Genomic DNA, 57,671 nt, shown 5'->3' with positions numbered 1-57,671 from the left:
CGGCGACGGTCCGCGTTTCCAACATGCGAGGCTCGACGTAGTCCGTGATCGCATCGACCGCCTCGTTTTCGAACAACAAACGATCGAGCGTTGCAGAGAAGCGGTCGAATTGGGCGACCAGTGTCCGAGCATGATCAACCAAAGAGCTCTTTTCTTCCACGGCCCCCGCCGCTGCGATTACCTTGTCAGCGTCAAAGCTGATGGTGCGAGCGAGACTCGCGATCTGTTTCGCTTGACGAATGACATCTGCGGGGGTGCCAACGGCAGCATCAAGTTCAAGCGGCATTTGCTTTTCGATCCGTTCGGCTAGTTCCGCAGCATCTTTGGCCAACTCCGTTGCCGAGTGTAAACGCAATTCGACGATGATCGTCCACAGATCCGGCTTTTGACTTTCGTCAATCTGTAACCATCCCAACACTTCTTCGGTCGCATCATATTGTCGCTGCGAGATATCGGTTAGTCGGTCTCGCAACGAATTTCGCCGGCGTTTGACTAATTCGAGATATCGGGAAAGCAGTCGCGGATCATCGCCGAGCATTTGCGCGAACTCGTCCATCATCTCGCGACGCAGCTTGACGACTTCCGCGAAGCGATCGAGGTATTCTTGGTCGACCTCGATGATCCCCATTTTGCGTTCGAGCGGGTTACGGTTCTGCCGTGATTCCCGCATCAAGGTTCGTCGCTTCTCGATATAGATCTCGTACATTGTGACGGTTTCGTCGAGCGAACGTTTCAACTTCTTTTCCTGAACCACACGGTCGTAGCGTTTCAGCAAAGCATCCAATAACTCTCGTGCACGGACCACGTGTTGCAGCGACACCGTGGCATCCGCGTCGCTGGCGTTGGGTCGTTGGATGGCGGCGAACACACGGTCTCGGGCCGGAGTGACGTGGGTCCGTGCGATGTCGACCATTTGCAGTCCCACAAAGGCATATTGATTCTGTTTCGTTTGCTCTCGCAGATCCGCGACATACGCTTCGATGTTTCCTAGTCCGACATCCAACCGCCGGAACTGTTCTGCCCGATCCGCATCGGCGATTCGGTGGTCGAGCAATTGCTTCAGCCCCGTTTCGACCTCAGCGAGCATTTTGTCGATCGCGACAACGTTATCACGCACCTCCATTTCTTCGCCAGGAAGATCGTTCGCCTCGGCAATCGCGGCCAATCTTGCGGTAATTTTCAACCGCCGTCGTCCGGTCATCGTGTTTTGGCCGCTACGACTGCGTTGTGGCTCGAGTGAATACTTCGCAGGAGGCGGCGGTGGTGTGTTGCTGGGGGATGGTTTAGCAGTAACATTCTCCAGACTGGATGCCGCCGGCGACGCTGCGTCATCTCGTTTATTCGGCTCGGGCATCGCATTGGAGGGGTCCGAGTCACGTTTTTGAGCCGCTTCCTCCGTGACGACATTATCCTTGTTCGCTACGTCACGATTTGACTTGTCTTTCTCGACGCTGTCGTTTTTGCCAGCAGTTTTGGCGGTTGAACTTCCGTCGCGGTTTTTCGCAGTTTGATCCCGTGGATCGTCGGCAGTCATTTGCGGCGAGTTTGTTTCGCTGGCGTCCCCGCGAGCTTTATCGTCCTCTGATTTTTTTGCGATTTGTTTGTCTGAGGACGCTGGTTCCTTCGCCTTCGGGTTCTGTTTCGAGGCGGGATCGGATGCAGACTGATACGCATCCGATCGGGACGGATTGGCAACGGCGGCCGGATCCTTGTCGGTCTCGTTCGGCACGGTTTGAGGCTTTTCGGATTGCTTGGCAGTGGAATCCGCTAGTGTTGGCATCCGATCAGTGTCATCGCTGTCTTGACGGGCCAGTCCTTCTTCGTTGGCTTTAAGCGACGTCGCATTGCTTTTGGTGGCCGGATCGTCAGCTGTTTGCTTCGGTATCGCTGCGATCCGCGTCCCATCTTGGTCGCCGGTATTTGGAGCAGGCGGCGACGAAGGATCCGGCGGCGACGGCGAATCAGGCGTCGAGGGCTCTGCGGCGGGGACATTGCGATTGTCAGAAACGCGGACTGCATAACTGATTTCGCTTCCTTCCGGCAAATTTAGCTCCTTTAAATCGAGCTGGGTTTTCCACATCACATGCTTTTGCATCTTCTGGTCGCCAAGCGGAATTTCTTTCACCGCGACGACTTTTGGATTTCCCTCGGCGTCTTTCTGTGTTTCGTCGTAAATCACCAACTCCGCGGTGGCAATTCCGTGATCGTCATGGGCTTCGAATTCGATCTCGATCGTTTCATCGACGGCGACCGCCATCTCATCGGTCGGGCTGATGACGCGTGCAACAGGAGCTTTGTCTTCGATCACGTCGATCCGGCAGAACGTTTTTCGTTGGTTGGTCAATCCATCGCGACTCTCTAACATAGGACGAATCACGACATCGTCGATCAGTTGCATGCGGAATTGGTACCATCCATCCGCATCCGGCACTAAGTCTTGCACCGTTTCATTCTGCGACGTTTGATCGGATTCCACATCGCGGACCGATTGCTTTGGTGCAGCGATGGAAATCGAAAGGCGTTGCGGAGATTCAAGAGGCTTGATCGCCAACGTCAGATAGCTGCCCTGGACAACCTTGATACGTCGTGGAAGTAGGTCGCGATGCACGCTCGGACGATCGGTATACTCAGGGAACTCGATTGAAAACTGCAACTCTGCAATCTCAGGGTAATCGATCGCTTGTACATGATTCCAATCGGTTTGTGCGTCGCCCGAGCGAATGCGGTAGCTCAGCGATTGATCGACACGCAATGGGTGCGAAAACTGATCCGCTATTTCGTCGTCCGGTCGCAGTCGATGTGTTTGTTCATGCCCCTCGTCGTCTCGCAGCGTCAACATCGCCATCGAACGACTCACTCCGCTCAGCTTCGTGACCAGATTGATGGTGTCACCGCGAGGCACTCGCAGATCACCCGTCACATTGGTTAACTGTGTCGCGGTAATGTTCGTCGTGGGATTCCAGAACCGCTGCAACAAAATTGAAATTTGTTCGGGACTAGCTGCAATCATGCCGACAAGGATGATGCCCATGATGGCGGCGGCCACAATCGTCCGTCGAAGTGGGACCGGCGACGCAATTGCATCGGGGCGGACAATTCGCTCCATCGCGATTGCTTCGCTGGTGACCTGGGCCGCCATCGCCTTGGCAGTTGCCGAATCAGCGGATTGATCGCGTGTTGACAAACTTGCGACCGTAGACCAACGCTCTTCCAATTGGGGGACGCCGACGTCGACACAACTCGCGGCGTGATGCCATCCCAATGATCGACGGATCGGATTGATTCCCATCACGATCACCATGATCACCGTTGCGATCAACGTTGATGACGTCATCAACAGTCGCACCGGGGGATTCATGAACGGAAACAACCAATCCAGTGCCATCGATAGCATCATCAATGAAAGCAACACGCACCATCCGACCGAAAGGGCGCGGATGGCAGCGTAGATTGCGTGCCGCCATCGAACCGATCTCAGTTTGACGGTCATAACAGAGGGTAACGGACGCGTAGAAATTGAAGCTGACACGATTACGAAAGCCCTCTCCACTTGCGAATAATCCATTCGATTTGCAAACACCCAAACACGAGCCACAGATACCGCCAACGCAGCCATAACGGTTGACGCTGGACGCGGTGGGTGACGATCGGATCCAAATTCGTCAGCTCGATGATTTCGCTCACTGCGGTGGGCGGTAAAACTTGGCCACCACTCAATTCCGCGACTTGTCCCGCCAACACGCGATTGCACCGCGTATCGACAAGCTCGGTGGGCAAGTCAGCCTGTACTGTAAAGGTGGCTGACGCGATTTCCGGGGTGGCTTCGGCTGCGTCGATTTCCGCAAGCGAATCAACCAAACTGCCACCCGGTTGAGCCTGATAGACCCCCGGTGCCAACGAGCGAATATCGGCTCGATAGTGGCCTGGACGCTCCGGGTCCGCCGCCAGTGGAACCATTCGCTCGTCATCACCCGAAATCAGACGCAGATTTAGCACATCGGTTGCACCGCTATCTTCGATCACGGGGTTGCCGTCGGAGTCAAGCAATTCAACTTCGACATCCACGGTCTGGTCGGTTTCATAGAGCGTCTTGCTGGTGCGAATTCGTACTGAACGGTTGCCAGCGGACAGATCCGATGCGATTGCCCATCGCATCAATTGACCCCAGAAACGATAGTGCAACTGATCGCCACGCAAAAAACGCAAACGGTAGGTATCTGGTCCGGCTAAATAGACGACACGGCCTCGCCCCACCGGTTGCCAACACAGGAACGTCGAATCGGACAAGTCGGCATCACTTGCGTTGGCGCCGAGGTCACGGGGGGCCGCCGCGATCAAACTGCGAGCCGTTGGCAGCGGCGACCGCCAACGCGATACTTGATGGAGCGGTGAAAAACGATTGACAAAGTCCCATGCATCGCGTGTCGCCGAATCCGTTTCGCCGATCATTAGCGCCACGTGCGATCTTCCCTGCTCAGTCACGCGGAAGGAATATTCACGATTTACCTCGTCAGCTTCCTCGACCGGGCGAACCGGCACAACCTCGGCTAGCGGATGGTCCACATAAGCCTGGGGCATCGCAGCATCGCCAGCGATCATGATCAATGTGCCACCGCGAGTCCGCAAGTATTGCCGTAGCGACTCTTGCGATTGGGCCGGGAAATGATCGGGATCGATGTCGCCCAAAATAACGACATCGTATTGATCCCACTGGTCGACGGTGATCGGGAACGTTTTCGTTTCCTCACGACGACCGGTTGCGATCACTCGCGGATGGTAGAGCAATTCGTCGACCTCGACCTTATCATCGCGACGAAACAACTGTGCCAGATAACGATATTCCCAGCGTGGATGTTCATCCGAGAGCAGCACCTTAATGTCACTCCGCGTCACGTTGATCTCAACTTCTCCGAAATTGTTCTCCAGCGTCATTTCGCCATCAAGCGGTTCCACGGCGATTTGAAAGTTAGCCGTACCAATTTCGGAGACACGCTGGTCAAATCGAACGCGGTGGCTAGCGGAAGCCGAGTCAATCAAAACATTTCGAAAATCGATGACTTGCCCGTCCTGCATCAGTTGCACCAGACAAGTCTCACCCAAACACTGGTAGGCTTCCAAATGGGCCTCGATGACCACTGCGTCGTTTCGCATTGCAACGATCGGGGCACTGGTCGAAATCAAATCGACATCCCGCAGTCGCGACGGGTTACCAATGGGGACGACGTACACCGGGGAACCTTCCATCTGTGTCGCAATTTCTGTTGGCTTTCGCTCGCTGGCGTGATTGTGTGCGACGTCTGAAAGTACAAAGGTTGCCGCGACCGGTTGATCTTGCCGCATTCGATCGACATGTCGCAGCCCTGCGGACAAATCCGTTGCCTTCACCAAGTCATCGCGGTCCGCCAATTCGCTTAGAAACATCTTTGCTTCGTTGTCGCCCGAAAGATCACGCGGCGCGTCATCAAAGAAGCTCCAATGAACGTCCGCAGTTTCTTTGATCGAATCCAAACTCGCATCGCTAAGCTGGTTTAAGAACGCGGCGACACGCTGGCCGCGGGCTCGGTGTTGGAAGGCGGTTGATGCGACCCCACCACGGTCATGCGACGCAGAGGCATGCTTGGAAAGTTGCTCGGCAAGCTCGATCGAAACTCGGCGTGCAATCGCCGTTCGTCCCACCAGATCGGTAAGCCCTTCACGCCAACCGGCTTCGCTAGGTGTGCGATCTCGCTGCAGCGTCTGGGCAAGATCAACCAACGCATCGCACTCGGGGCTCTCCAGCAGCGTCGACAAACGAGCAAGCAATGGGACGATCGTGTCTGAATCCCGCACGTCGGCAGATGTTCCCACGTCACGGATTTGATTTAAATGCATCCTCGATCGTGTAATCGCCTTGCTGGCCAAACGAACATGCTCGCTTACCAAACGTTCGCCGCCATGTTTTTCGAGGTCGCTGATCGCAGCGGACAATTCGTGATGGGCCACTCCAAGTCCCGCGATTGTCCGGTCTGCCAGTGCGATAGGCTCAGTAAGCGACGAATCGGTGTGCCCGCCGTGGTTCGAGAGCGCCCAACGCAGATCGTCCGCCGTTCCAGATGGATCGACCGTCGCCATGCTGGCACTGACATCGGATAGAATGACCACCGCCTTTTTCGTCGATGTCGATTCTTCAAGAACACTTGTAGGAGCGAGCAACATCCAAAGCGCGGTTGCAATCGCAAGCACGCGAAGAAGCAAGAACAGTGACGTGGTCTTCGCTCCCAAAATGCGTCGTTCGCGATACAAAGCCCACACCATGACGGCGGCGCAAATCAGCGTGACCAAGACAATCAGCGGAAGATTGAACGGGTGTTCGAGCGTAATGTATTGCTGGGTGGTGGTTTCCGTGGCTCCCATCGTTCAATTGACCTCCGATGGTTGTGCGTCAACGTGGGACCTGCGTTCGGTTAGGTTCGGTTGGCCCGAGACGGCATTGTCGATCGTCACTCCCAACGTGGGGGCATCCATTTCGGAATACTCGGGGATTCCCGCCACACCAAAACGCTCGCGAGCCAGAATGCCCGAAAGGACTAATTCGCCAGTGATCAGCAAAATCAGTCCCGTCAATAGATAAGGCCACAGCGGATCGGATTGCGTCGACGCCGTCGCGGACAACCGCTCGATTGACGGGTTCGCGGTGGTCGAAGCCGCAATCTGCTGAATCGCATCGGAACTAAGCGGAACCAAATTCGATTCATCGCTGCCTCGTAGCACTTGAAACGGAATCGCTCGATCGGCGAGCCCGATTTCCAACTCGTAGGCGCCTGGCAATCGAGTTCGGCTCGACCGGAATTCGAATCCATCGTCACGTTGATTGGCGGTCAATTCGATCGCGTCTCCGTGCGGCGATCTGAGAATCGCCGTTGCGGCATCCGCATTGGCTTGCTCGGACGCATCAGTGTACGGTACGCGAAAAACGATTGGTTCACCGGGTTGCAGGTTGTACTGCGTCGCGCGAGGCTGCGCAAGATAGTCGATCCAGTCGCGCACCATCACCACGAATGACTGGGTGCGAGCAAGATCGCTCCATTGCAATCGCAGCGGAACCGCTTGCACGATCACTCGCCCCCGTCCGACAAAATTCTCCGCCGCCAATGGCTGGCCATTACTGAGTTTTAGCAGCACTGACAACGCTTTACTGTTCTCGTTGGTGACGAGTTGGAAACGCCGGCGGATCACTGCGTCGGCTAAATCAAGCTGTTTGTCATCGGTCAATTGACGTGTCGCCGGGTGCGTACTGCGAAACGGGTCGATTTGAGTGCGCCGGCGTTCCGTTTGCTCTGGATCGGAATCGTCCGCTGCGTCCGCTGTATCCTCGGCGTCGACGATGCGGTCGATTTTTAAGGGGGACAGTCCACCGGCGTCGGCAAACAACGAGTGGTTGAAGGAATCGACGTCGGTCCGAGGGCCAAGTCCGATCCACAAACCGCCTCCATCGGAGACAAATTCACTAAGGATCGCAACAACGTCCTCGTCCAATCGCGTCAGGTTGGGGATCACCACGACGCGCTGCTGAGAAAGATCCATCGTCGCCAATTCGGATGGCGAAACCAGCGTCGGGACATAGATCGAATTGTCACTCAGCGGGACGCCGTCGATCCATCCCAACGCCGCCTGGACAAAGTACGAATCTTGTTGCATCTCGGCGAGTTCAAACGCGTTTTCGACGATCACCACTGGGACACGGTCGACGACTTCCACCACCGTACTAAAATGGTTGTCTGCGATTAGATCGTCCGAATGATCCAGCCGACAACTAACGCGGTACGTCCCTGGTGTCGTGAACGTGTGCTCCCAATTCACTTCGAGTGATTGCGAAGCGTCAATGGAATCAATTGCCTGTTGGTCTTGTTCGGCTCCATTAATTTTCCAGTGAAGCGGGGCGCCGTTAAACGCGTCGCTTCCGTAATTATGCAGCCGAGCTGTCATCGTCACCGGCTGGTCCACGCCCACGATCGTTCGCCGAACGACCATTTGATCCACCGCCACATTCCCCTTGGACGCAGCCTCTTGGGACTCCGAATCGTTGAACGTATCTAGCCGAACGGTTTGGATTTCGGTTCGAACGGGTGAATCGTTCAAAACTTCGTGAAAACGTTTCCAGCCGGCTTCATCGTCGAGTCCCCAATCGGCAGCTTGTCCGTCCGTCAACACGACAATGCGACGCGAGGACTGCGTCGGTTGGTGTTCGGCTTGCACCGCAGTGAACAGTGCCGCCAACAGATCGCTGCGGCCTCGGGTGGCCTGCAGCTGCTGCAATTCGGACTTGATCCACTGTCGGGTTCGCCGATCGCTTCGGACCGGCCCTGTCCCAGTCCACATTGGATACGGTGCCGCGGTCAAGACACGGACGTCATCCGAATTTGGCAATGCCGTCACCATCTCGATCGCATGATTGATCGCGCTGCCAATCACCGTTCCTGACGGATCCGATCTCAACATCGACATCGAGTTATCGACAATAAAGATGGTCTCGCCTCGCTGGTTACCTGCTAAAAATCCCGATGGCAGCAAGGGGCGTGCGAGCGCGAACACGAGTGCGGCAATCGCCAAACAACGCAGCAGCAACAGCAGCCACTGTTTCATACGCCGGGCACTGGTTTTTCTGGCCGATGCCTCCATCAAAAACTGCATCGCACCCCACTGGATCACCGTATTTCGGCGTCGATCAAACAGATGCAACAGTAGCGGAGCGGCAGCCAAAGGCAGAGCAAACAAAAATGCAACGCTCAGGAAACTCATCGTCGTTTCGCTCCTTTGCGTGCCATGCGGTTCCGCAGAAACCAGCCAAGCGTGTCGGCCAAATCAACCGCGGTCGTCAAGCGGACATAGTCGCCACCGAGGCCCACCACGGTTTCTTCTAATTCCGCAACGAAGCGTCGCATCCGTTCCAAGTACTGTTGGCGGACGGCGGGTGGATCCAAATGAATCCGTTGCCCCAAAACTTCTAATGACTCAAACGCCGACCAACGGCGAAAGTCAAACGTTAACTCTTCGGGGGCCAATACATGCATCACCACGACGTCATGTCCGCGAGCACGGACAATCCGCAGCGCGGTCGTAAGTTCCTGAAGATCGCCAAAACAATCCGAGAACAGCACGAACAATCCGCGCCGTCGTTGCCGAGCCGCACAATGTTGGATCTGCTTGCCTAAACTTCCTTCGTTATCGGGGGCCGCCTCGCTGGGCTGCGCCGACTGCAGCGTCGCTAAGATCGCTCGCAGATGCGCTGCATGTTGTTTCGCTGGAACGAACGCAGAATGATTGTCGTGCAGAATCGTCAATCCGACCGCGTCGCGTTGATGCAGCAAAAGCCTCGCCAAACAGGCCGCGGCTTGTTTGCTGTATTCCAGCTTGCTCTGCGTCGACAATCCAAACTTCATCGAGCCACTCGCGTCGATCGCTAGCATCGCATGCAAGTTCGTTTCTTCTTCGAATTGGCGGATGAAATAGCGATCGTTCCTTGCATAGACCTGCCAATCAATTTGTCGGATCTCGTCACCGGCGGCATATTGCCGGTGTTGGGCGAACTCGCAGCAGCCTCCTTTGGTCGTCGAACGATGCTTGCCCGCCAATAACCCATCCACCACACTCCGCGACAACAGTTCCAAGTGACCGATTTGGTCCAAGACCCGCGGGTCGACCAAATCGCGATAAGGCGACGGTGACACAGCGGGTGTCGGCGTAAGATCGGTAGGCGGACGACGACGAAATCGAGTGAACATGAAGTGGGGAGGTGTCGTGGGTGAAAATCGTGAGAGGAAATGAGTGAGGCCCATCGGATGTTTAAGTGGCGGTCGATGTTACGTAGTGGATCCACGCTTTGGCGGCATTTACCGTAGTGGACAAGGCGACGAGTCCCTTTTGGCATTTTCCGTAGTGGACGAGGCAACGAGTCCTTTTTTGGCATTTACCGTCGTGGACGAGCCAGCGAGTCCTTTGGGGCTGAATCAAGCTGCAGGACTCGTTGCCTCGTCCACTACCGCCCGCCATTTTTTTCCCGGATGTCCTTAGCGGTTGGTTGCCGATTGGTTCTTTTGTTTCAGCGAAGGTGTTTGTTCGATAATCCTGTTTAACACCGAATCCGCATCGACTCCGGCGGCTTCGGCGTTGAAGGTCAAAATCACGCGGTGTCGCAGAACGGGTAGCGCGACTGCAACAAGGTCTTCGGTTGTGGCATGACATCGGCGATTCAGCAGTGCCCGTGCCTTGGCGGCTAACAACAGCGAGATCGTCGCACGTGGGCCCGCCCCCCACTGCACCAAATTCTGTAGCTCCGATGACATCGTTCTCTCCTCGGGACGCGTGCCCCGCACCAGGTCGAGTGCCGCGTTATAGACATGATCGGCGACGACGACGCTGCGAACCAAGGATTGCATCTGGTGGATTTGCTGTTCATCGAGCACTTTGACGGTCTCGAACTTGTAGTCCGTCGTTTGCCGGCGAGCGATTTCCATTTCATCATCGCGACTCGGATAAACGACGTGAATTTTTAGCAGAAATCGATCCAGTTGTGCCTCGGGCAACGGGTAGGTGCCTTCGGTTTCAACGGGATTCTGTGTCGCCAACACAAAGAACGGATCGGGCAACGAGTAGGTCTGGCCACACACGGTCAATTGCCGCTCCTGCATCGCTTCGAGCAACGCACTTTGCGTCTTGGGCGGCGTTCGATTGATCTCGTCCGCCAAAATCACGTTCCCGAACAAGGGGCCTTCGACGAAACGGAAGATGCGTTTGCCAGTTGTATGGTCCTCTTCCAAAATTTCGGTACCCGTGATATCGCCAGGCATCAAATCGGGAGTGAATTGCACGCGGCGAAATGTCAGATCGGTCAACGAGGCTAACGTCGCGACCAACATCGTCTTGGCCAATCCAGGCATCCCTTGAAGAATGCAGTGGCCGCGGCACAGCATTCCGATCAATAATTGCTCAGCTACTTCGTGTTGTCCAACGATGACTCCGGCAAGTTGTTCGCGAAGTGCGGTCAACTGCTGGTGCAATTGGTCGACCGCCTCCGCCACGTCGAGCGATTCTTCGTTGCTGTTTTTGAGCGGTCCGTTGGTACTCGGTTTTGTCATTTCGTCGATTCGATTTACCATGATATTCTTATTCGCTTGAATTCTGCGGGATTTGTTTAGGGAGCTTTGAACTGTAATGCTTCCGCCGCGCTGATCAGTCCGTCGGCATCGGCATCAAGAGCTGAGAACTGTTCATCCAACCCTGGAAACTCGTTACGCGTTAGATCGTTGTCGCCATTGCGGTCCATCCTGACGAACCAATCTGGAGCCGAAATAGACGGTGTCCCTTTGGGTTGATTGATGCGCCGAAGCCCGGCCAGCTCGCCATGCACCGATGTCCCCAATCCCAGACAAACACGAATCGGCGATTGCATTTCCCGTGGTGACAAATCACCGTCGCCGTCCTCGTCAAATCGAGACAGTCGCTCATCGAGTACTCGCAACTCACGAATTGTAAAGAGTCCGTCGCCATTGGGATCCAGCATGGGCAGCAGCGGGTATCCGTCGACGACCGCGCCCAGTGAGATCTGGTCTGACTGCGAAGTCTGTACAGCGGAAAATTGGATGGTGGTGTCACCCACGTTCACGTCGACTCCATCGGACGACGACGACGCCGCGACAGTGGCCTGCAGATCCGCCGACGTGCCGACAATGGTCAATTTCGACTTACTTGCGTTTGCAGTGAAATACTCAACGACCAGATCGATATCCGGAGCGTGGTTTTCGAGGACGCTGATTTCCGAGTCGTCGATTCGGCCGTTTGAGTCGGTGTCAAAGGCTGCGATCGTTGCATAAAGGCTCGCGTTGTCTCGCGTCATCGCTTGTAAATCGGCGAGCAATAGCAACAACGGTCGCTCGGCGGCCGAGTCGTCAACATCATCGGCAAGCGGTCGCCGGGCGGCGGCAGCGATTTCAAGGGCTTCGACAATGTCGTCTCGATTGGCATCGCACTTCTGAAACGCCTCGATCGCTTCGCTACGCTCTGCGGCAGAGATGCGTCCGTCGCGATCACGATCGAGGATACGAACGACCGGTTGTTCGTTTGCACGAAAGCTTTGAAAGTACGGTTGCAACAACAATAGTGTCGGTCCATCGGTCCAATGATTCATCAGCCAGGCCGCCTCGTCGGCGGCGACCGGTTCACCCGTCGTCTCGGCATACCGCCGCAACCATTCCCCAGATTCGGTGGTCAATTGATAAGGAGCCGACAATGCCGCAGGAGATTCCACAGCAGATTCTTCTGTTTCACTCTCTAAGTCGTCCGCTGATTCAGCATCGTCCAGCGGACTGCTAGATTCGTCCGACGGACTGCTAGATTCAACTTTCGCCTCGTCAGTGATATCGGCGTCGCTTGCGGTATCAAGCAAATCAAGCAGTGATGCGATCTTTTTCCGACGTGTTTCCGTGAATGGTGCACCATCGATCATGATTTTGGCACGCACCAAGATCGGAGTTGCAAGCGGGTTGGCGTTCGCGGGCTCGGTCGCGATCGATGGCATGCACAACAGAAAACGAATTTCGCCGTTGTCGTTTTGTTGTTCTGACAAAAACTCGCGTCGCTGATAGCGAGTTTGGTATTGTGGCAAACGTTCCTCTGGAAGTGTGACCACCGCCGGCGCGGCAGTTGCCATCACCATTTCGTCCTGCGATGGCATCGGCGTGGGAGTGCGATCGGAAAGCAATCTCACGGCTGCAGAGACAGGCGGTCGATGCGATTCTTCTGCTGTGGATTCGCTGACCAATACGATCAACGCGATCGATGCTGCGGCAACGGCCACAATCCATGTTTGGTGACTGCCGATCATGCCAACACTTCCTTGATGACGGAGCCTTCAGAGATGGGGATCGGTCGACCGCTTGGCGACATATTGCTTGGGGCGCCACCCAATCCGAGTGCCGAACAGAGCGTGCTGAGCAGATCTTGGACTCCGATCTTGCCATCGACAACGTTCGTACCGTCTTCGCTTGTTTTGCCATACGCTTGTCCGCCAGCGATACCGCCACCGGCCAAAACGCTGGTCCACGCGTTGGGAAAGTGATCACGTCCGGCGCTTGGGTTGATCGCCGGCGTGCGGCCAAATTCTCCCATCCAAAGAATGGTCGTCGATTCGAGCAAGCCATGATCCTGTAGATCTTGCATCAAAGTGCCCCAACCATCGTCGAGCGTTTTGGACAGGTTGGCCACCGCGCGGAAATTGTCCGAGTGCGTGTCCCAGCCGACGCCGCCACTGTTGGTTCCCAGCGAGACTTCGACAAACGGCACACCGCGTTGAATCAAACGCCGCGCCATCAAACAGCCTTGACCAAAGACGTTCGCGCCGTACGCTTCACGCAGCTTCTTGGGCTCTTGCGATAAATCAAACGCTTTCGCATCATCGCTGTGCATCAATCGCACCGCGCCTTCATAAACCTCGTGATGCATCCCGGCGGCGCCTGCGGTACGTGACGAGACAAACTCGGATTGCAGACTTTGCCAAATCTTCAAACGCTGCTGCATCCGTTGCTCGTCGATCCCGTCGGCGCGGCGGAGTGACTGTACCTCTAGGCTTGGAAACCCGTCGCCATCATTGCTGACCGATCCAGGCACATCGCTGGCACCGACAAACAGCGGCCCAAAGCGTGGTCCAAGGAAACCGGGACTAAAAGCGTCTTGATTGAACGCACGGTAGGTACCGATGCTGACATTACTTGGTAGCGTCATTTTTTCTTCGGCGAGCTGATTTGCCAAAGAAGAACCGATACATGGGTACTGAATTGGCCCCATCGGTTTGTAACCCGTTCGCATCAGGTACGTTCCCCGACCGTGATCACCTTCCTTCGTCGACAAACCTCTCATGACCGCTAACTTGTCACTCATCGCCGCTAATTTGGGAAGATGTTCGCTGAAACGCAAACCAGGCACCGCAGTTTGAATCTCTTTGAACTCGCCACCGTTTTCGTGGTTGGGTTTCATATCAAACGTATCGGTTTGACTCGGACCACCGCTCATCCACAGTAAGATACAGTGGCGTCGCCGATTCGGATCATTGGCTAACGCCTGCGCCAATCCGGGAAACCATCCGCTGGCACTGACCGAACCGAATCCGGCAGCCATCGACTGTAGCATACGCCGACGTGAATAGGATTGGGACATGATTGAACCCTGTGGGATTTGCGACAAGTCAAATGTCAATGGATTAGTGATTGAGCGTAAATTCGGCACTGTTGATCAGCGCCCACAATACGTCGGCGAGTCCCGCCGAACGTTCTGAGGGTGAAGCGTCCTCGGAAATAAATCGGGACAGCAATTCACGCTCTTTTTCAGTCGCCGGGCGTGACAACGTCGCCATAAACAACACGTCGATCCGCTGCGAATCGGTAAAGAATGGTGCCTCAAGCGAGCGAATCAAACCGCTCGTCTGCTCGCTGGTTGCCCCCGATATCAAGCTCCCGTTCATCAACATCAATGCTTGCGGAATTCCCGCCAGATACTCAGCGCGATTGGCTGCTGGGGTTGCGAATTGCTGCAGGAACATGTCACGCTGACTGTTGCCAAAACGTGCCAAACTGGATGAGGCATTGTTTTGTCCCGACATCGTCGCGACGGAGATGCAATCGTAAAGCTGTTCAGCGGTCAACGTTTTGACGTTCATCTGGGCGAACAATTCTAGCCGTTTTTCGGTGGCATCGTCGTCGGAATTCGCAGCCGTCTGTGACCCCGAGGAAAGTCGGTATGCCTTGGACAGCACGATGGAACGGATCAGGCTTTGCAAGTCAAAACCATCGTCAATAAACTGACTTGCTAACGTATCGAGCAGCTCCGGTGACACGGGCGGGTTGTTGACACCAAAATCGTCTACCGGGTCGACGATACCACGTCCTAGCAATTGAGCCCAAACGCGGTTGACCGTCGCACGTGCGAAATACGGGTTTTTCGGTCCGGTCAACCAAGCGGCCAATCGTTGTCGACGCGCCGATTCCGTCGCGTTTTTGTTGCCCGACGCTGCGTTTGGTGTTCCATCGATCGGCGGCAACGGTTGCCCCAAGAATCGCGGTGGCACGATCGTTTCCGTCTCAGGCAGCATCACATCGCCGCGATCGACATCGCTGACCCGCATCACGCTCGACACATTTTCCAGTTCTCCCTTGGGACGCGAGATCTGGGCAAAAAAGGCCGCGTAACTCCAAAAATCTTCCTGAGTCCACGGTTCGAAAGGGTGATCGTGACACTGGGCACACTCCAATCGCATCCCCAAAAACACCCGCGACGTACGTGCGGCCAATTGATCGGCGTCCAATTTCAATGCCGAGTAAAACAACAACGGCCCCGACTGTGACAACCGTCCTTCGGCTAACAGCAGCTTGCGAACGATTTGATCGTAGGGCTCATGTGCGGCAAAGCGATCGGACAACCACTTTTCAAAGGCTTCGCGTCCACCGAACGCGTCCAAATCGACTCCCTCGGGAATCAAAAACGACCGCCACACCGCTGCCAATTGGGAAGCATGATCAGGACTGCTCAATAATTGATCGACCAATCGCTCGTAACGATCGGATCCCTGATCTTGCAGAAATTGTCGTACCTCGGTCACACTTGGCGTGCGGCCGGCAAGGTCCAAGTAGACGCGGCGCAACAACACCAGGTCGGTCGCCATGTCGACGGGACGAACCTCTTCACGCTGCCACAATTCTTCGAGGATGGTGTTAATTCGCTCGAGTGTTTCCGCATCCGTCGAGGAAACGACGGCGACAGGCAACCATTTCTTTGCTGGCCCAACCGGCAGCGTGTCCACCAACTCGCTCCGCTGTTTTGAATCGGCGGTGTCTACCGCGTCTCCTCTGGCGCGCGGTTGGCTTTCGCTCATGTTGCCGGAGGTGACGTGGTCTAATGTATCGGTCGAATCCGCCGGCTCCGTCGTCGTGTTGACGATCGTCAAGTCGTTTGGAAATTGACTCATTTGTAGATCCGGTAACGACTGATCCGGATACGCCAGCGAAGTGAGCTGCGTTTGATCACCGCTTTTGGATTGAACCGCGAGCGGCAAATTAGTTTTCGGGTCCAATTGAAGCGTAAGCGAAATCGGCTGATCCGACACCGTTTTGAAGCGGACGTGCAGATCGATAATGTCCTGTCCGTCGACCGTTCGCTCTTTCCACTCTTGATCGATCACCGTCATACCGCGGAACTGAGCGAGTGTTTCGGAGGATAAGGGGCGGTCCAGCAGGAAGGCGGCGAGCAATAGATCTGCAGCCGAATCGCCAACTTCCATCTCGATCGATGATCGAAACAAAGTATTCGAGTCGGCCAAACGTGTCAGTACTTCCCGTTTGCGCAGGTCAACCCATTGAGTTTTTGATTCGGTTTGACGACCCACGACAAGATTGGAAAGATCGAGCCAACGCAGACCATCGGCAGCCACGATCTGCATCAACCCCTGACGCTTGATCGCGTCGACGACCGCTGCCCAAGCATGGTTGCTGGAGCCAGAGCTGAGCGCAAACGCGATCATGAATGTCGCAGCCACTGCCGCAGCAAGAGGCCACGTACGAAACCAACGCGTTCCGCTGCGAGCCGTGGCGACGGCGCCGCCGAGTCGCGAGGGAATCAGTTCAGGTGACTCGCCCCACTGAGCCGCAATTCCCTCGTCCAAACGCTGAACCAATGTTTTCGGCACCGGCGGGGCGTCAAACGCGTCGGACAACATCACGGCAAAACCGCTATCGTCATCGGCCGACAAATTGTCGCCGTCGATCTGCCCAAGGTCCTCAGGCGATTGGCTCGATGTTGGGTCGTGAGTCATAATGATTACGCACTTCTTCGGAGTCGCGACTGGATCCGCTGTCGTTTGCTATTGGCGACTGGACCATCCGCCTCAGGATTCGCGGGCGAGACGCGGTTGAAAAACGGGAGGCCGGCCTTTTTGCAGGGAAGATTCCGATTCGCCGCTGGATGGTTTGGTCGGGTTGGCAGTGTCACCTTTTGCAGGCGATCCGCCCGTATTTTGTGGCATCGTGTTTTGTGGCATCGTTGCGGCGGCAGATTGCGGAGGATCGAAGTGGTGTTTGTTCAGTTGATTCCGCAGTGCTTGCCGTGCTCGATAGAGCACCGATTCCGCACTTTTCTCCGTAGCGCCAAGTCGATTCGCAATCAATTTCACGCTGGCTTGATCGACATACTTCCATTCCAGCACCAACCGATAAGTCTCGGGAAGATCGTCCATCGCCTGACGCACGTTTTGACGCTTTAGTTTTTGATCGTGCTTTGCTGCAGGGTCTTGTTCATCAATGACTTGCGTTTGCTGTTGTGCTTGTTCGATTAAGTGCTGCACGCGCGCCGCGGCGCGAAAATGATCTTGAATGCGTCGCAGTGCAACCGTTCGCATCCAGGCGGCCGGATGATCGATTTTGGTTTCACTTGCGGCGGCGGCTACGAGTGCCAACACCGACTCGGCTACAATGTCTTCGGCGAGGTGCGTATCACGGTCAACGCGAGCGTACACGAATCGCCACACCGACGGCACGAAACACTCATTCAAGTGCCTCGCAGCGACGGGATCGTGCCTTCGCAATCCGTCAATAAATTCAGCGTTGTCCAAAATCACCCTCGCGAATCGTGGTCATCAACCACGCAATCGTACCGTGTGTGAGGTGTTAGTCGCTTGAGAACAAACAATCACGCGGACGAAAACTCGAAATTGTTCCAAATTGTTTCCGGCCGTGAAAAATCCTGTCCGGTCGCAAATTTTTACGCGTGAAAATTAGCCTTCATGCGACTTTTCTATAGAGCATTTCGATTGAGTGGACTTTTTGTTGTCACGGTATCCCAACGCGTTCGGTTGTTCTGCAACAATGAAGTTGTTCTGCAACAGTGAAAACGTGCCCTCACCCCCATATGCACGCTTCAGTATAGGAAAAAGCCTTCGACGATGCGTTATTCAGCCGCGGCAATGATCATGCAGAGTGGGCGAAACCGACGAATCCAGCATCGATTTGTTGGCATCGTTCGCTCGCTAGCGGTAATCCTGTTATTTGCTCCTGGCGTCCCTGGCTCGGCCGCCGATTCGGGGATCGATCAGCGGGTGGACAACGATTCATCAAGTGACGCCGCCGTACTTTGCCATTTGTTTGGCGAGCCGCTTTTGCAACAAAACGCGGTGACCGTTTGCCAACAGACAAGCAATTTGGCACTTCCCGAGCGTTTTGAAGCACTTTCCCGCTGGGTGTTGCCAGGTCAAGGGCACGGATTCCGGCTTCGCGGTGCGTTTCAGCGGTCATCAACGAGAATGGGGCAAGATGAAGCCGCTGGCGACAGCTTGGTCGAATTGAACGCTTGTCCCGAATCGGCTTGGTTGTTTTCCCCTGCACGTGATTTGATCCAAACGGCATCGCAGCTCGGTCAATTAGATGACTTACTACGGCAAACCGAACGCATCACGCCGACGTCACCGGAACAAGCGGCGGAACAGGCAATCCTGCTGAGCTTGATCGAAATCGAATTAGGTAACGTCGATGCGGTGACGGACCGGCTAGAAGATCGTTTTGGTTGGCAACGTACTTCGCACCACGCCGCATCAGCGACGCAGCGGTGGCTTGACTTGCTGATGCTTTGGTCCGCTGCGGCAAACCCGCTGACTTCGCACCTCGTTACGCAGGATTTGTTCGGAGTCTATGCGGATCTGAGCGAATACAGTTCGGAACGAGAACTGGATGTGATCAATGACTACTTGCGACTGTTGGACGGACGTTGTGCCGAAGTCGAGCTTCTAGCGAAGCACAATCACCCGCCGCACTCCGTCGCATCTGCAAAATCGCTGTACGACGTCTTTAGTCGTTCCGATGCTGAGTCGCATGCGGCCGCTCGTCCACTGACCCGATTTCACATCGGACCGGACGGGGCACGAAAAATCTCGGGACACGAAATTGATTGCTTAGCTTACCGCGGGCCGCTTGCCGGAGATTTCGGAGTCAATGCCGAAATCAGCACTCACGCTGGCTCGTTTACCGAATTGATGGTTCAAGGAACTGCCGTCACACCGATTCACGGTGGAACGCACGTGGCCGTTGCTGCGATGTCCAAAGGCAACCGCGAGATCGCGCTCGATGCGAAACTCGAACAGATTGAATCGACTAGCCATTTAAGAGCGGTGGTAGGTGGCGGGACCGCTAATCACTTTTTCAACGGACGCCGCGTTCTTCAGACCGACGACAAGCGTTCATCGACACCGTGGGTTGTGCTGCGAAGTTGGCGAGGCACTGCGTCCGAAATCCATAATTTGCATCTGACCGGCAAGCCACAGGTCCCCAAATCGATCGATCTGCTGGCCGATGCAACGCTTAGCGGTTGGGCTAGCTACTACGAACCGGATCTTGGTGATGGTCTTGGTCAGTGGAAAACAAATCTCGGCGACGATCAATCCATTGAACTGATTAGCACCCCCGTAAGCGGCGTGCGTCACAGCTACCACGAAGACCTGATTCGATACGTCCGCCCACTTTGCTGGGATGCCAACATTGCCTACGAGTTCCAATACCATCCCAACGGAATCGGGGTACATCCGGCGTTGGGCCGAACCGTGTTCTTGATCACTCCCGGCGGCGTTCGCTTGCACGAACTGACCGACGGCAGATTTGATCGATCGCAATTGCGGCCGGACAACCTATCGGAGCTTGATATGCAGCATCCGCAGTCGTCGCGCGTGCCGGAATTAGAGGAGGGCTGGAACTCAGCGGAACTGCAAATCCGCGAGAACCGAGTGACGTTGATGCTCAATGGCAATCAAGTCGGCCATTGGGAACTCTCGGCGACAGAGTCACGGAAATTTGGAATGTTCCGTTATCGTGATCAAACTCGTGCGGTCGTACGAAACCTACGACTCACTGGCGATTGGCCCCAAGGCTTGGCTGAGTTGGAACAGCAACCGTTGGCGTCCGCCCAGATCAACCAGTTGAATCAAGAGGCGGCGGCATTGCCAGCCCAGCTGGTTCATTACTTCCGTGACGGGATCCCGGCGAACCTGTTTGATTTCGAAGGCGACACCTCCTTCGTTACCGAGCTGATCGACGGAGTGCAAATGGTTCACTCTTCCGAGTACGGCGTCCGAACGATGAATGTTTGCGGAATCATCGAGGGTGATTTTGATGTGATCGCCGATTACAAGGACCTCAAAATCTCAACAGGACCGCTAAGTTGGCATTGCGGAATTGGGATTGCGGTGCGGCTCGAAAACCCGACCTTCGATCGTTGTGCTATCAATCGGCGGCGTGATCGGATGCATGGGCATCAATATTTGGGATTTGGGCATAAAGAAACAAACGCCGGACGCCAGGTTGTTTGGACGGGCGGCGCCAATGTCGTAGATGAATCGACGTCGGGCAGACTTCGCATTCTACGACGCGGAAATACAGTCTATGGGCTGCATGCCCAAGAAGATTCGTCCGTATTTCGCCTCGTCTCGTCAGTCACGATCCCACCGGGGAAGCTTGGTGCCCAAGGGCTGCAATTGATCACGGATGTCGGCAAAGGCTTGGACATGAGTGTCAACTGGACCAAGCTCGAAATCCGGGCCGACAAGATTGATTTGATGACGGTAGCTGACCAAGCGAAAACGCTATCGATGCTAGACTCACATCGGGAAACAATGACCTCGGCGACAGTGGATTTCACCAAGCAGACTCTTGCCGACGCCGGTGTCGCGCAAGTCCCCTCGACGATTGGAACCGTCATCTCGGACGCTCGAGGTGCGACGGTCTCGGTGCAAGGTGATGCTTCTCTGAAGCGTACCGGGTTGATGAAGAAGATCGCGCTGGAACCCGAGTTTGATGTCGAAGTCGACTTTCGCATTCTGCAACTCGATCGCGGTTATCCTGAAGAAGCGTCCAGTGAAATCGTGTTACAGATCGGACTCGAAAATCTGCAATCCAGCGAACGGGATCCTGACGAGTTATCTATCAATGAAGCCACGATCATTCTTCGCCATCAATCGGACAGAAAATTCATGCTGCGTCCCCGGGTCGTTGCTCGTTCGCCTGGTGGAGTGACGGTCTACCGAGTGATGCATTCGATTCCTGTCACGATGCCTGACAAATTCCGCATCGTGCAACATGATCACGTACTCTATTTCATGTATTCCGAAGAGGAATCGGCGGAAGCGAAAATCATCGCAAGCTATCCGTTGAGACGCAGTCTGAATGCAACCTCCGTCAACCTTTGGGTCAATGCCGGACGCGAGCGACGCCGGGCGATTGCGTCGTGGGAGCGGCTACGAATTCACGCCGCCCCCGCCCCGCCACGATCCATTTTTAATTACCTGAAAAATTCGCAGCCGCAACCTTGACATGCTATGAATCGCAATTGCACCACTATCGAAAATCACTGCGATCGTTCTCACAGCGGAGCAATCAGATTGTTCTTAATCCTGATGGGGTTCGTCACGTCAGGGTACGGACAAGCCGCAGAACCTACCGCGGAAGCATTACCGCAAAAATCCGATGGCCGCGCGACCGATGCGTTATTTGCGGAACAACACATCCCCGAAAGCGGAATGCTGATATGTGATCGAGCTCGCAGCTTGCCACGGCAGCATGCATTTGAACTTTTGACCGAATGGGTTCTACCTAACGATCAGCATTCGCATTTCCGAGTGACCAGTGACTATGTTGCACCTGACAACACCAGTGAAGCGGCATCGTCCACGCAGTCGGGCGGTCGGATTGTCTCGCCAGCCATTATGTGGCTACGTCTGGCCAACGAGCTCGAGAAAATCGATGCGACTCGTACGGCGATCACTCAATGTCGCATTGACTCGCCCCGTAACCAGTGCAATCAAACGGCGCTAGTCGCGCTGCTGGCCATCGAGGAAGGTAACATCGCGTTGGCCAGCGATTTGTTAGAGAAACTCTTCTCGCAGGCGCTTTCGGATCCCGAGTTGCTAAACGAGTCGCGGCAAGCGATTTTATTATGCGCCGATCAAGCAGGCCGATCACCGGAATTAAGTGCGATCGTCATCGATCCGGTTCAAATGGTGATCCAGCATTATGTCAAAGACATTCATCGAACTGCATGGCATCGTCATCTGGAGGCCGCGTTTGCCAAATTGGTCGAGCAATCGCAACAGAGCGAAACCGTACCGCATGCAAGTGTTTTATACGCAGGCAAGCTCGACGCGACTCAGTGGCACCCCGTCAGCCGCAGTTCGGCGATGGAGCATGGTTATGGCTACCCCGCAGCCAACTGGCACCTGACCGCTGGGTCCGCGCGGAAGCTGTCCAGCCACAGCGACGACTTTCTGTTTTTTGCGTCGCCACTGCAAGGTCATTTCGACATTGAAACCGATGTCACTGGGTTCGGCTATCGCGACACGCAATTGATGATTGCCGGACAATGGACAGGGCTGATTTACGATCATCGCCACTATGCAATCGGAAACATTTCCGGCGAATTGAAACGCTTCGCTATCGATCCGCCCATGCAGGACACTCATGGTCGCGGAACGATTCATGTTCGTACAACGGTGCGAGAAACCGAGGCCACCACTCACTTCAATGCTCGACCGATTCACGTGCAACCGTTGCCGTCGCGTCGTGATCCCTGGATCGCCATTCGCAGTCCCTACAATACGCATGGGGGCGTCGATGATCTGAGGATTACCGGATCGCCCACCGTCCCCGAGTCCATACCGCTGGTGACTTCACCTGAGTTGACCCAGTGGTACGACTACTTCAGTACCGTAACGGCCGCAACCCATCGATTGACCGATTGGAAGGGAAGCGTCCCTAGGCAGCAGTCCGGCAACGCGGCTACGGAGATCACGGACGCTCGCGCGATCGAACTGCCACCGGGAAGCAGTGCCGAGCGGCTGCTGGTCTATAGCCGCCCCATGATCGAAGATGGTTCGATTGAATACGAATTCTGGTACACGCCGGGGGAAACGATCGCGCATCCAGCGGTGGGGCGGAATTGTTACTTGCTTGGCGAGCAAGGCGTAAGGCTGCATCGATTGACCGACGGACGCTACGAACGATCATCGTTGCGAAGCGACAATGCAAGCGAGGTTTCGCACGATCAGCCAACGCTTTCGTTACTCGCGAACTCATGGAACAAAATGCGGGTCGAAGTTGCCGGGGACCAGCTGCGTTTGCTGCTAAACGCCGAACTCGTCTACGAATCGACGCTGCAATCAGATCGTTTGCAGCGAAGGTTTGGGCTTTTTCATTACGCAGATCGATCGGATTTGCGAGTGCGAAACCCACACTGGACCGGTGACTGGCCGAAGCAAATACCTGAACTGGACGCACAAGAGCTAGCTGTTTATGCCAACGCAGAACTTGATCGGACAGCCGAAGAATTACCGGAGCTATTTGTCCAAGAGATTAACGCGCAGTCGATTCTCGAACGCAAGTTCACTGTGGTTACCGGGAACGCCAGTACCGATGTTCAGTCATCCGACGATGGTGTGCGACTACTGCGGGACGGACAAGAAGGATATAGCGGAACGCTGCTCGGTGCGGCGGTGGATGTTGGCGGCGATTTTGATGTCGTGTTGTCCTATGACCAATTCGAATACAAATCCGACGCGGGAAAAGTCGCCAGCGTTCAAGTGTACGTGCGAGCAAAAAACGAGGAACGCGATGTCGCCGCAGTCCAGTGCACGCAAGGCCGCGACGGTACGTTCTCGGTCCAATGCATGAAGATGCAAACGATCAACGGAGAGGATCGTCGACACTATTTTGGGCGTTATCCGACCGAAGCGAGCGCAGGCCGCATTCGCATATGTCGCCGCGAAAACAAAATCCATTACCTGCATGCCGAAAATGATTCAACGCAGTTCCAGCTGATTGGCGAAAATGATTTTTCTGGCGAGGATCTGCAGGATCTCGGCATTCAATTTGGAGTGCAGATTCAGGGTGCAGGTGGGTATTCACGCGTTCGGTTTACCAAGATCGAGATCCGAGCCGAGCGTTTAAGCGGTTTGGCGACCGCGTCCGCTGATGCAATGTTGGCGAAGTTCAACGAACAACGTGAACAACTTCCCGACTCGTTCCACTGCGACTTTCGAAACACGCCGTTAGACGAAAACGATTTCCATACCTGGGGCAATCTGCACGATTGGAATCAATCCACAGGCGGTGTCCTGGTCGATTCGCCGGGCACGGATCATTGGACCAGTGCCGGGATCTCACTGAAACACATCATCCAGGGCGATTTCGATATCACGTTTGCCTTTGAGCCGAATGAGCTGGCGGTCCCCCAAGAAGGCGACTACACGCAAATCTATCTGCAAGTGGAGACTTCGGATGCGGATCGCACGCAATTCAACGCGATGCTGGTCAAATCGCCTCGCGGCGGGACGGTCAGTCAGGCGCAATCCCGGACCCGAAACGCTCAGGGATACAGCTATAACCGACTTGGCAGTTTGGGGATTTCGACGCCCGACTACCTAAGACTGCTACGACGTGGCAAGAAAATCTATTTCTATGCAGGGGTTGAATCCAAAAAACATGAATATTTGATCGGGATGACAAGCGCCCCCGACGTGCCGCTGAATCCTTTTGGCGTTCGACTGATGCTGCATACAGGAGGCTCGGATCGCAAGTCACAAATGTTGGTCAAGTCGCTTGATGTGAAGGCGAATCAGCTGACGCGGCTTTCGCTTGCCCCAGTCGCAAATTCCGTTCCGAGCACGACCAAGCCACGCCCTACTGTCCCCCCTACCAAATCGCTTCCTACCCGATTATTCGAATCCGTTCGCGGACTGTTCCAATGATGATCATCAAGCTTTCCCTATCCGCCGCACATCTGTTGCCGATCGTAGTCGTGACCGGATTCCTCACATGCTGGTCACATTCGTTTGTGAGTGCTCAAACGATCCCCGCCGATTCGACAGTGATATTGCGGCAACTGACCGAGCGTGATCTTGATCAAGCTCTCGAGTCGCTTGGTGAGCTTGTGGATCAGCCACTGACTTTCCGTGACCTTGCCTACAGCAGCTTGCCGTCGGCTGCCGCGGGTGTGAACCGTTCACTTGCTCAACTGAGTGCCGATGAACAATTCGATCGGCTGGAAAAGTGGACGCTGCCTTCAGAGGACCGGAAACACCTTCGTCTATTGGCGGTTCCCGTGCCGGCCGACGCACCGCCGAGGGTGTTTGGCCGATCACTGGGCCAACGTCCTGTAGAATCGACGTTCGCAATCGCATCGGTGGGACCGGTCCGAGGTTTCTTTTGCAGTGGGTGGATGCTCGTACAAGCGGCTGATGAGGTGGGCCGATTGGCTCGATTGCGATCGACGCTCGAAGAATTGGAAACAGCCGACGTCGCCGGCGCGACCGAACTGCTGATGCTCGCTTACGTCGCGGGCAGCCGAGGCGACCTGGATCGTGTCAAAAGCTATCTGCAAACGCACGTTGCCGACGATCCGGCGTCAGCTGGTGATTTGTCGCCCGATGCGATACCGCATGCTGCGATTGCCTCCGCCGCATTGTTACACCCCGAGCTGCAACCGTTCGCCGAAGCTTTATTGGACCACTTGGTGGACCGGGGTGGTCAAGCGGATGCAATCGCGTTGCGGCCGTTCCTGAGGATCGCACACGCCACCGCAGTCCAAGTTTACCGTGGGCAATCGAGCCCCGAAGTGTTGTTTGAGAACCGGTTGAAGTATTGGGTGCCCGCGACAGTCCGATCGTCGACCGATATTCAGCGTGGACAACCCAGCGGCGTGTGGCTCTCACACGAACACCACCTTTTGCATCTCGCCGGCGGGAACACCGACGTATTGTTGTTTCGTTTTCCGCTTGTCGGTGAATTTGAATTTGTTTGTGAGACGCAGGAAGGCGGGGCGATCGGTACTGATGGCGGATTGGTTTATGGCGGCCTGCAATTTCAAGCTCTTGGCCGCAAGGACACATTGCAGATTTGGGATGCGGACTCGGATCATCCCCTGATTCGGCCATCGCCCTTCGCTCGCTACGACGTGCAGCCTGTATTTAATCATGTGTCGATTCATTCGTCCGATGACGGCGCCAAATTCGAGTCCAACTTTCACCCGGTTTGGTTCGACGACGCGGCGGTCGGATCAAGTCCATGGATTGGATTAAGAAGCTCGGGGACCAAACGGCCGGTGTTCCGAAACATCCAAATTCACGGAACGCCGACGATTCCTCGAGAGGTACGGCTGACGTCTGGCGACCAGCTGCGAGGTTGGCAGTCGGGCTTTTTTGCCGAGACCCAGCCCCCGTTTCGAGCTGCGGCTGAAACGGAACAGGAAACGACATCCGGTTTTGATTGGCAGTTGCACTCGGGTGAGCTTCACGCGGCGAAACAAGAAGATGATGCGGCCGCCCGCAAGCCAGGACTGCTTCAATACCAGCGGCCGCTGCTCGAGGGCGAAAAGGTCCAGTACGAATTTATGTACAACGGCGATGGAACGATCGTGCATCCGGCGATCGGAAGACTCGCGTATCTGCTTGAGTCCGGTGGAGTTCGAGTCCGCTGGATCACCAGTGGCGAAACCGAATGGACTGGTTTGCAAAGCGATAACGCGGCGATTGAACCACTGAATCGCCGTGGCCCCCGAACGTTGCCGCTAAAGGAGAATCAATGGAACGTCGTTACCATCAAACGATTCGGTGGCAAGTGTCATATCACCCTGAATGATGAACTGATTTATCAGCGTGCTGACGATTTCGACGTTGCCCCACAAATCGGACTCTACCGATCGGAACGCACCGAGACCTCGCGAGTGCGAAACGTGTTACTGACAGGGGATTGGCCAGAAACCCTTCCCAGCGATTTTGCCACCGACCCATTGGACACGGTGGAACGGCCCCTTCGATCGCGGCCTTAGACGCCCCGCTTTTGTTGTTTCCAAGGCATCGCTTTCGTGGCATTCCGGGGTGAAACGACACGCCCGCGGCGGTACCCCGCCACCCCCACTGCGAGAAAAAAGGACCTAAAGGCAACGAAAACAGCAGGTTTGCAGGCTGCAATGGCGTCAAACGCGACGTCGCATATCGTTAACGGCATGACGCATTACATTAATGACAGGTGACGCCGGACCGCTATAATGGGGGTCTACACTCTTTTCTTTCTAATCTTCTTTTCAAGGGACAGGTGAACGTTATGCAACGTAGATCAAGTCATGGATTCACACTCGTCGAGCTGCTAGTTGTTATCGCAATTATCGGAGTCTTAGTCGGACTTTTGTTGCCAGCAGTTCAAGCGGCTCGTGAAGCGGCACGACGAATGAGCTGCAGCAACAATTTCAAGCAAATTGGGCTGGCGATCCACAATTACCATTCCGCTTACAAACAAATGCCCACGCATGGCACCGGCACGGTAGCGCCGGATCCTGGGATCGATTGGTGGCGAAGTTCCGCAGTGGTGAACAACCGCCAGCTTAGCATGTTAGTAGGCATTCTGCCGTTCATTGAACAGCAAGCGTTGTGGGAGCAAATTTCTAATCCCAGCAACGTAGGCGGAACATGGAACGCAATGGGGCCGACGCCACAGAACATCAATTACGAACCTTGGGCCACCGATATCCCAGGATTCCGTTGTCCGAGCGACCCTGGCCAAGGTTTGCCTTCGCTAGGCCGATCCAACTATGCCGCTTGCATCGGAGATTCCTGCGATGAAACCGCGTATGGACCGTGGGCCAACAAACGAAAAATCGATGGGCCTCGATCGCGTGCTGCCACTGCCCGTGTCGCTCATCGTGGGTTCTTCAAACCGTTTGACAAGGGTCGGTTCCGCGATGTGCTTGATGGATTGTCCAACACGATCGCTGCAGGCGAAATCGCGACCTATTTGGGCGACCGTGATATCCGCTCGGTATTGCCTAGTTTTAGTGCCGGCAACAACAACGCTACGATGAGAACGATTCGCGACAATCCCAAGGCATGTGCGGTCAAGATCGAAACCGATCGTCCTCGCTACTGGATCAAAGCCAGTCGTGAATCACGTGCTCGTGGTTATCGCTGGGCCGACGCAAAAACGATCTTCACCGGCTTCACTACCATCTTGCCACCGAACAGTGAAATCTGCTCACGACATAACGGCGACGATTTGAATGTGATCGGCAGCACGTCGAGCCAGCATCAAGGCGGAAGCCACGTCTTGATGGGCGATGGAGGCGTGAAGTTCATCACGGATTCGATCGAAGCGGGCAATTCGACCGCTGGCATGGTTTGGAAAAATGGCACCGGAGCTCAAGCACCTGGATCCGAAAGTCCTTATGGACTTTGGGGGGCACTTGGCACGCGTGCTAATAAAGAAATCATCGACCAAGAAATCTAGGTCGACTGTCTTCCCAAGCGTCGCGCCGTGATATCACTTGTTCGCGGTGCGGCTTCGGGGATCACGTTGTCTCTATCAAGCCGGTCGGCATCTCCCCAAAGCCGACCGGCTTTCCATCCACTCCGATTTCATTACACCAAAGGAATACTAAATTGAAACGCTCTCTCTCATTCGCACTCGTGCTGCTTGGGTCCCTATCGCTAAGCCTCGGTTGTTCTGACCCCAAACCGGTCAATGTCACCGATGACGCCGATGCCGCCGCGATCGCCGAATACGAAGCCAACGAGGCTCGGTTGCAAGCGGAATCCGAAGCGTCGATGGACGAGTAGACGCCACAACTCTTATCTTTTCTTTTCTTCAGTGCGGTCGACAACGTTCGGCCGCACCGGGTAACACCGCTCTTGCGTTACCCGTCATCGCCACGCGTCCCCGTTTGACGACGTTCTAATCGCAGCTATCGACAAAAACGCCACGCTGCAAACGAACTCGCAGTGAAACTCGTCAACGGCTTGTTGAGTTAGCGAAGTTTCCTGCGGCAACGGATATAGGATGGACTTCCTAGTCCGCCAATGGTGTACTGGACGGACTAGGAAGTCCGTCGTACGGCTAAATCGGCAAGTCGCCGGCGGCTTGTTGATCTACTGAGCCGAAACGCGTCAGCGGCCGGATCCCAGACGCCATCCGGTGCATTACGCCCCACGGCTCACTGTTACGTTTTGCAGTTGGATAAACACTACAAGCCGTTGAAGGCATCTGCGACAAACTTGTTAGACAGCCCCCTCGCTAATTCTCTTCTTGCCGCCGCATGCTGGGTGCAAAGTCCACCCCCAAAAGATTGCTCGCCTTCTTCTGCAATCCAACGCGACTGGCGATCACGTTATCGCCGCTCCAACGGCACTTGCCGGCACCTTGTGACCATCGACCGCTCGCTGGCTTCGGTCACTTCACGATTCTTAAACAATCCTTTAGCTGCTCTTCATCTTCGTGTTCTACCTTCTCGCCACTTGGTCGTCCTCGGCATGGCGACCTTGCATCCCATTGTGGTTACAGAACATCGAATTAGAGAATAAAGGACAAAGAATGAATGTGGAGATCACTCGAATGCGTCCCTCGGATGCCATTCGAAAGAACGGATTCACGTTGGTCGAATTACTCGTGGTGATTGCGATCATCGGCGTATTGGTAGGGTTGCTTTTGCCCGCCGTGCAGGCCGCTCGTGAAGCCGCCCGCCGTATGCAGTGTCAAAACAAGCTGCGGCAAATTGGTTTGGCGTGTCATAATTTCCAGGACACGCGAGGGCACTTGCCAGGCGGTGGACGTGACGGCGACCATCGCGTCCCCGATCCACTGGAAGATTGCTGCCGATCACAGACGCATGCCGGTTGGAGTTGGTCCTACTCGATTCTGGCCTACATCGAAGCCGACAATGTGTATCAGTTGGCCAGTCAATCGGACGACCCTGACGTCGGCGATAGCGGCTACAACGCCAAAGAAGATCTCGTGGCGCAAGCGACTTCGCCGATTTACACGTGTCCCTCACGCCGCAACTCGACCTCATACGGCAGCGGCAGCTTTTATCGCGTCGACTATGCTGGTAATGCCGGCACCCGAGGACCCGGCAGCGTACGCGACAAAGCGAGCAGCGGACTCGATGGCGTGATCATGCAAACCGATCGTGGCAAGATCCGCATTGAACAGATTCGTGATGGATCCTCTAACACGATCATGATTGGCGAAAAGGCGCTGCATCGCGATTCGTTCGGCAGCGAAGGGGGCGACAACGAGCGTTGGAACAACGCCGGTTGGGACGAAGACGTCATTCGCTTTGGTGCCGGTGAATTGGCCGACGGAACTCGCTACGGGATCACGCCGATCAGCGATCAGGAAGCAACTCACAAGGATGGATCGTCTTGGACCACCGTCACGGACAAAGGTGGCGTTGTCTGGGGTCAATGGCACCCGTTCTTCGGTTCCTCTCACCCCGGCGGCACGAACTTTTGCTTGGCGGATGGATCGGTCCGGTTTGTCGGTGAATCGGTCGACGGTGAACTGTTCCGTCGGCTGAGCGTTAGCGACGACGGTGAAATTGTTGAGCTCGAGTAATTCAACATTCCCGACCACCAATTCTTCATACCAATCAATAAAGCGAAGACTTCCCCATGAAACGATATTCGATTCTCGTCCTACTGGCAGCCTGCACCGTGACCGTTGGTTGTGGCAGCGACGCGCCGCCCACGCCGCCGGCACTGGACTCTCAAACTCGCGAAGCAATCGCAATCGAAGACAAATCGATTGATGACGCCGAAGCGAATCAGTAGCGACCGGTCAGCTGTAACCACGGATTAAACTCCGTGGTTACAGCCTCTCATCGCTTCGTGATTTTGCCAATGTTCTGCCTTTTGGCGAGCGTTGCGATGGCTTGTCAAAATTGAAAGCCCTGCCTCTCTGGTTGCGACCGCCGCATTTTTTGCAACCTTGTCTTATTGTTTGGCTGCGGGGACGGTTAACCAGAGGCTTTGGGTGGTGACCACGTCTCGCAGTGAGTGAATTGCGGTGTACGTGATGGCTTCAGCCGTTTTGTCGGCATCAGCCGTCGGACGGGCGGTGATGCGAAAAGGGCCCTGAAAGCTGGTGGTTTTGTCGGCGACGAGTTTCAATTTCACCGACTTTGACGAGTCGCCTTTACTCTCCGAGACGACCGACTCGGCCTTGATCCCTTCTGGCAGCCCCTCGGCGCTGATCGTCAATTCTTGGCTAAAACCATGCTTCCTAGCAATCGCCACTGGAATCTCCACGATCCCTTCTTTGCCGGTCGCAAAGTGATCTTCGCCGACCGTCAAATCCACGGCCGGTAACACTTCGCTGATCACAACGCTGTAGGCGTGACGAGCACTGTGCCCATCGACCAGATCCGATACTTGCAGCTCTAATTCGCTGGCCTCCTTTGCCGTGAACTCGACCACCGAGTCGTATTGCCCTCGCGAGACGTCATCGTTGCGGGCCAGCTCGCTGCCGTCGGCGACATGGATCACACGCAGTTGTGAATCGAGCGGCAAATCAAACGCTCGCGAGTGGAGTTCTGCTCGATACCGCTTGGCGGGCTCCGCTTGTAAACGCAGGCGATCAACATCGTTCGCTTCGCTCATGTGTCCGGAAAAGACGCACGGCAACGATGCAGCAATCGCAAAACCACTGTCCTTGGATTCGGAAACGACAACGGCATCATGCGGCAGTGACGTTTGCCACTGCCAACCAAGTGACGCAGCAAGATGAGCGATCCGAGGCGAATGGTCGGTCACCAAAGAATGATGCAGATCGTATTTGGGCGGCAGGTTCCATCCGAACGGGGTGGTGTCGGAAGCGACGGCATTCACGGGCAACACAAGCGGTAACACATGGTCGACGTAAGCGTCCTGGGTCATCCGAATGCTGTAGACAAATGAAGCCGAACCAGCGTAACCGATCGTTCCGGTGGGGACCTCGGGAAAGGCAAAGATCCGCACCCACAACTCGCGGTCCTCCTCGGGCTCGTAGACCAGTTGCGGGTCGATTCCGCGATCATCATCGGCTTGAGCCATCACGTTACCGTGTTCGTCTACCAACTGCATCACCGCGTCCATCGGTGACCCGAGCGGCCGATTCGCAAACGTGGTTGCGACAAACGTTTGCCCCTGTTTTAGCTGGACGCGAAAGGTGTCAATCTCGTTGGATTTGGCGAGTCGTCCATAGGCAACTGCGGGAAGCGAGATCGGGGTGGCTTCGGCAATCTTTTGGTTCGGTTCGACCTCTTCGATCGCCGCTGCGGACTCAATCAACAACGGAACAAGCTTCGAAGCAGAGGCATCGTCGAACAGCCGAATCCAAGCGATCCCGGGGGCGGCGTCCGCGGGCAACTTGACACTGAGTTGTCCCGAATCCTTTTCGATGATCACCTCAACGTCGTCACGATCCAGGACGGCTTTGACGGGCCACTTCGGAAATTTGCCTTCGGCTTTGACAGTCGTCGTATTTCCGACCGAGACGACCGGAGGATAGAAGCGATCGAGTTGCACTTGGGCCGATGCGAGCGTAGGAACGGCCAACCAGAGCAGGACCGAAACGGTGGCAATGATCGATCCTTTAGCGGTACGGCGCAAGCCGTCCGGTTTGAAGCGTGCGGAAACATGCAAACGAGATGCGAACGACCGGAGGGCTTGCGTCCTGCCGCTACGGGCAGAGGCGACGGAAGGGCGTGAGTTCAATTCGATTCGCATCAGCTCATCAATTCCGAGATCGGTGTGGCGTCGCTGACCAAGTGCACCGGTCGGCCTTCGGGGGAGTGCAACATTTGCCCGGCATCGATCCCGAGTTTGCGATAAACCGTTGAGACAAAATTTTCGGGCGAAAGTACACGCTCGACCGCCGCATAGCCATGACGATCGGTGGCGCCGATAACTTGGCCGCCCGAGGTTCCTCCGCCAGCAAACATGACGCTCATCGCGTTGGACCAGTGATCGCGGCCGCCGCGGTCATTGATCTTTGGCGTCCGTCCGAACTCGCCCAAGGCGATCACGAGCGTCCGCTCCAGCATGCCACGGTCCTTCAAATCGGACACAAGTGCCGCGATGGTCGCTTCGAACGACGGCATCTTTTTATCGTAGGCGTCAAACAGATCGGTATGATGATCCCAACCGCCTTGCACTAAGGTGACAAAGGGGACCCCGGCGCTGACCAGACGGCGTGCCAATAATGCTTGCTGGCCAAAGGTGTTGCGGCCGTAGGCGTCACGCACTTTATCGGGTTCGGAATGGATGTCAAAGGCGGCTTGCGATTGGGGGCTGCTAACCAATTCCATGCCTTGGACATAAAATTCGTCGGCGGCCATCACGGGATCCCCCGCGGCTGCGTCTTTGATCCGTTTCAGCTTGTCGATCTGATTGCGAATGTCTTGACGCGATGCGAATCGTTGATCGGTTAACCCGCTCGGGATCGTCACATCGCGGACTTGGAACGACGAGCTGTTCGGATTGTCGGGAACGACAAATGGAGCGTGTTTGGCGCCGAGAAAATTCGGTCCTCCCGAACGCGACATGCTGGGGATCGAAAAGTAGGCTGGAATGCCATCGGGGGCACCGACTTGGTGCGAAACGACGCTTCCCAAACTGGGATGAAAGCTGACAAACGCACCGCAGCCCACCGGAATTCGCGGTGGAGCTCCGGTCATCATGTAGTGGTTACCGGCACCGTGATTGCCTTGATCGTGCCGGATCGAGCGAACAATCGCCAAGTCATCCGAGATCGCCGCCAGCCGTTTCATCGGCTCGGAAAAATGGATGCCAGGGGTTTGCGTTGCAATCGGTTCGTATTTCCCTCGAATCTCGATCGGTGCGTCGGGTTTCGGATCAAACGTCTCGTAGTGACTCGGGCCGCCATCCATCCAAATCAGGATGCACGCGTCGGCTTGTCTTTTTAATAGCGACGCAGGCGTTTCCGACGCATGAGCCGAGGTTGCTCGCAGCGCCCCGGCCAATCCACCGGCGATCAAGCCGTGCAGACCAAGTTTCAACCCGTCGCGGCGGGTAATCCCGTCACAATTACGATGGTGGTTTCGATTCATGTATCCGTACCTAGTTCAAGATTGAGAATTCTGGGGAATTGAGCATCGCCCACATCAGGTCTTCGATCACGCTGCGTCGATTCTCGGCCGAGGTGACTAGCTCAACCGCGTAGTCGCGTTCGTCCGTTGTCGGATATCGCGTGAAGATCGCCAAGTACAACTCGTCGACAATTTGCTCGGGTGACTTTTCACTCGCAGCCAATTCCGCCGCGCGACCTTTGTCCGAACGAACACGCGTGTCTAGCTGTTGTGAGTTCATCAAATGCAGTGCTTGGGTGACGGTCGAATCGGGCGTCCGTTCGCACGGCGGATCTTGATTTTCGTTGGGGCGGCCGAAGGTATCGAGAAAGATCGAATTGACTCGCGTTGTCCAAACTTGGTTGGCACGCGAATCGGGCGGCATCGCCTGGAACGATTCGGTTGTTTGGGTCACATCGGCCACGGCATCGGCCAACACTTCGGCTCGCAGTCGGCGACGGTAGTGACGTGAATAATTTAACCGATCGGCGACATTGGACGCCGTCGGTTCGGAGCTGTGCAGATAGACTTGCGACAACGTGATCGTTTTGAGCAGATGTTTGAAATCGTAACCTGAAGCTTGAAAATCGTTGGCCAATGCACTCAACAGCTTCGGATTGGTCGCCGGATTGGTGGTGCGTAGATCGTCGACCGGTTCGACAAGCCCTCGCCCCATCAGGATTCCCCAAGTGCGATTGACGTGGACTTGGGCAAAGAAGTCATTGTCGGTGGACGTCATCCATTTTGCGAGCGCATCGCGAGGATCGGTCGGGTCGCCGTGATTCTCTGCGACCGGATCATCACCTTCCACCTCCGCGATCTCGAATAGCGGCGTCGGCGTCATCGTTTCGCCGGTCAGCGGGTGCGACACCGTGCCTTTGCTCGAGGTAAACACCACCTCTTCGCCACCGGAGATCGGCGGCGACAGTCCGGTGCCCTTGTAGCCCACTTTGGAGAAGTAGGCAGCGAACTGGTAGAAATCTTGTTGGCTCCATCGTTCAAACGGATGGTGGTGGCATTTGGCACAGTCCAATCGGATGCCCAGGAACAATTGGCTGACCATCGTTGCAACCTCATCGGGGCTGCGACGATCACGATACAGGGTGGCGGCTCCGTTTTGCCACGTGCTTCCTTTGGCGGTCACCAATTGACGAACAAAGGTGTCATAGGGCACCTCGTCGCGAAATTGTTGCCGGATCCAGTTGTCGTAGTTCATCACCGCCTTGATACCGACGCGGTAGGGATTCGGACGCAGTAGATCGGCCCAGAATACGGCCCAGTGATCCGCAAATTCAGGTCGCTCGAGCAATTGATCGACCAGCTTGGCTCGCCGTTGTGCCGGGGTTTCGCTTTCACTGCCATCAAGAAACGCTCGCGTCTCTTCGACCGTCGGCAACCGACCAATCAGATCCAGGCTGACGCGTCGCAAGAAAACATGATCCTCGACGCTCGGCGATGGCTCGATCCCCAGCGTCTGCAGCTTTTCATAGACCAATTCGTCAATGAATCCATTTCGCGGCAGCGATTCAAACACCGCAGGCGGCAGCGGTTCGGTTTGTGGGATTACCACGTTGGCGACTTCGATATGGTTCATGTAACGTGCCATCACCGCCGTTTCGCCTGGCAGCGAACCAGCTTGGATGACGCCGGTTGCGTCGACCGAAACCACCGCGTCGTCGTTGGACAAATAAGTCGCTAGCCGTGTGACGTCGCGTGTCGAATCGTCGCTGTAATGGGCGGTAACCTTTAGCGATTCGGCCTGCGACGGGGTAAGCGAAAACGAATCTCGCTCGAGCGTGACTTTAACGAGTGTCGGCTCACCGTCGACGCGGCGTGGTGCTCCCTGCCGAATCCACTGCACCAAGGTTTGATAGTCGTCGGAACCTCGCTCGAGTTTGCGTCCACCCCCGTGCGGCAATTCCGCAGTCGCTTTGAGCAGCAGCAGACTGTTCTCGGGCGAGGCGGGAAAAATACGTCGGCCGCGTGCATCACGGCTGACCGCGGCGTGGTCGAACTCGGGATCAAACCCCAACAGCGACAGCTGAAACCCGTTTTGGCCACGCTGTTTACCGTGGCACGCGCCCGAATTACAAGCTTGAGCGGTCAGTATCGGTTGGATATCCAGTTCGAAGCTAACCGCTTGATCGGCCGCAAACGTGGGCGCAGTCGCGATCGCAACGCAACACGCGATCCAAATCAAGAGACAGCAATGTTGAAAAACGGTTTGCATGACGGTAGGCGAGAAAAATCGGTCTGAAGGAAATATCGTAGCTAGCTTCGCCAGAAGGTGGTGTTTCGCATTTGCGCCGCAACGATCCACGCTCTGGCGAGCGTATCAACAAAACGCAATTGCCCTAATTTGCCGCCGCTAAGCACGTATCAACTCGGGAATCGGCTTGCCGTGATCGACGATCGGGGTGGGACGGCCGTTAAAATCTTTGATAAACACTTTCGAAGCGTCGATGCCCAGGTGATGGTAAATGGTTGCCAAGAAGTCGCCGGGTCCGCAATGACGTTCGATCACGTCTTCGCCACGTTTGTCGGTCGCTCCGATGCACTGGCCCGTTTGGATTCCACCGCCAGCCCAGATGTTCGAGAACGCTCGCGGCCAATGATCGCGACCGGGTTGTTTGGTGCCTGTCGCGGCGCTGGCGTTCCCGGCTCCGGTACTGGGTTGGTAATTGATTTTTGGAGTACGCCCGAATTCACCGGTGACAACGACCATCACACGGTCGTCCAAGCCTCGCTGATAAATGTCTTCGATCAATGCGGTGACGGCTTGGTCGTAGGCGGCGGCTCGAAAACGCATCGCATCAAACACGTGATGATTGACGGCGTGATCGTCCCAGTTCTGCACACGGCCACACAGCGGGCCACGCAGACTGCTGGTCAGCACCTCGACACCCGCTTCGGCTAATCGTCGAGCCAGCAACAATTGTTGCCCCCACGTATTGCGTCCGTAACGATCGCGTGTCTCGTCGTCTTCTTCGCTGAGGTCGAATGCACGCTTGGTTTGCGGATTTGTCAGCAGCGTCATCGCTTGAGTTTCGAACTCATCGAGTGCGCCAAGTTCACCGTATTGGTCAAACGCACGCGTCATCGTATCGAGTTTTTGACGCAAGTCGATTCGTCGACTCAGGCGTTCGACTTCGCGTGAATCGGATAATCCGATGTTGGGGACGACGAAGTTGGGTGCATTGGGATCGCCAGTGACTGAGAACGGCGAATAGGTTTCGCCAATGTACGCCGGGCCGATGTATTCGGACGACATGTTGACGCCGACATAGCGTGGCAACGGATTCGTTCGTGTCGTTTCCTCTTGTGCTCGCAAGTAGTTCGCAACGGTCATCCAATCAGGAAGCCGCGGCTTGGGTTTGTCACGCGTGTCAGAGTCACCCGATAGCAGTTGCATGGAACCGGCTGGATGTCCCCCGGCGGTTTGATGCATGCTTCGCAGCACGGTGAACTTGTCTGCGATGGCAGCCTGTTTTGGCAACAGTTCGGTAAAGCGGACGCCGGGGATTTTTGTTCCGATCGTGCCAAAGGGGCCGCGATACTCGGTTCCCGCATTGGGTTTGGGGTCATACGTGTCGATGTGAGAGCATCCGCCTGGTTTCCAAACCATGATGACCGCCGTCTTTTTCTTCGCCGTGGTCGGACTGGCCGCTTGCAGTCGCATCACGCTGGGCAGACTAAGGCTGGCAAACCCCGCGATCCCCATCCGCATGAAACTGCGGCGAGACGAACCGCGGATGCGATTCCCCGTGGTCAATACGTTACCGAGCGGCCCGGGACAATGAGCCGGACGAATCATTTCAGCATCGCGATTGGGTTGTGCAGAACGTCTCATTTTTTCTCCGCGGGTAGGACGCGAATCGCGATCGGTTTGGACACCACAATATCGGCGATGTCGGTGGTGGAGGGTTTTTTGGCAGGTTCGCTTGATGGCTTTGCTGCGTCCACCGGTGCAGGGACTATCGGAGCAGGGGCCATCGGATCAGGGGCCAGTGCTTCTCGCGAATACTTTGCGACCGCACTTCCGTAGAAAGCGATCCAGTAGTCGCCCGGCGCTGGCTTCAGCTTTGCCAAGTCGAGGGTCACTTCGGAGTGATCGTCATTGAGTGGCAAGTCGAATTTCGGATGCGCTTCGAATCCGCTGCCCATGGTTTGCATCGCAACCGTCGCTCCGGAAAATTCGCTGCGTCGGCGGTGTGCCAGCGGAATCGTCACCGATTCACCGGCGACCACTTCGATCGGGGCATCGGCAGTCGGCTGAATCGTCAGCGGGGCGACTTCGGCACTGCCAACCGACACCGCCACATCCACGACCAAACGGGGGCTAGGGATTTCGGACCATGCATCCTTCACCGGCCACGCCATCGACGCCAAGCGGCAAGGGCGACTGACGGTTTCACCCTCGATCTCGGCTTGACCGATGAACGTTGCGTTTGCCCATCCTGACGGAGCACCTTCATCCGCAGTGACCAACACGATGCCACGCGATTTGCCGGCGGGAATTTTTAATCCTTGTGCGAACACGCCATCGGGAAGCGATTGCATTGACAATTCAATGTCGCCATCAAATCCATCGCGACGAAACGCGACGACTTCCAGTGCCATTGTCGCTCCGGGCCGCAGCGATATCGGTTTGGACAACGCGTTGCGGTCGCCGTTACGCAGCCCCATGTGTAGCGCCCAGGCGACGAGAGCAAAATCGGGCTCGGCTTTGCGAATCACCATCCGGTAGCGATTGCGAATGTCACTGCGAGTCCCGCCGAATGCGTCGAGCAATTGCACCCGATAACGACCGTCTTCGGGGATCTCGATTTTGCCAAGAATGTCGGACGTCCCGGCGTTGTACGGAGGACCATCGTAGGCGTAGTTATTGCCGGATACTTTTACCGGACTCGGAATATCGGCTAGCTCGATGACATCGACGAGCGATTCGGTCTTTGAACCATCGGCGGCGCTTTCAACAACCCGCTGGACCAGCATCGTCGGATCGGTGGGTAGTCCGAGGCGTTCCGACGCGACTTCGACCCACCACGACTCTCCTTTTTTCGCAGTGAACTCGAACACATCGACATCGGCAGCCGGAAAGAACGTGCCCGCGATGTCGCATGGCAGCGTGATCGTTTGCACCAATGACGCCTCGCCCAACCGCTTTGAATCGTTCGGTTCGACTTCGGTCGTCGTTGCTACTTGAGCAAGCCCGATTGGCGGCCATGAGAACGCGTTGACGGCTTCGGTCCCCGCCATTCGCTGCGGTTGCTGATCCGCCGAAAGCTCGCGAATCGCCAGACGATAGAAGTGCTCAGCACCTCCTTGGAACGTCAACTCGTGAACTTTCACGATGTATTGGCCGTCTGCGGGAGCCGTGAAGTCGAGCAGATCGCCACGACGCTCGACCAATAAATCGCGACCCGCGGCGTCGGCGATGATCACGACCGCGTTTAATTTGCTGTCGATCCCACGTGCGGCACAATCAACCACGACACGTTGATCCTGTTTAGCTTCGAATCGATAATGATTCACACCACGCACCGGCATCGTCGCGTTGACAATTGAGTTGATCGTGACGGGCAATGCCAGCTCTGGCGATGTCGACGGTTCACTTTGAACCAATTCGGCGACGGTATCGACCGAAAAGACGCGTGATGATGACAATCCAAGTGGCGTCATCACGCGAGCTTCGTGAATACCAGCGGGACAATCCGCCGCGATCGTGACCACGTAACGATGGGGGTCCGCTTTGCCGGCATCGTCGAGTTTTGATTTTGCGGTGATCCCTGGATGCGAAAAGACCAGTTCGCTGGCGTCGTCGATCGCCTCGCCGCTAAGCGTAACTTCGACTTCGCTTCCCGCTTGCCCGCCCATCGGCATCGTCGTCAACAAACGAGGTGACGGCAAACAAACCGACTGGGCGAACGCGTCTGAAGCGTTTGTCGCAACGCAAAGCGAGATCACAAAGGCAATCGTCAACCTGAGCCTGCGCGAAGGATATTGTTTCGTCGGTGGGTCGTAGGTCATGGCAATGGTGGGTGGCACGTTATTGTTTTTGATGGCGGTGCGGCGCGCGAGGGCGTCCGGACTATTTAGATCGTTCTTTCTCGCCGCAACCGGACGGCTTGCGCCGTACCGCTAAAAACGTGGTTGGTCTGGCGTTAATGGTTGAATAAAAACTCTTTTGTATTGATCAGTGCCCACAACAAATCTTGTAAATTTTCGCGGGTGGCATCGACGTCGCTTAAAGGTTTCTTGTCGGCAGCGAAGCGAGGTTCCGACAAATACGCAACCGCGGTCGCCCGTTCTTCGTCTCGAGGCGGTCGTGCATAAGCAGCCAAGTACAACTCGTTGATGCGGTCATCGTCGGTGACCTCTTTCGTCGCCGCCAAACGTTCGGCGCGGCCTCCTTTAAACGCAAGTTTGGCCTTGATGTCCGCGGCGTTGATGAAATGCAGGCTTTGCGCAAGGCTGGCGGATTGAACTCGCTCGCACTCGCACACACTGGTACTTTCAGGACGTCCAAACACTCGCAAAAACGGCGACGATTTGTTGTAGCTGTTGTCCGGCAGTGCGACCGCTTTGGTGCCCACGGGCAAATTGGCAAAGTCGGTGCGGGCGCCGGTCAAAAAGTCGATCGAATCAAGCATCACTTCGGCTTGCAGCCGCTTGGGATAGAACCGCGAGTAGTTTTGTCGGTCGGCGAGGTTGTATTCGTTGGGAACGGAACTCAATTGATAGGCATGCGACCGCGTGATCACCCGCACCAATTCTTTCAGATCATACCCGCTATCGATAAAGTGTCGTTCGATTGCGGTTAGCAGCTCAGGATTGGTCGGCGGGTTGGTATCGCGGATGTCATCTTCGGGTTCGATCAATCCGCGACTAAAGAAATGTTTCCAATAGCGATTGACCAGTGCTTTGGCAAAAAACGGGTTCTCTTCCGAGCTCATCCAATCGGCCAAGCGCAGCCGTGGATCCTCGCCCGCAGGAATTTCACCAACGTTGTCTCCCAAAGCCGCAGGCGGAAGCGTTTCACCAGTCTTGGGATTCGTTTCGCCCGCGACACCCCGTTGATGAAAAATTTGGTCTTCGCCGCGAACGCCGGTCGGTTTGCGTCCCACTTTGCTAAAAAAGGCAACCAACGAGTAATAGTCGTCTTGGCTCCACCGCTCAAACGGATGATGGTGGCACTGGGCACACTGCATTCGCACGCCGAGAAACAATTGGGCAACGTCTTCGATTTGTTCCTTCGGTTCCTTGACACGCTTGTACCAGGCGACCGGTGGATTCCCCATCACGGTTCCGGTGGCCGCCAACAATTCACGCACGATTTGGTCGTAAGGCCGGTTCGCTAACAAACTATCTCGCAGCCAAGCGTGAAAGGCAAAGTTCGATGTGATGTCGCTTTTGTCATCCCGCCGATTCTTCAGTAGCGTCGTCCACTTGTTCGCAAAGTAGTCTGCATAGTCGGGACTCTTCAAAAGTTCATCGATCACTTGATCGCGACGGTCATCGTCGCGGTTGCCAAGGAAAGCACGCGATTCAGCCTCGGTCGGCAAGCGGCCGGCGATGTCCAACGTGACCCGCCTCAGGAACGTTGCATCGTCACAGATCGGCGATGGAGGAATGCCAAGCGTCTGCAAATTGTCAAAGACAAAATCGTCGACAAAGTTGTTCGAGTCCGGCACCTGGTCGACCGCAGCCCCCAGCGGAATCGCAGCGGTATAGACTGCGACTTTGCCTTGGTAACGAACCATCACCGCAGCGTTACCAGGCAGATGCTGTGCATGCACCACTCCCGATTCCGACGACTCGATCATCGCGACGTCGTTGGTTTCGTAGAGAGCCAGATCGGTCACATCCCGTGTCGTTCCGTCGCTGTAGTGAGCAATCGCCGTCAATTGCTGTGTTGCTCCCTGGTTCAACAATCCACGTTCGGGTTGAACTCGGATCGAGGTGAGCTCGGGAGCGTCCTGGGCACCGTAGAGAGCTCCCGCGGCAATCCAGTCGCGTAGTTGGCGATAGCCGGCAGATTGTTTCTCTAGCCGAACGCCGCCGCCGTGGGGAATTTGACCAGTCGCTTTCAGCAGTAGCAGACTTTGTTCGGGTGCGGCCAACGAGAGTCGTCGTCCGCGAGCTTCGCGTACCACATGTTCGTAATCCTCAGCGGGCTCGAAACCGAGCAGCGACAGTTCAAAACCGTTCTGTCCCCCTCCTGCCTTGGCGTGACAGACGCCGGTATTGCAGCCTGCTTTGGTTAAAACCGGAGCGACGTCGTTGGCGAAGCTGATCGCAGGTTTCTGGGCGTCTGCGGTTACGTTTTTTGCAAAGACAATATCACCTTCGGCAAACACCGTATCATCCAAGCACAGCGATACAGCGATCACGGCGACACATGGCAAATGCCACGGCAGCATCGAAAACGCGCGACAGGCTACGGCGGAACGCATAAGCGAGTGCCACAATGTTGGGAGGGATCCCGATTGACCGGGGGCGGGAAGTCCAAAAGGACTCAGCGTTAACGATAGTGTTTACTGTTCACAATGTCAAATTGTGTGCGGTCCCAAGTTCCCCCGACCGCGTTTTCACGATTAGCTTGAAACTTTTTAATCTATACACTCTTCGACAGCACCGTTTTAGTAAACTGATTCTTCCCACCTCGCGTCTTCCCCACCACAACATCGTTCGAGCACACCATCATGCCGGGTCCCCTCCCTAGTTCACCCGCTCGCGCTCGCAAAGTCCCTGCGTCCAGCACTCACTGCCGCGATACCATCGACCTTGGATCGAAGCAGCCGAGTTTTGTCGACGCATGGCACGGGCCTGCCTTCATCATTCGCACAATGAACTCGTGCAAACACAATGGCTTTCGCCGCGCCGTTAACAACGTAAAAGACGTTGCAGATTTGATCAGGGGTTTCAGCAGGCCACTCGCCACACCGCTGGTCGCCTTCGGCATGACGTCCCTGTTGTTGATCGCTGCAGATCCGGTCAGTGCCGAACCCGTGTTAACCATCGCGTCACTGCAACGAACGACGCCGGTCGACTTTGCCAGCGAAATCGCTCCGATCTTGAAACGCAATTGTGTCGCTTGCCATCAAAAGGCCGACGACGAAGGCGGCTTGGTACTCGAGTCCCATGCGTCACTGATGAAGGGTGGCGATAGTGGGCCCGCGGTGGTCGCCGAAGACGCCAAATCAAGTTTGTTACTGCTGCGGGCAACCGGCGAAGAGGATCCGCTGATGCCACCGGCCGACAATGACGTCGGGGCCTCGCCGCTGACTGCCGATGAATTGGGACTTCTGCAATTGTGGATCACGCAAGGCGCAAAGAATTCCGACGCGAGTCACACCGAATCGATCAGCTGGCAAGCCATTCCCGAATCCATTCGCACCGTCTATGCATCGGATGTTTCGCCCGACGGACAACAATTCGCGTTTGCCCGAGGCAACCGATTGTTTGTTGCCGACATCGATCAACCCACCAATTCGGTCGTGCTTGCCGACCCTGCACTTGCTGATCTGGCAACGGGAGAATCTGGGATTGCCGACGTCGACTTGATTCAATCGATTGCGTTTTCGCCAGACGGACGCCGGCTTGCCACCGGTGGATTCCGCACCGTGCGATTGTGGAAGCGAACACATCCGGCGGTTGAGTCTAAAGAGGCGGCGTGGATGAAGGTCGCACAAATCATCTCAGTCAAACCCGGTGGCTCCGAGATCGCACTGGTCAATGCCATCGGCGATATCGAGGTCTGGGATGTCGCCACGAACGATCGTCGGGCATCAATCCTGGGACACTCCGATCGCGTGGTCGGAATCGCCTGGGCTGGTTCCACCAACCAATTAGTGGTTGCCGACGAAGCGGGACACATTAGCGTTTTCGATGCGACCAACGGCAACAAGCTGACCGAATTGGAACTCGGTGTATCACTGGAACAATTGGCCACGGGCAGCGACGGCATCCACATCGCAGTTCGGACCAGCGATGGCATCGCACAACTATTGCGAATGGTAGCGGCCGCAGAAAATGCACCTGCAACTATTCAAGTGGTACATGATTCTCTCGCCGACATCTCGGACGCTACCGCCGTGGTACTGATCACCAAACCAGCGTTGGCGGTCTCTGTCGCCAGCGAGACACGAGGCGTTGTGCTGGTCGATGCAGCCAAGAATCAAATCCTTCGGACGCTGGACGCTGGGGCGATCGTTGACGCCATCGACGTCTCGGCGGATCAAACACGTCTGGCGACGGGCAGTCGCGATGGAACCGTTCAGGTCTGGAACCTAGCTGACGGTAAACGGTTAGCCATCGCCAACGCGTCGATCGAAGACGCATTGGCGGTGTCCAAGCGGACTCGCGACGCCAGTCGCCAAAAAGCCCTGCTGGCCAAATTGGCGGAAAAGACGAAAGAGCTTGAAGAGCTGCTAAAGAAAGAAGACGAGGCACTCGCGGCGGTTATCAAGACACGGGACGCAGCGGCCAAGGCGAATGAGGCCAACGAAGCAAAGCGAGTCGAAGCAGCCAAGTTGGTCACAATGACGGAGGCCGCGATCGCAAAAAGCAAGGCCGAGATGGCTGCGGCAGAGAAACTTGCGGCCGAAGCAAAGTCGCGACTCGAGCAAGCCACCAAGCAGCTCGAATCAGACAAGTCGGCGAAGGAGAAAATCGCAGCCGAGCAGGCCGATAAGCAGGCCGATAATCAGGCCGACGAAACTACGGCTGCGAAAACGGCGGAAGCCGAGCAGAAAGTGGCCGCAACGCAAGCCGAGATCGAGAAGGCGAAAGCGGACATCGCTGCGGCAGAGAAATCCATCGCCGCGGCCAAAGCGGCTCAGGAAAAGAGCGTCAAGGAACTTGAAGCTCAGCGTACTGCCTTGACCAAAGCCGAAGCCGAAAAGGCAAAGACCGAAGCGGAATTGGTCAAGCAGCAACGGTCGACCGACGCGGCTACGGCGGCTCAGAAGCGAGCCACCGAAGCCATCCCATCGCATCAACGCGTCGTCGAAGCCGAAACACGCGGACTCGCTCGGCTCGATGCCAAATTGGCCCATGCACAAGCAAACTTGAGTCGACCTGGACGTGCGGTAATGGATTTAGCGTGGAGCTCTGACGACTCGCAAATTGCCACGGTGCATCGCGACGGTACTTCGTGTTTGATTCGCAGTCTTGATGGCCAACCACTAACAACGTTCCCTCGCACCGACTCACACGACGTCATGGGCGTCGGCACCACGGATCGATTTGATGTCGCGTTCGTTAACAAAACCCTCTGCCGATTGCTCATCCCCGGCATCATCCAGGGCTACTCCCTACAAGGACAATGGACGCTAGAACGGACAATCGGCTCGATCGACAATCCGAACCTGCTTGCCGATCGCGTCACGGCAATCGATTTCCGAGCGGATTCGATGACGCTGGCGGTTGGCTCGGGTGAGCCCAGTCGTTCGGGAAGTGTCAAAATCTTTGATGTTCGAAACGGAACCGTGCTTCGCGATTTGGGCGAACTTCATTTGGACACCGTGCTGGGATTGGCGTTTTCACCCGATAGCCAAACGCTGGCGTCGGCATCAGCGGATCGCACGATCGGATTGACCAACGTTGCCAGTGGCGAAACCACGCGGCGGCTCGAGGGACATACACACCATGTCTTGTCGGTGGCATGGCAAGATAGCGGCGACGTGCTGGCGTCCGCCGCCGCGGACCAAACCGTCAAACTGTGGAACACCGAAACAGGAGAAACATCGCGAACCGTCAGCGGATTTCCCAAGGAAGTGACGGCTGTTCAGTTTGTCGAGACCAGCGACCAATTCGTGGCGGCAGGCGGCAGCGGCGAAGTACGACTGATCAAATCAACCAACGGTGGAAAGGTCCGTGGCTTTGACGCCGCGAAAGAGTTCGTCTTTACGGTCGCGGTGACGCCTGACGGCAAAAAGTTGATCGCAGGCGACGAAAATGGCATCGTTCGAATCTGGAGCGTCGCCGATGGAAAGTTGATTGCCGAACTGAAATGACCTTTTTTGGGCTCGATCGCATCAATGAAACCGTGATCGAGCTGGTCGGCAATTCCGTCGCCGACGGACGAATTGGCGTTCGCCGAAAAGTTTTGAAAAAATTAATCGGTAAGAATTTGGACGCAGCGTACCACAGTTGATTAGCCGAGGCCGATTCGTTGCTTACGCTTCAAATCCGGCTTTGGTGCGACGCCCACTTTAGGTGCTTGTTCGCTTTAGGTGCTAGAGATGCCGTGGCGGATCGAGAAGGATTTGGACACGACGAGATTCGCGGCAGCTAAAAATTGTTGCGATGGGATTGGTGCCGGCGGGACTCGTTGCCTCGTCCACTACGTGCGGCGGGACTCGTTGCCTCGTCCACTACGGGGGCATTCGTCTTTTTACCCGTAAAAGACATCCCACTTTACTGACATAACTTTTGCAAGTGACAACGGAATACCGTAACCCGAACTGATGCCAACCGACGAACTTGACGACAATCGCTACGAGCAGTTTCTGCAGCATTTCTTGCGGGACCAGACTCGTATCTTTGCCTATGTGCGGTCGCTGCTGCCGCAATACGCCGACGCGCAAGACGTGTTCCAGCGATGTAGTTTGACGCTGTGGCGGCACTTTGACGATTTCGATCACGAGCGGCTGTTCCTGCCGTGGGCCTGTGGCATTGCGTTTAATGAAGTACGAAACTTTCGACGCACCGCCGGCCGCGATCGTTTGCAATTCGCAGATGATCTCGCGGAACAGTTGGCCGATCGCCGGATGGCAACGCTGGGGCAGCGCGACCTTCGCACCTCCGCCGTCCGCACTTGCGTCAGCCATCTCAAATCAGCAGACCGCGAACTGATTCAACGCGTCTATCATGACCGACGCCCCATTGCCGAAATCGCCGAATCGGCTGGCAAAGCCGTGCAAACGATGTACAACCGATTGTCCGCCGTTCGACGAATGTTGTTGCAATGCATCGAAAAACGCATTGCGTCCGAGGAGGCACTTGGATGACGAGATCTGAAAATCGAAATGACGATCGGCAACTGCATCAACTGCTGAGCAAGCTGGTCGATGGTTCCATCACCGACTCGGAACACCTTGACTTACAAGACAGACTGCGTGACGACGCCGATGCTCAACAGATCTATTTCAACTACCTGGATTTGGATACCGATTTGCGTCAAATGACGCACGGCGCTGCGGCGGTTGATCCATCCCCGCAAATCAATCGTTCCTTGCGATTTTGGGTGGCGATTGCAGCTTCGGTTCTGATGATCGCTTCGTTGATTTGGTGGAACGATCGTGATCCGGTCGAAGAGGCCATTCCGGCAGCACCGAAACAGGCAACGCTACTGCAATCGGCCGGCGGGGTCTTCTTTCGCGATGTGATGCCGGGTGTTGGCGAACCGCTGAAAAGCAACCATGAATACGCGCTCACCTCGGGAATGATCGAACTGAGGTTCCCATCCGGTGCGGAGGTCATCTTGGACGCTCCGGCCGTGATCGAAATTGCCAGCCAGGATCGCTTGATCGTCCAACAAGGATCATGCAGCGTGTATGCACCCGACGGCGCCGAAGGGTTTCAAGTCATCACGCCCAAGACTGAAATCACCGATCTGGGCACTCGTTTTTCCGTCGACGTCGACGAGGTGGGTGATACCGAAGTGCAAGTCGTCGAAGGCGCAGCCGAAGTGCAACCGCGGGATCGAGATGATTCAGAAAAGATCCTGCTAACCGAGCGTCAAGCTAGCCGCTTTAACGGCGGCAATGCTTCGTCGGTCGAGTTTCAGCCGCGTCAATATCGGCACCAGCTTCCTGACCGCGTCGTCGAGTTTTCCATGGGAAACACCGCCGGCAAACCCAATGGACAACTTCAAAGTGTGACCGTCCAGCGTGGCGGAACGAAGCGGCGATACGATGTATCACAGCTGATTGGCATCGAGGTTACTCATTTTCGTGGCGGTACGAATTCGCAGCACATGTCCGTTGCGATCGGAGACACAAACGATTCCGGCGATGGCCGCCGTGCGGTGATCGAATCCGACCGGTTACTCCATACTGGTTTCCTCAACCTCGGCGGCGGCTCCCAACCCCTCACATCAGATCCGCTGCTTGGTTTAGACAACGACGCCGAGACGACGCTGGGGATGGCCATTCGCTTTCGCTCGCCCGTCGTCAATGCCCCAGGGCCGGATGTCGTATTCTTTGAATTGCAGTCGGTGCTGAACCCTGCAGACGGAGATGCGTTTCACGTCAGCCCACTGCGAATGGATGCTGGTCTGCATTCCCAAACCATCACTCGATACGACATCACGCTCAATTCGCCCGAGGCATTGTCGATTCCCGATTTTGAACTGTTGCAGTTCGATTCACGCGTTGCCCGTGTGTCCGATCTACTAGAGGGTTCCTTCACCAGGATGAATCCTTCGATCCCGTTTTGGGCCATTGCCGTTGGGATCGACTTGAGTGACCTGGGTTATCCACCGAACGCCGTCGTCGAGGGATTGTTTTTCCAAGACGCCCGCGACGACGACCAAATCGTCGACCCCGTGTTTATCGCGGGCTTCCCCGCCGAACTGCCTCCCGCCGAACGCCCAACTCCCTGATCATGATGAACGTCTCGAAATTGCTGACCTGTTTGCTATTGCTGCTGACCTGTAATTCGATAGCTGCAGCCGAGGAACCGGTGCTGGTGGCCGATTGGGACTTTGCCACCGAAGCGACACATTCGTTCCACACGCATGGTTCGGTACAACGTGATCAAGCCGGCCCGCGGCCTCCGGTCTACCCTGATTTTCAAAGCAACAATACCGCGATTCGGCTGGGCGATTCCGGTGGTTATCTGTCGATCGATGATCCAGCCCAACAGAGTGATTTTGACTTTACCAACGGCGACGCAATCACGCTGGAGGCATGGATCAAGATCGGAAATCCCTCACACAACACGCCAATCTATGTTGTTAGCAAAGGACGCACCGGGCATCCTCGTTTTGCCAAAGACAATCAAAACTGGGCGATGCGTGTCCAACGGGTAGGCGACGGGATGCGAGTCGGGTTTTTGTTCGCCACCAAACGTACGCAAAGCGACGCCCATTGGCATCGCTGGACTTCCACCGCTTCCTTCACCGCCGAGAACACTTGGCATCACGTCGCGGTGACGTATCGCTTTGGCGAACCCGATTCGATCCGCGGATGGATCGATGGCAAACCGACCGGTGGCGATTGGGGCATGGGGGGTAAAACCACCGAGCCTCCGATCGTTGATGATGATCAGGTTTGGATCGGATCCGCCAATTCCGGGAACCGCTTCGTCGGGCTGCTGGACAACGTGGCGGTGTTTCGTGGGTTGGCAGACGATTCAATGATGGCGTCGCGGTTTCGCCGAGTAGGCGAAGAAACGAAGCCAAAATTGGCTGCCGAAACGATGCCTGAACTGGGCGAAATTCCCCCCGGCCGTGTGCTGGTCACGCTCGCCGAAGGGCTGCCAACGGAAACTCGCTGGATCATGGACAACGAGTCATGGCCGACCGAGGCGATGCGTTGGTTCAGCGACGCCTTCCTCATCGATCGGTTGCCCATCCGTTACGACTCGTGGGGAATCCGCGATGCTTGGCGAGAACCGGTGCTGTTGCGAATGGCCGCGGATGTTCAGTTCAAACCAGGAAGCCATCGGCTGGTGATGCGTGCGCGAGGGATGGGGCGATTGTGGATCGACGGCGAGGTTGTCGCTCGCACCAAACCAGTCACTCGTCGATCGCCCGACGGCGAACAACCGGTCACCCCCGTCGCCGAACCACCGCTGCCCGGCGTGCGTCCGCACGGCTACCACCAACAAGAAGTGTTTGCGGAATGGTCGATTCCCAAAACCAACAACCAAGCGGGATCAACGCATCGAGTCGTGCTCGAATTAGCCGTGGGGGGCAAGAACCAACGTACCGAAACGGGTGAAGCCTGCGTCGCGGTGCAAACCGCCGACGGTCATTCGTTCGATCTGTTGACGCCGAAACACGCCGACATCGTGTCGTTGACCGATGCAGAAGTGGAACCGCTGCTGGATCAAATGGCCGACCAAATGATCGCCATCGATGACGCTTCACGTCGCACCGCCGCCGCATCACAAGACGCGTACTGGGACATGCGACATCAAGCGGCCGGCGAGTGGGCCGTCAATCATCCGGCTCCGCCGGTTCCCACGAACCACGGCGATTCCTCGCCACACCCGGTCGATGCTTTTATCACGCACAAGATCCAATCCGCTATCGACGCATCCGCGAAAAGCGACAGCAAAGTCACCGAACACTTTTATCGTCGCGTGCTGCCGATTCTTCGCGAGCAATGTTTTCGCTGTCACGGCGAAAAGGACAAGGGCGGATTGAAACTAAACTCGCGTGACGCCGCGTTGCAGGCAGGCGAGTCGGAAGCCCCTGCGGTGGTCCCCGGCGATCCTGATGCGAGCGAATTGATCTCACAAATTCGTAGCGGTGCGATGCCGCCCACCGAAACAGGCTTGAGCGACGAACAAATTGGTACGCTGGAACAGTGGATTCGTGACGGAGCCGCGTGGCCGGCGCCCGCGGTCGACGCCGTGGCGTTGTCGCCACCGGCGGTCGTCACCGACGAAGCGTTTCTTCGCCGCGTCTACTTGGACACCATCGGCGTACCACCGACATTGACCGAAGCCGAATCTTTCTTGCGAGATGCTCGCCCTAACAAACGCGAACGGTTGATCGACAACTTGCTAGACGACGAACGAACTGCAGACCATTGGGTCAGCCTGTGGCAAGACTTGTTGGCCGAGAACCCGACGCTGTTGAATCAGTCGATGGGCAGCACCGGACCATTCCGTTGGTTTTTGTACGATTCACTGCGTGACAACAAACCGATGGATCGAATGATCACCGAACTGATCATGATGCGAGGCAGTCCCGACACCGGCGGCAGCGCAGGATTTCGGTTGTCCGGTGAAAGCGATGCTCCCTATGCCGAAAAGGCAAACATTTTGGCCGGTGCATTCTTGGGTGTCGAATTGCAGTGTGCCCGTTGTCACGATTCCCCCTACCACTCGACGTCGCAACGTGACTTGTATTCGCTGTCGGCAATGTTAGAGCGGAAACCGGTTCAAGTCCCCAAAACCAGCCGCGTTCCCGATGCGTTCTTTGAAAAGAAGGGGCGTGAATCGCTGATCCGAGTCACGCTGAAACCAAATGAATCGATCGCTCCGGAGTGGCCGCTTGGCAGTTTGATCGGGATGACTGACAACGAACAAATCAATTTGTTGATGATCAACCCGAGCGATACTCGCGAACGATTAGCCGTGCTGATCACCGCTCCGCAAAACCGCCGCTTCGGACGCGTGATGGTCAATCGCGTTTGGAAGCAATTGATGGGATGTGGAATCGTCGAACCGGTCAGCGATTGGGAAGGTCAAACCCCCAGCCACCCTGAACTACTCGACTGGATGGTGCACCAATGGGTTAGCAGCGGTTATGACCTGCGAGTCGTGATGCGGCAGATCATGACCTCTCAATCGTACCAACGCGAGGCAACCGGACAGAACTTGATCGCCGACGCCGAACAACGTTTCTTCAACGCGCCCGATCGACGGCGATTGACCGCTGAACAGATCGTGGATTCGCTGCACGTTGCCTGTGGCAGCGAGATGAATGTCGAGGAATTGACGTTCGTCCATGACGGCCAACGCCCCATTGGCAAACGACAATCCTTAGGAGTGCCCAAACGAGCATGGATGTTTGCCAGTTTGAACAACGAACGTGATCGCCCCAGTTTGTCGCTACCGAGTGCTCGAGCCGTCACCGACGTGTTGCAAGCGTTTGGATGGAACGGATCGCGTCAGAAACCGATCAGCGTTCGCGACACCGCCCCCAACGTGCTGCAACCAGGGATCCTGTCCAACGGCACGCTTGCCATTTCACTTAGCCGTGCTTCGGTCGACAGCGACTTGAGCCAACTTGCGATCGAAGCTTCCTCGCCGCAATCGCTGGTCGACACAATGTTTTTGCGATTCCTGTGCCGGCTACCCACCCCCCAAGAACGACTCGCGTTTGTCAGCGAATTAAGCGTTGGATTCCAACAACGCATCGTCGCGGAAGACCAAATCAAGAATCCCGAACCTTTACCACCGCTTCCGCAAGTCACGTGGTTTAACCATCTGCGTCCCGAGACCAATACAATTCAACAGGAATTGGAACGTCGCGTCAGCCTAGGACCGCCTGCGGATCCGCGACTCGAAGCCAATTGGCGTGCCGTTTACGAAGACTTTGTTTGGAGTCTGATCAACCACCGTGAATTTGTCTGGGTACCATGATGCTGGATCAGAATTCTGCCAAGGTACACGCCGCCCGCCCCAATTTTTCGGTTGCCCCAATGCCCATTATTTAAAAGTCCCCTAATGTCGGGTTGTGATTTTTTTGGACGCTCGACGCCCCTCGTACCGAAACGTTTCCTCTTTCGCCAATTTCATCCCGCCTGAAACACACCTCCAAACGTTGACCCTGCTATGAATTCCGATCAATCCTCACTGTGCCTTAGTCGTCGTCATAGTCTTGCCGCAATGGCCGCAGCCGCAGGCGGAATGATGTTGCCTCGCGCCGCGTCCGCATCCTCGGCGAGCCCCCTGATCCAAGGCAAGGCGGAGCATGTGATTTCGATTTGGCTTGGGGGAGGAATGGGGCAAATCGATACCTTTGATCCGAAACGACAAGGCGATCCGGCCGCGAGGAAAGCGGGCTCGTATTACCCCGCCGTCGACACCGCCGTGCCTGGTGTTCAAGTCTGCGAACATCTTCAACAGCTTGCACCGCTGATGGATCGCGTCACCGCGGTGCGTTCGGTCCACCACGAAGTGATCGATGAACATGCCGCCGCGACCAATCGCATGCACACCGGTCGCGCGGTGACAGGAACCGTCTTGTATCCATCGATCGGTTCGATTGTTGCCAATCAACGCGGTGCTGCCGCCGAAGACGCACCGCCATACGTGTTGATTGGCTATCCGAATGTGACACGCGGCCCTGGATTCCTCGGCGCCAACAGTGGTTATCTGTATCTGACCGACACCAGCCAAGGCCCGGCTGGACTGTCGCGGCCCGCCGAGATCACGGAGCAGCGACAATCACGTCGTGAACGTTTTCTTGCCAGCATCGGAACGAACGACGCTGCGATCACCGATCGTCGTGTGCGTGATTACGACGACGCAATCAAGCAGAGTTTGCAATTGAGCGGCCCCGATTTCAATCGCGTCTTTGAACTTGGCCGCGAACCCGATCGACTGCGGAACCGATACGGCGGCGAATTCGGGCAGCGATGTCTACTAAGTCGCCGCTTAGTCGAGCGTGGCGTGCGCTTCATCGAAGTCTCGCACAACTTGAATTTCCTCAACGGCGCAGGCTGGGACGTTCACAACGAAGGCATCTTGAACCAACACGAATTGATCCGCGAACTCGACACGGCAGTTTCCGCATTGATCATCGATTTGCAAGAAAAACGGTTGCTCGACAAGACGTTGATCGTGATCACGACCGAGTTTGGACGTCCACCTGAATTCGACAGCGCTGGCGGTCGGGGACATCAAGGCCGAGCGTTCTCGTGTGTGTTGGCCGGTGGCGGGCTAAACCACTGCGGTGCCTACGGCGAAACCGACGAACTGAGCAAAAAGATCGTCGCTGATCCGGTCAGTGTCCCCGATTTCTTCGCCACCATCTGCGCAGCCGTCGGTATCGACTATGGCAAATACCTGTACGACGGCGACCGTCCCGTCCCCGTCACGGACAACGGCAAACCGATCGCAAAACTGTTTGCTTGAGGCTTAGCGAAAGTAACCATCGTTTCCCTTGTCGGTCATCGGTAATCCGAAGACGCGACCGCAGTAGGGCCAACGATGCGTCATCGTTTCACGTTATTTCTTCTACAAGACGAATGCCAATGAGCTTTGTCATCGTAGAACCGAAGATTTTCTCCCAATCTTCATCGTGGCCTCGCGAACCCTTCACAACGTGATCCCCCGCTTGTGGCACGCCACTTGGCGGCCCGTTTACCACTGTTTTTAGGGCATTTTCTGTATCGCAGCCCACTTTGAGGTCTTCTTTTTGGCGGAAAATGCCAGGATGCGCGAACCCGCATTTTTCTGTATATGGAAAAAATTATCTTATAGCCGAACCCAATTGTGCGATACTTAGAGCACAGGGGACGCAAGAAACGCGTCACCCTTGTGCAAAGGGAGTTTCAACGCCACTGTGCGGTTTGGCAGCCCAGGTGGAGTGAAAACTGATCGCGGGTCCGATGTCTAGCCTTTGATGGAAGGCAAACAATGCTAGCGACTCGTTGCATCTTCTTATCTGTTTACTTTTTTTATTTTTCGTTAAACGAGACAGTCTGATGCCAACATCAAGCACAATGATTCCAACCATTAACGAGACCTCTTTTCAAGCCGAAGTTGGGCAGCTTGTGAAGGATTTAGTGGGAGCCATCCGCTCTCGTAACCCCCTGAATCCGTTGATTGATTCTTGGCATGATCCCATCTATATCAAATCGGCTGACGGGCAGATGTTGGCGGTGAACAAGGCCTATGAGCACACGTTTTCAGGTAATGTCAGCTCGGTCGGACGGTTCAGTTCCGACTTCTTAAACGAAACGATCAAGCCGGTCGCGGCGAGCTCGGATGCATTGATTGTCCAAGGCTGCACCAGCGTGGACTTTGAGCACCTTGGCCGCGATCAACACGGACGCATGCTGCTGTTGCGAACCATCAAACGATCGTTGCTGGGCAGCGGTCACACTCGCGCTGCCATTTTGGGAGTGACGCGGATTGTCGAAGTGCAAACCGAGAACCCCGGAGCATTGCGCCTACTGGACCTTGCCCGTGTTTGGGAACAGTTTGTGCGACTGGATGATCGCGAAAAGAAAGTCGCCGTGTTGGTCGCCAAAGGGGAATCGGTCAAGGACATGGCAAAAATCCTGGATGTCTCGGACAAAACGATCGAAAATCGACGCAACTCGGGCATGCGAAAGCTAGGGGTCGAGAATCAAGCGGGACTGATCCGGTTGATGGTACGCTTCCAAGACAACGGATTCCACGACTTCGGTCTTTAATGTCGCTTCGCTCTTTGGTGTCCAGCGTGATGGGTGATTAGCCTTTTACTTTGGCGTTAGACGGGTAGTTTTTATAGCGGAGCGGCGTGAGCCGCCCGGTCAATTTCAAACGTTTTACTCGCCGCAACCGCACGGGCCCCGCGCCAGCGGCTCAGTGAATCAACAGGCCGTTGACGACTTGTTGATTTAATCGAAATGCAAATCGCAACAGTGAGCCGTGGGCCGTAAGGCACCGGGTAGCGCGCGGGACCCGGCCGCTGACGCGTCAGCGGCTCAGTCAATCAACAGGCCGTTGACGACTTCCGCTACGGTCGCCGCGGTTATCGGTTGGCCTGACGAAGCACTAGGACTCTTCAGATTCGTCCGCGGATTCGGATTCGTTCGCTTCGCCTTGTTCGGCTTCAGCTTGTTCCGATTCAGGGGCTTCGAAATCGGCGGCAAAGGATTGCAGGATCAACGGCAACGAGATGTTTTGATCCATTCCCGTCGCCTCCTCAAGCGACTTAGCGATTTGGCGTGCCAAGTCGGCGAGAATCACGCCCCATGCTTGGCGTTCGTCAGTGTTGGTGGTCTTGTGCCAATGCCCCACGTTCACTTCGCAGTGCAGCGCACCGTCGGCGATCCATCCACGAAACATCTCGATCGCTTTAGGATCCTTCTCCGCTGCCGCTGGTATCGGCAACGGTTCATGTTTCTCGTGCATCGGGATCGCTCGAACAAATAACAAAGAGGCAAAGGCGGGACGGGTTCACTGCTAACAGGAGTGTTGTCCAGCAACCCCCAAGACACACGATACTGGATCGCATCACGATGCCCAACGGGGCACGTCCATCGGCGACGGCAAAAAAGGCCATCCAAGCGAAATTTCCGAGCAACCGTCTGATTCTCGGCATCGCTGACCGTTATCATGGACATCGAGTTGATCGAAACAGGCCCCGATAAACGACACGCTCGAACAAGGACCGGATGATGAGACCGTTTCGCAAAACGAATGCGACAATGACCGTGATCATAATCGCGATGGCTGTGGGTTCCGTTTACTTCAGCTCATTACATGCCGACGACGCCAATTCGGTCGACACGTTTCGCCAACAGTGGAACGATTTACGCGAGCGAATGGATGAAAATCTCGCTGACGCCGCGCAGTATCTCGAATCTCTCATTGCCAAAGATCCCGAGTCCGAGGATCTCAATACACTTCGGCACGCCGTCGCGACGCGTTTCATCGAAGCTCAACAGTACAAGGAAGCAACCGAGCAATTCGAAAAGTTGCTCGAATTCCAGTGCGACCATAGCGACAAGCCTGCGAATCAGTTCGGCATCTTGATGACGGTGCAGAGCATTCAAGACATGGTGAGGCAATCGGGTGACGACAAACCGCTGCAAACCGCCGTCGATCGTGGCATCGAAGCGTTGCAATCCAAGAAACGCCAGGATCAACCAACGGCTCTATTACCGCTTTCCCAATTGGTGGTTTTGAAGGCCCATTTTTTGGTCGCGGACGATCAACAGGATGACGCGGGGGCCATCGTGCAATCCGTTTTGCAAAAACTTGTTTCAGCAACACAATCAGAACGCGCTGACGAAGAGACGATGCAGGCGTTGCTTCGTATGTTGCGAAGTCTGACGACGGCGGACCGCGAGAACGACCAATGGCGAGAAAAATACATCACGATGCTTGACCAAACCGTCTCCGCGGCCATGGACGCCTACCCTGAATCGGCGGCGATCCAGAACGAGTATGCGGAGACGCAGTACCTGATGATCACGCAGTGGCGTCAAGATGATCCCGATGCAACGACCGAGCGGATCAAGGAAGTGGCAGAAAAACTTGGATCGGTCGCTGTGCGAAATGCCTCCGTTCGTGCGGTACTTCGCCGTTTGGATCTGCACCGGGAACGGATCGCAGCGGTGAAACCGGTCGACAGTTTGATTGGCAAACCGGCGCCGCCGTGGGATGTGGACGCTTGGGTCGACGCATCGCAAACCACGCAAGCGTCACTCAAAGGCAAAGTGGTGCTGTTAGATTTTTGGGCAATGTGGTGCGGCCCCTGCATCGCCACGTTCCCTCATTTGCGGCAGTGGCGTGAAGAATTCGGCGAGCAAGGCTTCGAGATCATCGGCGTGACGCAGTACTACAATTTCGACTGGGACGAGGAAAAATCGCAGGCTGCACGATCCAAGGACGATGTGCCCCCGCCGACCGAACGGTTTGCGATTGCCCGCTTTTTGGAACATCACAATTTGCAGCATCCGGTGATGGTGACCCCCAACGAGAGCGAGATGCCGAGCGAATATGGGGTGCGAGGCATCCCACACGTCGTGCTGATCGATCGTGATGGCGTTGTTCAATTCGTCAAAACGGGGGCCGGGGAGGCGGCAGCCAAAGAAATCCACGCCGAGATCAAGGCATTGTTGGGATCCGACGAAAAAGCGGAATGATCGGGCTGGCGCGGCTGCGAATTTTCCCGAACTTGGGGCGTGGGAATCTGTGTCACAAGCGGTTAGAATTCCGCAGAGTTGTCAAACCCGCGTTTTCAACTCACAAGCGCCCATAGCTCAGCTGGATAGAGCAGTTGACTTCTAATCAACAGGTCGTAGGTTCGAATCCTACTGGGC

The 57,671-nt window shown here is 55.8% G+C and carries 32 protein-coding genes and 1 tRNA gene (3 of these 33 only partly in view); 16 read left to right on the top strand and 17 right to left on the bottom strand.

Going from position 1 to position 57,671, the window contains the following annotated elements; translation table 11 throughout:
- The 9 genes from ABEA92_RS23255 to ABEA92_RS23215 form a co-directional block, all read right to left on the bottom strand.
- Positions 1-3,490 carry the 5' portion of a hypothetical protein gene (locus ABEA92_RS23255; RefSeq protein WP_345686711.1) on the bottom strand. Its footprint begins 1,073 nt before the window's first position, so 3,490 of the gene's 4,563 nt are visible here — the first part of the coding sequence; its start codon is at positions 3,488-3,490; its stop codon lies off the left edge, out of view.
- Positions 3,491-3,531: 41 nt separating this feature from the next.
- Positions 3,532-6,393 (bottom strand): hypothetical protein, encoded by a 2,862-nt coding sequence (locus tag ABEA92_RS23250; RefSeq protein WP_345686709.1) that lies wholly within the window; start codon positions 6,391-6,393, stop codon positions 3,532-3,534.
- A 3-nt stretch (positions 6,394-6,396) separates the two neighbouring features.
- Positions 6,397-8,778, bottom strand: a complete 2,382-nt coding sequence (locus ABEA92_RS23245) for a BatA domain-containing protein (RefSeq protein ID WP_345686707.1) — start codon at positions 8,776-8,778, stop codon at positions 6,397-6,399.
- Positions 8,775-9,761 (bottom strand): DUF58 domain-containing protein, encoded by a 987-nt coding sequence (locus ABEA92_RS23240; protein WP_345686705.1) that lies wholly within the window; start codon positions 9,759-9,761, stop codon positions 8,775-8,777. The genes ABEA92_RS23245 and ABEA92_RS23240 overlap by 4 nt, the downstream gene beginning before the upstream one ends.
- Positions 9,762-10,046: 285 nt before the next feature.
- On the bottom strand, positions 10,047-11,114 hold the full coding sequence (locus tag ABEA92_RS23235; protein WP_345686745.1) for an AAA family ATPase: 1,068 nt from the start codon (positions 11,112-11,114) through the stop codon (positions 10,047-10,049).
- A gap of 56 nt (positions 11,115-11,170) precedes the next feature.
- The gene (locus ABEA92_RS23230; protein ID WP_345686703.1) at positions 11,171-12,859 is read right to left on the bottom strand and encodes an EF-hand domain-containing protein; all 1,689 of its coding nucleotides are present in this window, start codon (positions 12,857-12,859) and stop codon (positions 11,171-11,173) included.
- Entirely contained in the window at positions 12,856-14,187 is a 1,332-nt protein-coding gene (locus tag ABEA92_RS23225) for a DUF1501 domain-containing protein (RefSeq protein WP_345686701.1), read from the bottom strand. The genes ABEA92_RS23230 and ABEA92_RS23225 overlap by 4 nt, the downstream gene beginning before the upstream one ends.
- 43 nt (positions 14,188-14,230) lie before the next feature.
- A complete protein-coding gene (locus ABEA92_RS23220) occupies positions 14,231-16,834 on the bottom strand; it encodes a DUF1549 and DUF1553 domain-containing protein (protein WP_345686699.1) in 2,604 nt (867 codons plus the stop codon).
- Between the two features lie 72 nt (positions 16,835-16,906).
- Positions 16,907-17,635: an RNA polymerase sigma factor gene (locus ABEA92_RS23215; protein ID WP_345686697.1), complete on the bottom strand. Its 729-nt coding sequence runs from the start codon at positions 17,633-17,635 to the stop codon at positions 16,907-16,909.
- A gap of 324 nt (positions 17,636-17,959) precedes the next feature.
- Here ABEA92_RS23215 and ABEA92_RS23210 point away from each other — a divergent pair, with 324 nt between their 5' ends.
- The 7 genes from ABEA92_RS23210 to ABEA92_RS23180 all read left to right on the top strand — a co-directional run bounded on the left by ABEA92_RS23210 (position 17,960) and on the right by ABEA92_RS23180 (position 30,643).
- Positions 17,960-21,367 carry a DUF1583 domain-containing protein gene (locus ABEA92_RS23210; protein WP_345686695.1) on the top strand — a complete coding sequence of 1,136 codons (3,408 nt, stop codon included), beginning with the start codon at positions 17,960-17,962 and terminating at the stop codon, positions 21,365-21,367.
- A gap of 69 nt (positions 21,368-21,436) precedes the next feature.
- Positions 21,437-24,796 (top strand): DUF1583 domain-containing protein, encoded by a 3,360-nt coding sequence (locus tag ABEA92_RS23205; RefSeq protein WP_345686693.1) that lies wholly within the window; start codon positions 21,437-21,439, stop codon positions 24,794-24,796.
- Positions 24,793-26,874, top strand: a complete 2,082-nt coding sequence (locus ABEA92_RS23200; protein WP_345686691.1) for a DUF1583 domain-containing protein — start codon at positions 24,793-24,795, stop codon at positions 26,872-26,874. Before ABEA92_RS23205 ends, ABEA92_RS23200 begins: the two co-directional genes overlap by 4 nt.
- 275 nt (positions 26,875-27,149) lie before the next feature.
- On the top strand, positions 27,150-28,325 hold the full coding sequence (locus ABEA92_RS23195) for a DUF1559 family PulG-like putative transporter (protein WP_345686689.1): 1,176 nt from the start codon (positions 27,150-27,152) through the stop codon (positions 28,323-28,325).
- Between the two features lie 152 nt (positions 28,326-28,477).
- The gene (locus ABEA92_RS23190; protein WP_345686687.1) at positions 28,478-28,654 is read left to right on the top strand and encodes a hypothetical protein; all 177 of its coding nucleotides are present in this window, start codon (positions 28,478-28,480) and stop codon (positions 28,652-28,654) included.
- A gap of 751 nt (positions 28,655-29,405) precedes the next feature.
- Complete coding sequence (locus ABEA92_RS23185) at positions 29,406-30,428, top strand: DUF1559 family PulG-like putative transporter (RefSeq protein ID WP_345686685.1); 1,023 nt, start codon at positions 29,406-29,408, stop codon at positions 30,426-30,428.
- A gap of 56 nt (positions 30,429-30,484) precedes the next feature.
- Complete coding sequence (locus ABEA92_RS23180) at positions 30,485-30,643, top strand: hypothetical protein (RefSeq protein ID WP_345686683.1); 159 nt, start codon at positions 30,485-30,487, stop codon at positions 30,641-30,643.
- Positions 30,644-30,805: 162 nt separating this feature from the next.
- Here the strand turns inward: ABEA92_RS23180 and ABEA92_RS23175 are convergent, their stop codons facing one another.
- The 6 genes from ABEA92_RS23175 to ABEA92_RS23150 form a co-directional block, all read right to left on the bottom strand.
- Positions 30,806-32,578, bottom strand: coding sequence for a serine protease (locus ABEA92_RS23175; protein ID WP_345686681.1), 1,773 nt, complete (start codon positions 32,576-32,578; stop codon positions 30,806-30,808).
- Complete coding sequence (locus ABEA92_RS23170; protein ID WP_345686679.1) at positions 32,578-33,921, bottom strand: DUF1501 domain-containing protein; 1,344 nt, start codon at positions 33,919-33,921, stop codon at positions 32,578-32,580. The genes ABEA92_RS23175 and ABEA92_RS23170 overlap by 1 nt, the downstream gene beginning before the upstream one ends.
- Before the next feature lie 10 nt (positions 33,922-33,931).
- Positions 33,932-36,169 carry a DUF1549 domain-containing protein gene (locus tag ABEA92_RS23165; RefSeq protein WP_345686677.1) on the bottom strand — a complete coding sequence of 746 codons (2,238 nt, stop codon included), beginning with the start codon at positions 36,167-36,169 and terminating at the stop codon, positions 33,932-33,934.
- Between the two features lie 138 nt (positions 36,170-36,307).
- Positions 36,308-37,789, bottom strand: coding sequence for a DUF1501 domain-containing protein (locus ABEA92_RS23160; RefSeq protein WP_345686675.1), 1,482 nt, complete (start codon positions 37,787-37,789; stop codon positions 36,308-36,310).
- A complete protein-coding gene (locus ABEA92_RS23155) occupies positions 37,786-39,921 on the bottom strand; it encodes a serine protease (protein WP_345686673.1) in 2,136 nt (711 codons plus the stop codon). Before ABEA92_RS23155 ends, ABEA92_RS23160 begins: the two co-directional genes overlap by 4 nt.
- A gap of 182 nt (positions 39,922-40,103) precedes the next feature.
- Entirely contained in the window at positions 40,104-42,395 is a 2,292-nt protein-coding gene (locus tag ABEA92_RS23150; protein ID WP_345686671.1) for a DUF1549 domain-containing protein, read from the bottom strand.
- Between the two features lie 249 nt (positions 42,396-42,644).
- Between ABEA92_RS23150 and ABEA92_RS23145 the strand changes: the two genes are divergently transcribed.
- From ABEA92_RS23145 to ABEA92_RS23115, 7 genes are all read left to right on the top strand, one after another.
- Positions 42,645-45,959 carry a WD40 repeat domain-containing protein gene (locus ABEA92_RS23145; protein WP_345686669.1) on the top strand — a complete coding sequence of 1,105 codons (3,315 nt, stop codon included), beginning with the start codon at positions 42,645-42,647 and terminating at the stop codon, positions 45,957-45,959.
- The gene (locus ABEA92_RS23140) at positions 45,956-46,099 is read left to right on the top strand and encodes a hypothetical protein (protein ID WP_345686667.1); all 144 of its coding nucleotides are present in this window, start codon (positions 45,956-45,958) and stop codon (positions 46,097-46,099) included. Before ABEA92_RS23145 ends, ABEA92_RS23140 begins: the two co-directional genes overlap by 4 nt.
- 313 nt (positions 46,100-46,412) lie before the next feature.
- Positions 46,413-46,955 carry a sigma-70 family RNA polymerase sigma factor gene (locus tag ABEA92_RS23135; protein ID WP_345686665.1) on the top strand — a complete coding sequence of 181 codons (543 nt, stop codon included), beginning with the start codon at positions 46,413-46,415 and terminating at the stop codon, positions 46,953-46,955.
- Complete coding sequence (locus tag ABEA92_RS23130; RefSeq protein ID WP_345686663.1) at positions 46,952-48,550, top strand: FecR domain-containing protein; 1,599 nt, start codon at positions 46,952-46,954, stop codon at positions 48,548-48,550. Before ABEA92_RS23135 ends, ABEA92_RS23130 begins: the two co-directional genes overlap by 4 nt.
- Positions 48,551-48,552: 2 nt before the next feature.
- Entirely contained in the window at positions 48,553-52,269 is a 3,717-nt protein-coding gene (locus tag ABEA92_RS23125; RefSeq protein WP_345686661.1) for a DUF1553 domain-containing protein, read from the top strand.
- A 192-nt stretch (positions 52,270-52,461) separates the two neighbouring features.
- A complete protein-coding gene (locus tag ABEA92_RS23120; RefSeq protein ID WP_345686659.1) occupies positions 52,462-53,766 on the top strand; it encodes a DUF1501 domain-containing protein in 1,305 nt (434 codons plus the stop codon).
- A 590-nt stretch (positions 53,767-54,356) separates the two neighbouring features.
- Positions 54,357-55,052 carry a helix-turn-helix transcriptional regulator gene (locus ABEA92_RS23115; protein WP_345686657.1) on the top strand — a complete coding sequence of 232 codons (696 nt, stop codon included), beginning with the start codon at positions 54,357-54,359 and terminating at the stop codon, positions 55,050-55,052.
- A 343-nt stretch (positions 55,053-55,395) separates the two neighbouring features.
- On the opposite strand, the gene ABEA92_RS23110 is transcribed toward ABEA92_RS23115, so the two are convergent.
- The gene (locus ABEA92_RS23110) at positions 55,396-55,755 is read right to left on the bottom strand and encodes a DUF5076 domain-containing protein (RefSeq protein ID WP_345686655.1); all 360 of its coding nucleotides are present in this window, start codon (positions 55,753-55,755) and stop codon (positions 55,396-55,398) included.
- Between the two features lie 296 nt (positions 55,756-56,051).
- Here ABEA92_RS23110 and ABEA92_RS23105 point away from each other — a divergent pair, with 296 nt between their 5' ends.
- Both ABEA92_RS23105 and ABEA92_RS23100 read left to right on the top strand, forming a co-directional pair.
- A complete protein-coding gene (locus ABEA92_RS23105; protein ID WP_345686653.1) occupies positions 56,052-57,494 on the top strand; it encodes a TlpA family protein disulfide reductase in 1,443 nt (480 codons plus the stop codon).
- 106 nt (positions 57,495-57,600) lie between these two features.
- Positions 57,601-57,671, top strand: a tRNA-Arg gene (locus ABEA92_RS23100) (it continues 3 nt past the right edge of the window).
- On the bottom strand, positions 57,640-57,671 hold the 3' portion of the coding sequence (locus ABEA92_RS23095; protein WP_345686651.1) for a tyrosine-type recombinase/integrase. Its footprint extends 1,162 nt past the window's final position; only the last 32 of its 1,194 coding nucleotides appear in the window; the start codon falls outside the window, past its right edge; its stop codon occupies positions 57,640-57,642. The two genes, ABEA92_RS23100 and ABEA92_RS23095, sit on opposite strands and share 35 nt — an antisense overlap.

The sequence above is a fragment of the Novipirellula caenicola genome (genome assembly GCF_039545035.1).
Taxonomy (GTDB): Bacteria; Planctomycetota; Planctomycetia; order Pirellulales; family Pirellulaceae; genus Novipirellula; species Novipirellula caenicola.
The sequence above is the reverse complement of the archived record's forward strand: the minus strand, read 5'-3'. Positions and strand labels throughout refer to the sequence as shown.

What these genes read in the sequence shown, in the direction of transcription:
- ABEA92_RS23250 (WP_345686709.1), bottom strand. Translation starts at nt 6,393, where the DNA reads ATGGGAGCCACGGAAACCACCACCCAGCAATACATTACGCTCGAACAC.
- ABEA92_RS23245 (WP_345686707.1), bottom strand. Translation starts at nt 8,778, where the DNA reads ATGAGTTTCCTGAGCGTTGCATTTTTGTTTGCTCTGCCTTTGGCTGCC.
- ABEA92_RS23240 (WP_345686705.1), bottom strand. Translation starts at nt 9,761, where the DNA reads ATGTTCACTCGATTTCGTCGTCGTCCGCCTACCGATCTTACGCCGACA.
- ABEA92_RS23235 (WP_345686745.1), bottom strand. Translation starts at nt 11,114, where the DNA reads ATGACAAAACCGAGTACCAACGGACCGCTCAAAAACAGCAACGAAGAA.
- ABEA92_RS23230 (WP_345686703.1), bottom strand. Translation starts at nt 12,859, where the DNA reads ATGATCGGCAGTCACCAAACATGGATTGTGGCCGTTGCCGCAGCATCG.
- ABEA92_RS23225 (WP_345686701.1), bottom strand. Translation starts at nt 14,187, where the DNA reads ATGTCCCAATCCTATTCACGTCGGCGTATGCTACAGTCGATGGCTGCC.
- ABEA92_RS23220 (WP_345686699.1), bottom strand. Translation starts at nt 16,834, where the DNA reads ATGACTCACGACCCAACATCGAGCCAATCGCCTGAGGACCTTGGGCAG.
- ABEA92_RS23210 (WP_345686695.1), top strand. Translation starts at nt 17,960, where the DNA reads ATGCGTTATTCAGCCGCGGCAATGATCATGCAGAGTGGGCGAAACCGA.
- ABEA92_RS23200 (WP_345686691.1), top strand. Translation starts at nt 24,793, where the DNA reads ATGATGATCATCAAGCTTTCCCTATCCGCCGCACATCTGTTGCCGATC.
- ABEA92_RS23195 (WP_345686689.1), top strand. Translation starts at nt 27,150, where the DNA reads ATGCAACGTAGATCAAGTCATGGATTCACACTCGTCGAGCTGCTAGTT.
- ABEA92_RS23185 (WP_345686685.1), top strand. Translation starts at nt 29,406, where the DNA reads ATGAATGTGGAGATCACTCGAATGCGTCCCTCGGATGCCATTCGAAAG.
- ABEA92_RS23180 (WP_345686683.1), top strand. Translation starts at nt 30,485, where the DNA reads ATGAAACGATATTCGATTCTCGTCCTACTGGCAGCCTGCACCGTGACC.
- ABEA92_RS23175 (WP_345686681.1), bottom strand. Translation starts at nt 32,578, where the DNA reads ATGCGAATCGAATTGAACTCACGCCCTTCCGTCGCCTCTGCCCGTAGC.
- ABEA92_RS23170 (WP_345686679.1), bottom strand. Translation starts at nt 33,921, where the DNA reads ATGAATCGAAACCACCATCGTAATTGTGACGGGATTACCCGCCGCGAC.
- ABEA92_RS23165 (WP_345686677.1), bottom strand. Translation starts at nt 36,169, where the DNA reads ATGCAAACCGTTTTTCAACATTGCTGTCTCTTGATTTGGATCGCGTGT.
- ABEA92_RS23160 (WP_345686675.1), bottom strand. Translation starts at nt 37,789, where the DNA reads ATGAGACGTTCTGCACAACCCAATCGCGATGCTGAAATGATTCGTCCG.
- ABEA92_RS23150 (WP_345686671.1), bottom strand. Translation starts at nt 42,395, where the DNA reads ATGCGTTCCGCCGTAGCCTGTCGCGCGTTTTCGATGCTGCCGTGGCAT.
- ABEA92_RS23145 (WP_345686669.1), top strand. Translation starts at nt 42,645, where the DNA reads ATGCCGGGTCCCCTCCCTAGTTCACCCGCTCGCGCTCGCAAAGTCCCT.
- ABEA92_RS23140 (WP_345686667.1), top strand. Translation starts at nt 45,956, where the DNA reads ATGACCTTTTTTGGGCTCGATCGCATCAATGAAACCGTGATCGAGCTG.
- ABEA92_RS23135 (WP_345686665.1), top strand. Translation starts at nt 46,413, where the DNA reads ATGCCAACCGACGAACTTGACGACAATCGCTACGAGCAGTTTCTGCAG.
- ABEA92_RS23130 (WP_345686663.1), top strand. Translation starts at nt 46,952, where the DNA reads ATGACGAGATCTGAAAATCGAAATGACGATCGGCAACTGCATCAACTG.
- ABEA92_RS23125 (WP_345686661.1), top strand. Translation starts at nt 48,553, where the DNA reads ATGATGAACGTCTCGAAATTGCTGACCTGTTTGCTATTGCTGCTGACC.
- ABEA92_RS23120 (WP_345686659.1), top strand. Translation starts at nt 52,462, where the DNA reads ATGAATTCCGATCAATCCTCACTGTGCCTTAGTCGTCGTCATAGTCTT.
- ABEA92_RS23115 (WP_345686657.1), top strand. Translation starts at nt 54,357, where the DNA reads ATGATTCCAACCATTAACGAGACCTCTTTTCAAGCCGAAGTTGGGCAG.
- ABEA92_RS23110 (WP_345686655.1), bottom strand. Translation starts at nt 55,755, where the DNA reads ATGCACGAGAAACATGAACCGTTGCCGATACCAGCGGCAGCGGAGAAG.
- ABEA92_RS23105 (WP_345686653.1), top strand. Translation starts at nt 56,052, where the DNA reads ATGACCGTGATCATAATCGCGATGGCTGTGGGTTCCGTTTACTTCAGC.